The organism is Aerococcus sp. 1KP-2016 (assembly GCF_002252085.1).
Classification (GTDB): Bacteria; Bacillota; Bacilli; order Lactobacillales; family Aerococcaceae; genus Aerococcus.
This window is the reverse complement of sequence record NZ_NEEY01000002.1, coordinates 57,672-104,118: the sequence shown is the minus strand read 5'-3', so window position 1 is coordinate 104,118 and position 46,447 is coordinate 57,672. Positions and strand designations below refer to the sequence as shown.

31 protein-coding genes, 2 tRNA genes and 6 pseudogenes are annotated in these 46,447 nt (G+C 38.1%); 36 read left to right on the top strand and 3 right to left on the bottom strand.

Going from position 1 to position 46,447, the window contains the following annotated elements; translation table 11 throughout:
- Nucleotides 1–193 precede the first annotated feature (193 nt).
- Nucleotides 194–266 (bottom strand) — tRNA-Thr (locus B9P78_RS01090).
- A gap of 165 nt (nt 267–431) precedes the next feature.
- Between B9P78_RS01090 and B9P78_RS01085 the strand changes: the two genes are divergently transcribed.
- The 20 genes and pseudogenes from B9P78_RS01085 (at nt 432) to frr (ending at nt 25,399) form a co-directional block, all read left to right on the top strand.
- Nucleotides 432–1,136: a tRNA (adenine(22)-N(1))-methyltransferase TrmK gene (locus B9P78_RS01085; protein ID WP_094517749.1), complete on the top strand. Its 705-nt coding sequence runs from the start codon at nt 432–434 to the stop codon at nt 1,134–1,136.
- Between the two features lie 10 nt (nt 1,137–1,146).
- Nucleotides 1,147–1,962: a Nif3-like dinuclear metal center hexameric protein gene (locus B9P78_RS01080; RefSeq protein ID WP_094517748.1), complete on the top strand. Its 816-nt coding sequence runs from the start codon at nt 1,147–1,149 to the stop codon at nt 1,960–1,962.
- Nucleotides 1,963–1,973: 11 nt separating this feature from the next.
- Complete coding sequence (gene pepT / locus B9P78_RS01075; protein WP_094517747.1) at nt 1,974–3,230, top strand: peptidase T; 1,257 nt, start codon at nt 1,974–1,976, stop codon at nt 3,228–3,230.
- 136 nt (nt 3,231–3,366) lie between these two features.
- Nucleotides 3,367–7,089, top strand: coding sequence for a PD-(D/E)XK nuclease family protein (locus B9P78_RS01070; protein ID WP_094517746.1), 3,723 nt, complete (start codon nt 3,367–3,369; stop codon nt 7,087–7,089).
- Nucleotides 7,070–10,891, top strand: coding sequence for a helicase-exonuclease AddAB subunit AddA (gene addA, locus B9P78_RS01065; RefSeq protein WP_094517745.1), 3,822 nt, complete (start codon nt 7,070–7,072; stop codon nt 10,889–10,891). The genes B9P78_RS01070 and addA overlap by 20 nt, the downstream gene beginning before the upstream one ends.
- A 58-nt stretch (nt 10,892–10,949) precedes the next feature.
- Nucleotides 10,950–11,020, top strand: a tRNA-Gly gene (locus B9P78_RS01060).
- Nucleotides 11,021–11,124: 104 nt separating this feature from the next.
- Nucleotides 11,125–11,211 (top strand): annotated as a pseudogene (locus B9P78_RS10630) (RNase H1/viroplasmin domain-containing protein); the annotation flags it as partial.
- A gap of 54 nt (nt 11,212–11,265) precedes the next feature.
- A complete protein-coding gene (locus tag B9P78_RS01055; protein ID WP_233487631.1) occupies nt 11,266–11,796 on the top strand; it encodes an RNase H family protein in 531 nt (176 codons plus the stop codon).
- 45 nt (nt 11,797–11,841) lie between these two features.
- A complete protein-coding gene (gene lspA / locus B9P78_RS01050; protein ID WP_094517744.1) occupies nt 11,842–12,309 on the top strand; it encodes a signal peptidase II in 468 nt (155 codons plus the stop codon).
- A 33-nt stretch (nt 12,310–12,342) separates the two neighbouring features.
- Nucleotides 12,343–13,299, top strand: a complete 957-nt coding sequence (locus B9P78_RS01045) for an RluA family pseudouridine synthase (protein WP_233487630.1) — start codon at nt 12,343–12,345, stop codon at nt 13,297–13,299.
- An 81-nt stretch (nt 13,300–13,380) separates the two neighbouring features.
- Nucleotides 13,381–13,608 carry a YneF family protein gene (locus B9P78_RS01040; RefSeq protein ID WP_094517743.1) on the top strand — a complete coding sequence of 76 codons (228 nt, stop codon included), beginning with the start codon at nt 13,381–13,383 and terminating at the stop codon, nt 13,606–13,608.
- Nucleotides 13,609–13,775: 167 nt separating this feature from the next.
- Entirely contained in the window at nt 13,776–15,545 is a 1,770-nt protein-coding gene (locus B9P78_RS01035; protein WP_094517742.1) for an ABC transporter ATP-binding protein, read from the top strand.
- Nucleotides 15,532–17,343: an ABC transporter ATP-binding protein gene (locus B9P78_RS01030; RefSeq protein WP_094517741.1), complete on the top strand. Its 1,812-nt coding sequence runs from the start codon at nt 15,532–15,534 to the stop codon at nt 17,341–17,343. The genes B9P78_RS01035 and B9P78_RS01030 overlap by 14 nt, the downstream gene beginning before the upstream one ends.
- On the top strand, nt 17,333–18,004 hold the full coding sequence (locus B9P78_RS01025; RefSeq protein WP_233487629.1) for a 1-acyl-sn-glycerol-3-phosphate acyltransferase: 672 nt from the start codon (nt 17,333–17,335) through the stop codon (nt 18,002–18,004). Before B9P78_RS01030 ends, B9P78_RS01025 begins: the two co-directional genes overlap by 11 nt.
- 34 nt (nt 18,005–18,038) lie before the next feature.
- Nucleotides 18,039–18,527 (top strand): AI-2E family transporter, encoded by a 489-nt coding sequence (locus B9P78_RS01020; RefSeq protein ID WP_094517739.1) that lies wholly within the window; start codon nt 18,039–18,041, stop codon nt 18,525–18,527.
- A 210-nt stretch (nt 18,528–18,737) separates the two neighbouring features.
- Nucleotides 18,738–21,938 (top strand): SNF2-related protein, encoded by a 3,201-nt coding sequence (locus B9P78_RS01015; RefSeq protein ID WP_094517738.1) that lies wholly within the window; start codon nt 18,738–18,740, stop codon nt 21,936–21,938.
- 258 nt (nt 21,939–22,196) lie between these two features.
- The gene (gene rpsB, locus B9P78_RS01010; RefSeq protein ID WP_094517737.1) at nt 22,197–22,955 is read left to right on the top strand and encodes a 30S ribosomal protein S2; all 759 of its coding nucleotides are present in this window, start codon (nt 22,197–22,199) and stop codon (nt 22,953–22,955) included.
- A gap of 152 nt (nt 22,956–23,107) precedes the next feature.
- Complete coding sequence (gene tsf, locus B9P78_RS01005; protein ID WP_094517736.1) at nt 23,108–23,986, top strand: translation elongation factor Ts; 879 nt, start codon at nt 23,108–23,110, stop codon at nt 23,984–23,986.
- 120 nt (nt 23,987–24,106) lie between these two features.
- Entirely contained in the window at nt 24,107–24,826 is a 720-nt protein-coding gene (pyrH, locus tag B9P78_RS01000) for a UMP kinase (RefSeq protein ID WP_094517735.1), read from the top strand.
- 94 nt (nt 24,827–24,920) lie between these two features.
- A pseudogene (gene frr / locus B9P78_RS00995) lies at nt 24,921–25,399 on the top strand (ribosome recycling factor).
- Between the two features lie 98 nt (nt 25,400–25,497).
- Here the strand turns inward: frr and B9P78_RS09925 are convergent.
- Nucleotides 25,498–25,815: a cell wall metabolism sensor histidine kinase WalK gene (locus tag B9P78_RS09925; RefSeq protein WP_233487628.1), complete on the bottom strand. Its 318-nt coding sequence runs from the start codon at nt 25,813–25,815 to the stop codon at nt 25,498–25,500.
- Nucleotides 25,816–25,904: 89 nt separating this feature from the next.
- Entirely contained in the window at nt 25,905–26,207 is a 303-nt protein-coding gene (locus B9P78_RS09920; protein ID WP_233487635.1) for a cell wall metabolism sensor histidine kinase WalK, read from the bottom strand.
- A gap of 235 nt (nt 26,208–26,442) precedes the next feature.
- On the opposite strand from B9P78_RS09920, the pseudogene B9P78_RS00985 reads away from it, so the two are divergent.
- The 16 genes and pseudogenes from B9P78_RS00985 to B9P78_RS00910 all read left to right on the top strand — a co-directional run.
- Nucleotides 26,443–26,799: pseudogene (locus tag B9P78_RS00985) on the top strand (VTC domain-containing protein); the annotation flags it as partial.
- A pseudogene (locus B9P78_RS00980) lies at nt 26,789–27,465 on the top strand (DUF4956 domain-containing protein). The pseudogenes B9P78_RS00985 and B9P78_RS00980, both read left to right, overlap by 11 nt.
- Nucleotides 27,466–27,489: 24 nt before the next feature.
- Nucleotides 27,490–29,433 carry a carbohydrate-binding domain-containing protein gene (locus B9P78_RS00975; RefSeq protein WP_094517733.1) on the top strand — a complete coding sequence of 648 codons (1,944 nt, stop codon included), beginning with the start codon at nt 27,490–27,492 and terminating at the stop codon, nt 29,431–29,433.
- A 177-nt stretch (nt 29,434–29,610) separates the two neighbouring features.
- On the top strand, nt 29,611–30,354 hold the full coding sequence (locus B9P78_RS00970; protein ID WP_094517732.1) for an isoprenyl transferase: 744 nt from the start codon (nt 29,611–29,613) through the stop codon (nt 30,352–30,354).
- Nucleotides 30,355–30,371: 17 nt separating this feature from the next.
- Nucleotides 30,372–31,169, top strand: a complete 798-nt coding sequence (locus B9P78_RS00965; protein ID WP_094517731.1) for a phosphatidate cytidylyltransferase — start codon at nt 30,372–30,374, stop codon at nt 31,167–31,169.
- Between the two features lie 13 nt (nt 31,170–31,182).
- Nucleotides 31,183–32,448, top strand: a complete 1,266-nt coding sequence (gene rseP / locus B9P78_RS00960) for an RIP metalloprotease RseP (protein ID WP_094517730.1) — start codon at nt 31,183–31,185, stop codon at nt 32,446–32,448.
- An 84-nt stretch (nt 32,449–32,532) separates the two neighbouring features.
- Nucleotides 32,533–36,851 (top strand): annotated as a pseudogene (locus tag B9P78_RS00955) (PolC-type DNA polymerase III).
- A gap of 237 nt (nt 36,852–37,088) precedes the next feature.
- A complete protein-coding gene (locus tag B9P78_RS00950) occupies nt 37,089–38,564 on the top strand; it encodes a DUF1538 domain-containing protein (RefSeq protein ID WP_094517729.1) in 1,476 nt (491 codons plus the stop codon).
- A gap of 18 nt (nt 38,565–38,582) precedes the next feature.
- The gene (locus tag B9P78_RS00945) at nt 38,583–39,242 is read left to right on the top strand and encodes a P-II family nitrogen regulator (RefSeq protein WP_094517728.1); all 660 of its coding nucleotides are present in this window, start codon (nt 38,583–38,585) and stop codon (nt 39,240–39,242) included.
- Between the two features lie 140 nt (nt 39,243–39,382).
- Nucleotides 39,383–39,859 carry a ribosome maturation factor RimP gene (gene rimP, locus B9P78_RS00940; protein ID WP_094517727.1) on the top strand — a complete coding sequence of 159 codons (477 nt, stop codon included), beginning with the start codon at nt 39,383–39,385 and terminating at the stop codon, nt 39,857–39,859.
- A 29-nt stretch (nt 39,860–39,888) separates the two neighbouring features.
- Nucleotides 39,889–41,211 carry a transcription termination factor NusA gene (nusA, locus tag B9P78_RS00935; RefSeq protein ID WP_094517726.1) on the top strand — a complete coding sequence of 441 codons (1,323 nt, stop codon included), beginning with the start codon at nt 39,889–39,891 and terminating at the stop codon, nt 41,209–41,211.
- 18 nt (nt 41,212–41,229) lie between these two features.
- Nucleotides 41,230–41,529, top strand: coding sequence for an RNase P modulator RnpM (gene rnpM, locus B9P78_RS00930; protein WP_094517725.1), 300 nt, complete (start codon nt 41,230–41,232; stop codon nt 41,527–41,529).
- Nucleotides 41,519–41,806 carry a ribosomal L7Ae/L30e/S12e/Gadd45 family protein gene (locus tag B9P78_RS00925; RefSeq protein WP_094517724.1) on the top strand — a complete coding sequence of 96 codons (288 nt, stop codon included), beginning with the start codon at nt 41,519–41,521 and terminating at the stop codon, nt 41,804–41,806. The genes rnpM and B9P78_RS00925 overlap by 11 nt, the downstream gene beginning before the upstream one ends.
- An 85-nt stretch (nt 41,807–41,891) precedes the next feature.
- Nucleotides 41,892–44,135: pseudogene (infB, locus tag B9P78_RS00920) on the top strand (translation initiation factor IF-2); the annotation flags it as partial.
- 17 nt (nt 44,136–44,152) lie between these two features.
- Nucleotides 44,153–44,545 (top strand): 30S ribosome-binding factor RbfA, encoded by a 393-nt coding sequence (rbfA, locus tag B9P78_RS00915; protein WP_094517723.1) that lies wholly within the window; start codon nt 44,153–44,155, stop codon nt 44,543–44,545.
- A 942-nt stretch (nt 44,546–45,487) separates the two neighbouring features.
- Nucleotides 45,488–46,354 (top strand): cell wall hydrolase, encoded by an 867-nt coding sequence (locus B9P78_RS00910; RefSeq protein ID WP_094517722.1) that lies wholly within the window; start codon nt 45,488–45,490, stop codon nt 46,352–46,354.
- Nucleotides 46,355–46,447: the final 93 nt, after the last annotated feature.

Sequence of the window (46,447 nt, the reverse complement as noted above, 5' to 3'; positions counted from 1 at the left end):
TTTTTATTTACTCTAAATTAGGCATGATGTTATGGAAATTAAAAAAGACAGCCTATTACAGACTGTCTTAAGAGTTCACACTTGAGTTCACACTTTTTTGTTTTTTATTGTCTTTCTTTTGAAACTGTTTTGTCCAAAAACCTATTAAATCAAGGTTTTCAATTTTCTTTAACGTTCTTTTTGTACTTATTTATGCCGAATGCAGGAATCGAACCTGTGACCCCCTCATTACGAATGAGATGCTCTACCGACTGAGCTAATTCGGCGTGTTCTACCGTTGTGCCCAACGAGAAAACCACTAAAACTATGTTACGCCTATTTTTTTATTTTGTAAAGGGAAAATTCTGAGTTAAAAAAAGGGGAAATGGCTTAAAAATCGATAAATCTTTGATATAATGAACCGTATTGAAAATGAGTGGAGAAGATCAATTATGAATGTAAATCATTTATCTGATCGATTAGCTGCGGTGGCTTCTTTTGTGAAACAAGACGCCCGAATGGCAGATATCGGTTCAGACCATGCGTATTTACCAACGCATTTAGCCAGCAGTGGCAAAATTAAATTTGCGATTGCAGGCGAAGTGGTAGATGGTCCTTTTCAGGCCGCAAAGCAAGAAATTGAACGTCAAGACCTGAGCCATATGATTGAGGCTAGGTTAGGTAATGGCCTAGCTGTTGTACAAGAAGCTGATCAAATTGACACGGTGACTATTTGCGGAATGGGTGGTGCCTTGATCGTAGATATTTTAACGGCTGGTCTAGCTGATAATAAATTGGCAACACATCCGCGTTTAATTCTACAAGCTAATGTTGCAGAAGAAAAAGTGCGTGAGTGGTTAAATCACAATTCTTACGCAATTATTGATGAAACGATTATCGAAGAAAATGACAAGTTCTATGAAATCATAGTGGCTGATTATACTGAAGCAGTACTTGAAACATGGAACCAGGATGACTTAATGTTTGGTCGATTTATTAAGGAGAAGGAACCAGTTGTTTTTGCACGTAAGTGGCAAGCAGCTTTAGATCGTGCTAATTATGTATTAGGCCAATTAGAAAAGGCGCAAGATCCGAATCCAGCCAAAATTAGGTTATACCAGGAATTGAAACAGGCAATTGAAGCACAATTAGCATAAGGGGGATCTCATGGTACTTACTGTTGAAGCATTTATCAAACAATTTGAGACGTTTGCACCAGAAACATATGCGATGGAAGGTGACCCTAGTGGCTTACATTTTGGCCGCATGGATCAAGAAATCCATAAAATACTAGTAACGTTGGATGTGCGACCTGAAGTTGTGGCAGAGGCTGTGGCACTGGGCGTAGATTTTATTTTTGCGCATCACCCACCAATCTTTAGACCTGTTAAACGCTTGACGGAAGATAATCCTCAGCAAGCGATGTACGCACAAATTATTCGGTCGGGCATCGCTGTATATGCAGCGCATACCAATTTAGATGCAGCACCAGGCGGTATGAATGACTGGCTAGCTGATTTATACGAAGTTGACCATACTGAAGTATTGACGCCACATACTACCGATGAAAGTACGGGCGAAGCTATAGGGATTGGTCGTATTGGTGATTTGAAAACGCCGCGTTCTTTCGCTGATTTTGCAGCATTTGTCAAAGAACAAACAGGCGTCAAAGGCTTACGGACAATCGTGGCAGACGCCAACAGACCGGTTAGACGGGTAGCCATCCTTGGCGGTGATGGTGGCTCTTATTTTGAGGATGCCTTAGCTAAGGGTGCAGATACTTTTATCACGGGAGACGTTTATTATCACACGGCTCACGATATGATCGCGGCGGGCTTAAATGTAATTGATCCCGGCCATCATTTTGAGTCGGTAGTGAAAGATGAAATGACAAAGAAATTGAACAAATGGCAGGAAGAGAAGCAATGGCAAGTCGAAGTTGTGGCAAGCGCCTTGAATACTGATCCATTTACATTTATTTAGGAGGAAATTTTATGACATACAAAATTGCAAATGAAGAATTATTAAACCGTTTCGTGAAATACGCGAAAGAAAATACACGTTCTAATGAAGAAAACTACACACAAGTACCTTCATCTCAAAATCAAGTAGAATTTGCGCATAAATTGGCAAAAGAACTTGAAACTTTAGGTTTCTCAGATGTTTATTACAATACAAAAGATAGCTATGTTACAGCTACAATCCCTGCCACAGATGACAGTAAAGAATATCCAACAATTGGTTTCTTTGCCCATGTAGATACAGCTGACTTTAATGCTGAGAATGTGAACCCACAAATCATTGAAAATTATGATGGGTCAGTTATCCAATTGGGTAATTCTGGATATGCATTGGATCCTCAAGAATTTGATTCTTTAAACAAATACATTGGTCAAACGTTAATCACTACTGATGGGACAACTTTACTAGGTGCTGATGATAAGGCTGGTATTGCTGAGATTGTTACTGCTGGTAAATATTTAATCGATCATCCAGAAATCAAACATGGTGAAGTAAAAGTTGCCTTCGGTCCGGATGAAGAAATTGGTATGGGTGCAGACCGTTTCGATGTTGAACGCTTTGCTGCAGACTTTGCCTATACCTTAGATGGTGGTCCACTAGGAGAATTGGAATTTGAAACTTTTCATGCAGCTTCAGCAGTTGTGAATGTAACCGGGAAAAATATTCACCCTGGTTCAGCTAAAGACTTGATGATCAATGCTTTACAAGTAGCGATTGATGTCCACAACCAATTACCAGAAGATGAACGACCAGAAAATACTGATGGTCGTCAAGGATTCTTCCACTTGATGAAATTAACTGGTGATGTTGAAGGGGCAACAGCTTCATATATTATCCGTGACCACGACCGTGCTAAATTTGAAGCACGTAAAGAAGAAATTGTGGCCGCGGCAGCAAAATTAAACCAATTTTATGGTAGTGAAATTGTCACTGTGACATTGAACGACCAATACTATAACATGGGTGAAATTATCGAGAAAGATATGCGTCCTGTGACTTTAGCAGAACAAGCTTTTGCAAAAGTAAACATTGAAGCAGATATCCAAGCTGTCCGTGGTGGTACGGATGGTTCTAAATTAACATACATGGGCTTACCAACACCAAACTTGTTTGCTGGTGGTGAAAACATGCACGGCCGTTTTGAATATGTAAGTCTTGAAACAATGGTGAAAGCGACTGAAGTTGTGCTTGCAATTGTTGAGGGTGCGGCATCATATAGCGAATTATAATCATTTGCGTTAAAATGTAATAAAAGTAGTTTAGAGAACATTCTAGGCTCACATAGCAGAAGTTGGCATTGTTAAAATGCCAACTTCTTATGCTATATAGGAAAATTTTACCTAGATTTAGATAGGAGGCCACGAATTGAGTTTACAATTTATCCTGAAAACACCCACCAAAGATAATATGACGAAAATCTACCAAGATATTGATCAGTATTTACAAGCCGATGCCGTTCATCAGGTCTTTATTATCACGGATGATAACATGAAATTTGAGATGGAAATGAACGTCTTGCGCGAAATGCGTAAGATCCAATCGACCAATGATCACTTTAGCGACGGCAAGCATGTCGGCATGATGCGATTACAAGTCCAATCATTCAAACGTTTGGCTTGGTACTTATTACAACAACAAGACGCCAAGCGGACTACAGGCATCAGTGACATTGCAAATATCATGTTAATTGGACGGGTTTTGGCTAGCATCAAGGATGACTTAGTCGTTTACCGTGGTGAATACAACCAAATCGGTTTTATTGAAGCGTTAGCAGATCTATTTAAGGAATTACACGATGGTCAAATATCTGGTGCATTTTTAGCGGATACGTTGGATCAATTTGCCGATGATCGAAATCCCTTAGTGAAAAACCAAGTAAAAAAAATAAAGGAAATTGGCTATATTTTTAGCCAATATGAAGCTGCTGTTGCAGGTGAAACCATGGGTGAAGATGATATTTTTGACCAATTACGTCAAGCAATTCAAACACAGGACTTAAGTAAAACAAAAATCATCATTTCAGGATTCGATTATTTCAATGCCCAAGAATTAGCAACCATCGTGACACTATTAGACAATACACCATCAGTTCAAATTGTACTCAATCTTGATCGTGATTATAGTCAACAAAATCCAGATTGGTTTGAATTGTTCACCGTGACGGGCAAAACCTACCATCAGTTAATCAATTTCGCACGGAGTCAACAAATTGATGTGGATTATCCTGTCTTTGCAGAGGAGAACGACGACTATGATCCTGGTTTTAAAGTCTTAGATCAGTATCTAAGAACCGATAACCGTATTGAACGAGGGGATACCACACAAACCAATGCGGATATAGCACTTGTCCAGTCAATCATGGAAATTTGGGAAGTTCCCTCTGTATATATGGAAGCAGATCAAGTGGCTAGTCAAATTTATCAATTGATTGCGGATGAAAGTAAAAATTTGCGTTACAAAGATATTCAAATTCTTATACGTGATGAAGCGGCTTATCAATATGTTTTAGAGGCGGCACTAAAGGCTAATGATGTCCCATATTTTGCCAACTTCCAGGACGCCATGGACTTGCACCCCTTGTACCATTTTATGAGTGCCTTATATAAAGTTTTCCGCAATAATTGGCGTTATCAAGATGTGTTTGACTTGTTGCGTACTGATTTATTAACACCGATAGATATTGATGGTGAGACGGATACTATTCACCCTACAAAAGCCTCGGTAGTTGACAATGATCCAAGTGTTTTGCAAGCTCAAACACGTTTTAGAGATGACATCGATTTGACAGAAAATGTGGTCTTACGTAATGGCTATGAAGGCCAATTTTGGTGGTCAACAGATCGTACATGGTCATATATTTTAGTCGATGAAGAGGGCGACAAGATTGGGACTGAGCGGGATATTGCCATAGAAGCAACGGCAAACCGGGTGAAGTCATTTTTAGCTGGCGCTTTAGAACCCTTATTCGAAAACTGGAAACAAGCACAAAAAACTACCGAAGCAGTTACCCATTTTTACCAATTTTTAGTAAAAAGTGGGGTGCCCGATAGCCTAATGGCATGGCGTAACCACTATCTTGCACTTGGTAACTTACAAGAGGGTCGTCAACACGAGCAAGCTTGGCAAACCTTTGTGAATATGTTGGATGATTACGTCCAATTATTTGGTGAAGAAACATTTGATGTGGAGTATTTCTTCAGTATTTTAGATATTGCCTTTCAAAATGCTAGTTATGCAATCGTGCCACCGACCATGGATGCAGTGACCATAGCTTCATTTGATGAAGGAAAAGTAAAACCGAAGAAAATCACTTTTATCATGGGTATGTCTAAATATGTTTTGCCTCAGACCTATGAGGAAAAATCATTATTAACTGACGAAGACCGAGTATTGATGGCGGCTAAGTTGGATGATTTGCAGGCATTTAAGTTGTCGGCGACGACCAAAAATAATAATGAGGCATACAAGGCTTATTTAGCTTTTTTATCAGCAACAGAACATTTATACATTTCCTATCCAATTAATAACGGAGACAAGAGTTCTGAAGGTTTGTCGCCAATGATTGAGCGTATTGCAAAAATTTTTGATATTAAAAGCAAACACTTGCGTCAACCGGATGCTAGCTTCACGACTCCTGTGACTTTGAAACTGGGAAATGGTCATTCTCAAGTACGCTATTTATTAAATGCCTTGGCACAAAGTAAGCATCAAGGACAATCTATTGCAACCGCTTGGCAACCAGTATACCAACAAGTTATGCAACACTCGGCAACCACTAATTTATTGAAATGGTTGAGAACGAGTCTTGATTACCATAATTTAGTGCGACCATTAACACCTGAATTGGCCCGAGCCTTGTACGGTGAAATACTAAGTGTATCCGTTTCACAGTTGGAACTCTATAACCGTGATCCATTTTCTTACTACTTAAAATATGGTTTGAAATTAAAAGAACGACCAAGCTTTAAATTGGATGCTTTGCAAACGGGGAACTACTTCCATGATGTGTTGGACCATGTCTTTAAAGCGATAGATCCGCGTGATTTTGATATGGCTAATTTGTCCGATGCGGAACTGGATAGTATTTTAGCTCAGGTAATGAAAGAATTTGAGGATCCGGCACATTATCCTGAATATACTGTCTTTAGTGTCAACAACCGTAATCAACATCTACAAAACGCCATGAAGGATACGTTACGATTATTGATTGAAAATATGATCAAACAAAAACAAGCGGTTCATTTGAAGACAATTGAGACCGAACGAACCTTTGGCTATGTGACATCAGAAGAGGCAGCGGATACGTTGACTCAATTCCATTTGTCCAATGGTCAGGAAGTACGTTTGCGCGGGAAAATTGACCGTTTAGATGCAGCTGAAACCTTTGATGAAACTGGTAATCATCAATTTATCCAAGTTGTAGATTATAAATCATCCAAACATGACGTGAAGTTTGATGAAATTTATCTAGGTGCACAATTACAATTATTTACCTATTTGGGGGTGGCCCTTGAAACACTGACTCGTGAAGGTCATTCTGTCCAAGCTTTGGGTGCTTTTTATCAACGTATATTCCAACCAATGGTAAAAATCAAAGACCAAAAAGACTTAACCGAGGCGAATATCGAAGAAAAAATCATGTCTGAATTGAAACTTTCTGGTTATGTAAGAGCAGACTATGATTTATTGGATCAGATTCATGAAGATGGGTTGCCTGCTAGTGCCAAGTCGCCTGTTTATAGTGCCACTCGTAAGAAAGATGGCGATTTTGATGCGCATTCGAAAGTTTTAACGCAGAGTGAAATTGAACAGTTGTTAGATTTTGTGAAAGCAAAAATTGTGGCAACAACAGAGGAAATTGTGTCAGGAAATATTGCCTTGTACCCAATTGAAGGCGATAATTATATTCCATCGATGACCGAGCCTTATCGTTCGGTGTCCATGTTTGATGCGACTGATTATATGAATAAATACCGACCACATCAAAAATTATCGAAAGAAGCATTTTTTAAGGTCATTCAAGCAAATGACCACAACCAGGATGAAGATGAGGAGGACACGCTAAACGATGAAGAAACAACGCACTAGACAGACCACTATTCCAATTCAAACAGAAGAAAATGCACGTTACACTGCTGATCAGTGGGCTGCAATTCACTTAGAAGGCAGTAACCTCCTTGTTTCAGCTTCAGCTGGTTCTGGAAAAACAAGTGTCCTAGTCCAACGCATCTTGCAAAAGGTGAAACGCGGTTACGGTGTAGACGAATTGCTCGTTGTGACCTTTACCGAGAAAGCTGCTAGCGAGATGAAAGAACGTTTGGAAGTGGCGCTACAGGAAATGATTAATGATGAGTTTGATCCGGACATGCGGCAACATTTTCTCCAACAAATTGCCAAACTGCCGCAAGCCAATATTTCAACAATCGATGCCTTTTGTAAGCAGGTCATCCAACGTTACTATTTCCTAATTGATTTAGATCCCGTCTATCGATTACTGACAGACCCTACAGAAAATGCGATGCATCTTGAAAATGTCTGGGAGACAGTAAAAGAAGAATTGTTAGGTCAACAAGATCCTAATTATTTATTGATTACCCAACATTTTGCCAGCGACCGTAAGGATGAAGGTATTGATCAATTGATTTTTGATTTATACAACAAATCTCGCGTTCATACAAATCCAGATGCCTGGTTAGATGGCTTATTACGTCATTATCCGGATGCAGATGTGGCCTATGGCGAGTCGACTTTTTATCATGAATATGTGAAGCCAATTATCTTAGATGAAATTGATACGTTAATCAATAATATCCGTGTCTTAAAAACAGATGTACCGGAAGCTGAAGCTGTAGGTTTTTCAAAAATTATTGAGAGTCTAAAGGCTGAAATTACCTACTTGGAGAAGTTGAAAGAATTGCTGAATAGCTCTTATAAGGACGCTTATCAGATGACTATTTCAGAAAAATTCCCGTCATTTTCACGTAAAAGCAAAAAAGACTATGATAATGACGAAACGTTAACTGCTGAGCATGACAAACTGAAGACGCGTCATGATGATGTCGTAAAAGGTATATACGATAAGGAAATCATGTCTTATTTTGCCTTTGATGAAACATATCAAAGTCAATTTATCCAAGATGCTAAAGCCCTAAGTCAAGCAATAGTAGCGGTAGAAAAAGCCTTTAGTAAGGAAATGTCCGCCTATAAATTTGCCCAACGCATGCTTGATTTTTCAGATATCGAACTTTTTACATACCGTATTTTGACTAAAGAAGTAGAAACTGAAGATGGTATGAATGAAGCCAAAGCCTATTATCGTCAAAAATTTGAGGAAGTCATGATTGATGAATATCAGGATGTAAACGCGTTGCAGGAAGCTATTTTACAAGCTGTTTCTGGCAATCCTGACGATCCAAATATGTTTATGGTAGGTGATGTGAAACAATCCATTTATCGCTTCCGTTTTGCTGAACCAGGCTTATTCATTCAAAAATTTAACGATTTTGCGGACGGCCAAAGAGGTAATCGCATTATCTTAGCCGAAAACTTCCGTTCACGTGGAGATGTACTTGATTTTACCAACTTTATTTTCCGTCAAGTGATGGATCCGCAAGTAGGGCAGATTGCCTATGATGAAGATGCAGCTTTGAAACTTGGTTTTACGGCTTATCCTGAAGTTGATACCATGCATACAGAAGTCTTGCTATATGAGGAAAAAGACGCCGAAACAAGTAAAGAATCAAGTTTTGTCAGCGATGATGCTGATGAAGACGGTCCAACTGATGGTACGAGAATGCAGGCAGAATTAATTGCACAATCAATCCTTGAAAAAGTGAATGGTCAACACATGATTTATGACAAAAAATTGCAAGCAGAACGACCAATTACTTATGAAGATATTGTTATTCTGGTGGCGACCCGTCGTAACCACTTGGCACTTGAAGAGGTATTCGGTCAGTATCAAATACCAATCATATTGGATGATGCTGCCAATTACTTCCAACGGACTGAGATCCGAATTATGTTGAATATTTTGAAATTCATTGACAACCCTTATCAAGATATTCCACTTGCCGCCATCCTTCGTTCGCCAATTTTATCTTTAGATGAGCAAGCCTTGGCCAAAATTCGGATTGCGGATAAGTCGGGTACGTTCTATGATGCCATGAAGACCTATATGGCTATAACAGATGCGGATGACCTTATCCACAAACAATTATCTAGACTTGATGAATGGCATCAGTCTTGGCGGGATATAGCGCGTGATAAACCAATTGCAAGTTTAATTTGGCAAATTTACACAGACACAGGTTTCTTAGATTATGTGGCCGGTATGCCAAATGGGGATATCCGTCAAAATAACTTGCATGGTTTTTATCAGATTGCAACAGATTATGAGTCCTCAGCTTTTAAAGGAATTTTTCAATTTATTCGCTTTATCGAAAAAATCCAAGAGAAGGAAAATGATTTACAAGCACCAAAGAGTGGGGATGATGCGCGTAATGCTGTCAATGTATTTACCATTCACCACTCTAAAGGGCTAGAATTCCCACTGGTATATGTGTATAACATTTCCAAACGCTTTAATACACAAGATTTAAGAGGTCCAGTTATCTATAATGATGAAGTAGGTATTGGTGTGAAATTGAATGACCGTTCACGTCATATTTCATATCCGAATGCTTTTGAACTTGTTGCTAAGCGTAATGAGAAGAAAGACATGCTAGCCGAAGAAATGCGGAAGCTTTATGTAGCCTTGACGAGGGCTGAGCAACAATTAGTTTTGGTTGGCATGGTAAAAGATTTTGATAAGGCTTTGGAAAAATGGCAAACGTCTTTAAGTAATCAAGAAGTATTATCGGCAAATGGCCGACTAAAAGCACAGTCAATTCTAGATTGGATTGGACCAGCTTTGTTACGCCATCACGATTTTGACAAAGTAAATGAAACAGTTCATGTAGAAGATTATTTACCGACAGGGCATACCCATTTTAAAGTAGCTGTTCGCAACCAAGCTGAGACGGTTGATTTACGAAATTACTGGATTAACCAAATTGGACAAAGCAAACAGGAAGAAACACAGACAGATTTATTTGCGATAGAAGCACTTTTTGCAGATAATCAAGCACCTCAAAATGAGGTGACCATTGATTTGCCACCAGTCACGATTGATTATGCTTATCAATCAGCGACAAAAACGACCTCTTACCAATCAGTTTCTGAATTGAAACGAATGTTACAGGATCCGGATGAAGCGTATCTGCAAACGTGGTCGAAGGGCAATCAAAATGTTTTGACACAGACTTTCCGATATACGGAAGATGATTATGACCAACCGAAATTTATGCAAATTGCTCAAGCTGTTTCGCCAATGGCCATTGGTTCAGCATCTCATCTATTAATGCAGAAAATTGATTTAAATAGTGCCTTGCAAGAAGCTGATTTCAGAGATTTATTTGACCATTTAGTTGAAAATCAAATACTCGATCAACAGTTGTGGCCACATTTAAAAATAGCTCAATTGGTGGCATTCTTTGATACACCAATCGGTAAAGAGATTTTGAAATATAAAACAAAACTTTACCGAGAAGAAACATTTTCCCTAGCTATGCTTGGCTCAGAAATATTTAAAGATATGACGAGTGAGGACGATTTACTAGTCCATGGTACAATTGACGGGTTTATACTATTCGATCAAGAGATTTATTTATATGACTTCAAAACGGACCGAGTAGCCTATCTAAATGACCAACAACAAGAGGAAATCTTATTGAATCGTTATCAAGCGCAAATGGATTTATACGCCAAAGCCCTCGAAACAATTTGGCATCGACCTGTTACCAGGAAAATGATTATTTCTTTAGATACACTAAAAACATTTTTTGTCTAAAAAGACTTGCAAAAATATTACGAGTGATGCTATAATATCTCTTGTAATATTTTTGCCTGCGGGTGTAGTTTAATGGTAAAACCATAGCCTTCCAAGCTATCGTCGCGAGTTCGATTCTCGTCACCCGCTTAAATTTTTCAATATTTGCCGAAAAATCGGTTATAATAAGTGGGACGGTGGTCTCACTTTTTTTATTCTAAAGATCGCTGTATTGCAAAGGAAAGTGAGCTTTTATTCATGGGGAAATTTTATGCAGTAAAAAGGGACGCCAACCCGGTATCTATACCACCTGGCCTGATTGTCAAAAACAAGTATCCGGATTTTCTGGTGCTATATACAAATCTTTTACCAGTAAGGCTGAGGCTGAAGCTTTCATGGGCAAGGCAAGTGCACCTAATGCACCTATCAAAGCGAATCAGGGTCAAGAAATTCGGTGGTTACTTGACAGCAATGCGGTTCGCCTCGATGATAAAGTATCCATGTCTGTTTATGTAGATGGTTCTTTTGACAAGCATTCAGGTTACTTTGGTTACGGTGGGGTAGTCCTATATCAAGGACAAGTCTCTAAGTATAAGGGCGGTCGTAATACGGCAGATTTAGCAAAAATGCGAAATGTGGCTGGTGAAATTATTGCTGCAATGCAAGCTGTTAAAATTGCACTTGAGGCGAATGCGAAACAAGTAGTCATTTTTCATGATTATATGGGCATTGCAGAATGGGCATTGGGCACTTGGCAAGCAAAAAATACCTATACACAGGAATATCATGATTTTATGCAAGCTAAAGGCAAAGAAATTACAATAGGTTTTAGTAAAGTAGCGGCCCATACAGGAAACACCTATAATGAAATGGCTGATCAGTTAGCCAAGTCAGGTATTCAAGAAGCGAAGCAGGCAAATAGATAAGGTACAGTGTGAAGTGCATGGATGCAAGAATGAATAGGAGGACCTATGTTTTTATATTATATTTTAATCGCAATTATTGTGGGCATTGACCAATTCGTAAAAAATTGGACGGTAGCTAATTTAAACTTACTAGAAGCAAAGGAAGTAATTCCAGGATTGCTATCATTATTCTACTTACAAAATGATGGTGCTGCCTGGGGGATTTTCTCTGGTCAAATGTGGTTATTTTACCTGATAACTTTAGTGGTAGTAGGTGTATTATTTTACATGTTGCATAAAGAAGGGAAAGATTCACGTTTGCTATCTATCGGTTTGTCCTTCATGATAGGTGGGGCGCTAGGCAACTTCATTGACCGCCTACATTTATCATATGTAGTGGATATGTTTAAACTAGATTTTATCAATTTCCCAATCTTCAATGTTGCCGACGTGGCCTTAACGATTGGTGTTATTATAATGCTGATTTATATGTTGGTAACACCCGAAGAAAAGATGAAAACTGATAACAAATAAACGATATAAGCAAAAAGAAGAGGTGATGTCATTTTGACAGAAACAAATGAAATGAAGTTTGAATTTGATTTTCAAGCAGATGAAAGTGTACGAGTTGACCAATTTGTAACCGAAAAATTTACGAGAGAAAGTCGTACGACCATCAAAAAATGGATCAAAGATAAATTGGTAACAGTAAATGGTAAGGTTGCTAAAGCATCATTACCTTTGGTTAAAGGGGACAAAGTGGTTGTCCAAAAACCAGATTTGGTTGACGAAGCAGACTTTATTCCAGACCCAGAAAAAATGGATTTGGATATTGTGTTTGAGGATGAGCATATTTTAGTGGTAAATAAACCAGTAAACCTAGTTGTACATCCGTCAGTAAATCATCGTACCCATACTTTGGTAAATGGCTTGTTATACCATGTGCAAAAAAATGGATCACAACTTGCTATTGGCCGGGAATCCTATCGTCCGGGTATCGTACATCGTTTAGATAAAGATACAACAGGGCTTTTAGTAGTGGCTAAGTCACAAGTTGCGCTTGAAAAATTAATTGAACAAGTCGCAAATCACGAAATGAAACGTATTTATTCTGGCTTAGTTTATGGTGAAATTTTTGAAGCTGGCGGAACTGTAAATGTGCCAATTCGCCGTCATGAAAAAGATCGTTTAAAATTTGAAGCGAATGAAAATGGCCGTCATGCTGTGACACATTTTTCTGTGAAACATCGTTACGTTGGCTATACCTTGGTCAATTTCCAATTAGAAACAGGTAGAACGCATCAAATTCGGGTACATGCCCAATTTATGGGGCATCCAATTGTAGATGATCAGTTATATGCACGTCAGTATAAAGAACGCTTTTTTGATGATGAAGGGCAATTATTACATGCACATCATTTAGAATTGACACACCCAGTTACCGGTGAACATATGGCATTTGATGCACCAATTCCTGAACATTTCCAAGCCGTTTTAGATGACCTCATCTGGAAACGTGCGTAATTTTTCGGAAAAGTTTTGCAAAAAAGGCTATACTTTAGTAAAATCAATTCTTGTAAGCGTATGAGAGGAGTGTAGATATTAATGAGTACAGGAGCTTGGATTCTGATTGTAATCGTCGCAGCTATTCTAGGTGCGGTCGGTGGATTCTTCATTGCACGTAAATATATGGTGAACTATTTTGAAGAAAACCCACCAATTTCTGACGACATGATTCGTTCAATGATGTTGTCTATGGGACAAAAACCATCTGAAAAACGTGTTCGTCAAATTACACAATCAATGAAAAAATCATCTAGAAAATCTAAATAATTAGTAACAAAGTTAGCTTATGTTACTAAATAAGGAATAGCCTCCGTAAAGAATCATTTTTACGGAGGCTGTTTACGTGTAATCTATCAAAATGAGAGGGTTTATTTTCGCATTTAGCAACAATTTGTTACATAATAAATAGGCTATGTGCAAATAGGAGGGAAGAAATGTTTTCAATATTTAAAAAATTGGGTTGGTTTTTCAGATTACGCTGGAAAAGTTATGCCTTTGGTGTTGTAGCTTTAATTGCCTGTTCAATTTTGTCAGCGATTACCCCTAAAATTGTAGGGAATATGGTTGATCAAATTGCACGAGGAACATTAACTTGGCAATTATTGATTACACAAACAGGCTTGATTTTATTATTTGCTTTAATGATGTATGCCTTACGCTACGGTTGGCGAACAGCTATATTTGGCAATTCAACATTGTTAGAATCTATTTTACGAAATCGATTATTTAATCATTTCACAAAAATGGATGCAAGTTTTTATCATACATATCGAACGGGTGATTTGATGGCGCATGCGACGAATGACTTAGCAGCCTTGCGATTCGTTGCCGGGGGAGGTATTTTAACCCTGACAGATTCAATTTCAATTTCAATCGTTACTTTGTTCTCAATGACTTTCTTAATCGATTGGCAATTAACCTTAGTCACAATTTTGCCGTTTCCTTTATTAATTATCGCTGCGAGTGTATTAGGTAAGATAATTAATACACGTTTTCGTAAATCCTTAGAGGCATTTTCAGGTATGAATGATGAAGTGCAAGAAAATGTGGCAGGGATGAAAGTGATCAAAACGTTTGGAGAAGAAGAAGAATACTATCAAGACTTCGTAAAAAAAACAGACGAAGTAGTCGAAAAGAATAGACAAGTATATGTAGCGGATGCTGCATATTCACCCGTCATTGAAATTATTGTTGGTTTCGCATACGTGCTGACTATTTTCTTTGGTACCTATTTCATTCAAACGGGACGGATCACAATCGGTGATTTGATTGCCTATATTTCATACCTATCCATGATGGTTTGGCCTTTAATTGCTGTTGGACATTTGGTGAATACCTTGGAACGTGGGAATGCATCATGGGACCGTGTGAAAGAGTTGTTAGATGAAACCGCGGCTATTGTTGAGGTTGATCAAGCCATTACGGAACCAATTCACGGTGATATCCATTTTGATATAAAATCTTTTGCATATCCAGATGATAACCAAGTCAAATTGTTCGATGTTGCCTTTGATGTAAAGGCTGGAAATATGTTGGGTGTAGTTGGTCGAACTGGCTCAAGTAAAACAACCATCTTCAAATTATTGCTTCGAGATTATGACCAATATGATGGTGTCATTAGCTATGATGGTAAAGATATTAAAGATTTCTCTTTACTGACCTTATCCAATGCTTTTGGCTATGTGCCTCAAACGAATTTCCTTTTCTCAAATACAATCATTGAAAATATTCGCTTTGGTAATCCTTCACTTTCAGATGAAGAGGTTTATTATTATGCAAAAATAGCAGATATCCACGATGATATTATGGCATTCCCTGAGGGCTATCAGACAGAGGTCGGTGAACGAGGCGTTTCACTATCTGGTGGTCAAAAACAACGGATTGCAATCGCACGTGCCTTAGCTGTTGATCCGGAATATTTAATTTTAGATGATTCTTTATCGGCAGTAGATGCACAGACTGAAGAAACGATTTTAAATAATTTGCGCCAAGCACGAGCAAATAAGACGACAATTGTTGCTGCACAAAGATTGTCTTCAGTGATGAATGCAGAAGAAATTATCGTCATGGATAAGGGGAAAATAGTTGAACGTGGTCGTCATCATGAATTAGTTGTAATGGATGGATGGTATGCCCATACCTACAATCAACAACAACTACAAAAGAAAATAATAGAGGGAGGTGACGTAGATGGAAATGAATAATAAAACAAAATTTTCTTTGTCTGAACAAGGACAGATTTTTAAAAGTATTATGACTTTTGCTAAACCATATTGGAAGGAATTTGCCTTTGCCTTTGTGGCAACAGCCATTGTTTCATCTATCGCTGCCTATCTACCTGTTGTGCTTCAAAGATATATTGATGACGTGCTAAGTACAGATTCTGCAACATTGCTAATTACTTTTAGAGTAGCGCTTTTATATTTGAGTTTAACTATTGTAAAGGCAATCACATATTATTGTAGGGATTATGTTTTTAAATTAGCTTCAGAGAAAACCGTCGCCCATATGCGAAATACTGTTTATCATAAGGTAGTTCACTTAGGTATGCGGTATTTTGATCAAACACCAAATGGATCAGTAGTATCTCGAGTAACCAATGATACTGAGACAATTAAAGAGTTCTGGCAAGTTTTCTTGGCGTTCTTTGATGGCTTATTGAATATCATGACAATTACTATCGCTATGTATTCTTTAAATGCGAGATTAGCTACTATATTTATTTGTTTTATTCCAATTATGATGTTGCTGATATACATTTATCAACGACAATCCACTTATATTTATGGCCGTATGCGCGCTGCCTTATCTTCTTTGAATGCTAAATTGTCAGAATCGATTACAGGTATGTCAATTATTCAAAATTTTGGCCAAGAAAAACGTGTGATGGCAGAATTTGATGAAGTGAACCAACGTTATGTTGTGGCTCGAAATGCCATGTTCAAAATGAATGCCTTGTTATTGATGCCAGCGATTAACGTCCTTGAAGCAATTGCGTTAGTCATTGTTTTGTACATTTTTGGTTTCCAGAATCTACAAGGTATGGTAATCGATATTGGTATCTTGTACGCTTTTACATCATATGCAACTTCATTCTTCCAACCAATGGGACAAATGATGGATTCCTTATCCATTTTCCAAGATGGTATGGTTTCTGGTGCTCGAATTAATGCTTTATTAAATAATCCAGAAATGGCACCAAGTTCTAGTGAAAATGCTGAAGGTCGTGTAACAGAAGGTCATATTGAAATTAAAGATTTATCTTTTTCATATGACGATAAGAAACAGGTTTTACATGATATCAATTTAGACATTAAACCTGGTCAAACAGTTGCCTTTGTTGGGCAAACAGGTTCAGGTAAGTCATCCATTATTAATGTATTAATGCGTTTCTACGAATTCAATCGTGGTCAAATTTATATTGATGGAAAATCAATCAAAGATATGCCAATTGAACAATTGCGTCAAGATATTGGCTTAGTCCTTCAAGATTCCTTCATGTTCTATGGCGATATTGCACAAAATATACGTTTACATGGTGACTACTCCGACGATTTAGTTGGATTAGCTGCAAAATTTGTAAAAGCTGATGATTTCATTGAAAGTTTAGAAGATGGCTACCATGCCAAGGTGATCGAAGGGGGAGCGGCTTTTTCAACAGGGCAAAAGCAATTACTTTCGTTTGCACGAACTATCTTGCGCGAACCTAAAATCCTAATTTTAGATGAAGCTACTGCTAATATCGACACAGAAACTGAGCAAAAGATTCAAACTGGTTTAGCAAATATGCGATTAGGGCGGACAACCATTATCATTGCACACAGATTATCTACGATTAAGGATGCAGATCAAATAGTGGTCTTGAAACAAGGACGTATTATTGAACAAGGTAACCATGAGAGCTTGATTGAAAAGGGCGGTACATACTATAATATGTATCAACTGCAAACATATTCAGAATCACATCAAGAATTAGATGAAGGGGAAATCGATGCTTTATAAGACTTTACTCGGTATCATTGCGTTTATTATTCGCGTAGTGAATGGTCCAACGCATTATGAATACGATGAGGACTTCGATCCAAATAAATCTTACGTGGTTATTGGCCCTCACCGTTCGTTATTAGACCCAATTTTTGTAGCAATGGCATTACGACCAACACAAATCGCATTTATTGCGAAGAAAGAATTACTAGCCAATAAATTTTTAACCTGGTTTTTCACGAACATCAATATTATTCCAGTGGACCGTGATAATCCAGGTCCATCAACTATTAAAGATGCAGTACGTACACTGAAAGAAGGGAACAAGTATGTGGGGATTTTCCCAACAGGTTCTCGCTATTCAGACGAAATCAAACCTGGCGCTGTATCTATTGCCAATATGGGCAAAGTAGAACTTTTACCAGTTAATTACCAAGGTCCAATCGACATTAAGGGGATATTTTCTTGGAAAAAAGAACATCGTGCAAAAGTTCGGGTAGGAAAACCAATTCAATTGCCAGATGTGAAACGACTTTCTGAAACAGATACTAAGGCGGTTCATCAGGCAATGCAAGATGCTTTTAATGAAAATGATCGAATCTTAGACCCAGGTTATCATTATGATATGGCAGTAGCGATTGCTAAACGTGATGCGAAAAAAGCAAAAAAGAATCAGTAGTATCTGATTAAAACGTATGAGAAAGAGGAGCTTTATGCAAACGAATTTTTGGAAACGTGTTGGCTTACAAACAATCGATAATATCAAATTATACTTTGCTGCGGAATTAAAACTCCTTATTTTTACAATTTTGATACATGGATTAGCCTTTTGGTCTTTACACATTACAAACGCTTGGTTAATAGCCGTAGGGATTAGTTTAGTGGCACTTTTACCCGTTGTGGGTGCAGGCATCGTCTTTATTCCTTGGATTTTAATCGAGTGGTTACAAGGCGATGTTCAATTGGGTTGGTGGCTATTTGCACTATACATTGGTGTAGAGATTGCTAAAGAAATTATCCAACCAGTTTTAATTGGAAAAGATTTAAAAATCCCATTCTGGTTACCTATCGTCGTAACTATGCTAGCAACAATGATATTCAATCTTTTTGGTGTTATCGTTGCTAGCATCATTATCCCATTTATCGCTGCCTACCAACAAGTAAAAGCAGCAGATAAACTGCAAGATAATGATAAAATTTAATTTTAACTAATGAAGCCTTTTAGCAAAGACCAAAATATTTGGTGGATGCTAAAGGCTTTTTTGGTGGGGTGTCTAGGAGCTTTTATGACAGGTCACAGTTTCAGCATATGTGCTTGTATCTAATCGTCCATTAATATATGAATTTTTTCATAAGTTTGATATAATAAATTAATTAAGTAGCAACTGATTCAGAATTTTGGGGTGTATGATATGAAGTGGAGTATTCCAAGTAAGATAATCGAGCAAGGACGCGCTTTGGTGAGAGAAAACCGAGTGTTAAAAGTGGTGCCTGATGAGGAAAACACTGTTTGGCGTTCAGAAGTGCTTGATGATGACACTTATACCGTCATCTTAGATGGAACTGCTAAAGAAGAAGACGTCTGTCAATGTCAGGTATTCCAAAAGAAAGGTTACTGTGAACATACGGTAGCAGTAGAATTATTTTTACGAGAATTTGGTATGACGCGCGTTTTCAAATTTAATGAAGAATTAAAACGATATCCAGAAGTCGATGAAGATGCTGAATTACAAGTCAATGAAGTGATTGAAGGCTATTTAAATCTTCGTCAAGTAACGAAAGTGATTAAGAGAATGCCTCGTTCTAGCAAGGTTAAAGTCACTTTTGAAATTAACTTTGACGAAATTCGACCTTATATCATTTCATACGAAGATATTGCCTATTTGCGCATCCGTGTAGGGGTTAATAATTTGTATTACGTGACTGACCTTGATAAGTTCTTCCTAGCGGTTAGCCAACAAGCATTATACATTTTGCCAAACCGTGATCGAGAAGAAGTTTGGCTGTCACCATCTACGTTGAGTGACGAAACATATGCATATTTACTAGCTTTGGCAAAGGCATATCATTTGCGCAACAATTGGTTAATGATGGTTATGAATGCGCCTGAGAATAAGAAAAACAGTCAGCGTTTTTATTTATCTGGCCAAATGTTTAATCAATTGAAAGCTTTATATTTAGGTGAGAGTCGTTTAGATATTCGTTTCAAAATGGAAAATGGTGCTGTGAAACCACAATTTTCTAAAGACAAAGCGCTTATTTTTACCATGACAAAGGAAAATGAGTTATACACCATCGCTTGGGACCAAGATGCTAACTGGTTAGCCAATTATGGTCTTGTCTTACAAGATGAAACCTTCTATGAGACATCTACAGATCCAGCTTATTATGAAGATTTACATTATCTGCAAGGCTTCTTTGCTGAGAATGATTACAAAATTTCATTACCACAAGAAGAAATGGCTTATTTCATTAGTTTATTTGGTCATTTCTTAACACAATTTAGTGAGTTAGAAAACTTGAATAGCTTCTTCGATTTAATTCAAGAGGATTTACAAGTGCAAATTACATTAGATGTTGAAGGCACTAGTTTAATGATTACCCCTGAATACGCGTATGGGGATTATTTAATTTCAGATGATGCCGAGCGTCAGGTATTACCAGATGAGGAATTTGTGCTAGTTAGGGATTTCTCACAAGAAGTTTCTGTCGAAAATACGTTGAAATCAATTGGCTTTGCACCACACAAAGGATCCTTTGTCCAAAAATTTGATAATTTGACCGATGTAATGTCAAACTTAGAAAACTTCGCCCATTTGTTTGCGGGTCAATGGCAGCTACAATATGGTCGTTTTGTAAGAAGTGTTTATGACAATAAAGTAAACGCTACGGTAAAAATGACGCCAAGTGATGGTAGCCGCTTCCTAGCTGTGGATTTTGAAATGTCAGACGTGGAGCCTGTCGAAATTAACCGTATTTTGAATGCTATCATGGAAAACGAATCTTATATCCGTTTACGCGATGGCCGAATCATTGATGTGCAAAACACAATGGACGAAGATCAAAAGAAAATGCTACAACAAATTCAAAACGCCAATAATGATTGGGAAAATGGTGACGTGGTACCTATCTTCCAAACCCTACGTTTCCAAACCTTAGTGGACGGGAATGAAGTTTTTGAAGAATTCTATGACGATATCGTACATGCTAAAGATAAACCTTTTACACCATCACCTAATCTAAAAGCAACCCTATCTGATTATCAAGAAACGGCTGTGAAGTGGTTCCGTGGCTTAGCTAAATATCAATTGGGTGGTTTACTAGCCGATGAAATGGGGCTTGGTAAAACAGTTCAGACGATTTCATTTATTATTGATTACATCGAGAATAACCCACATGAAAAATCACTTGTACTTGCACCAGCCTCTGTTCTCTATAACTGGGCACATGAGTTTCAACGCTTCACACCGTCAGTAAAAGTGGCCGTTGTTGACGGTACAATCGAAGAACGAGAACTAATTCGTAACGATAATACTGTAGATGTGTGGTTAACTTCATATCAATCATATCGAAATGACCAAGAAGCCTATCAAAAAGTGAATTTAGATATTTTGGTATTAGATGAAGCGCAAGCTATCAAAAATGATAATACAATTCTATACCGTTCTGTGAAAAAACAGGTTGCTAGTATGCGTATTGGACTGTCAGGTACACCGATGGAAAATAATTTAAATGAATTCTGGTCGTTAATGCAAATTATCGTTCCCGGTTTATTGCCAAATAAACATGAATTCCAAAAATTGTCTGTAGGGGAAATTGCAAGAATTGCCAGTCCATTTGTACTAAGACGTACTAAGAACGATGTCGCATTGCAATTACCAAGTAAGACGGTTACTGATCGCTTTGGTGTCTTGGACCCAGAACAAAAAAATATCTATCTTGCTTACTTGAAGAAAATTCAAGATCAACTCAACAACGATTCATCAAATGCAGGTCAAATGCATATGGAATTGTTAGCTGGCATTACGCGCCTTCGTCAAATTTGTTGTCATCCACGATTGGTGAAGCATGATTACAAAGGTCTTTCAGGAAAATTTGAATACTTCAAAGTCATGTTAAAACGAGCCCTAGAAGCTAATCGTAAAATTCTAATCTTCTCTCAATTTACGTCAATGCTAGATCTTATGGCGGAGTACCTTGCTGAGGAAGGCATTGATTACTACATGATGACAGGACAAACAAATAAAAAAGTTCGTCAAAACCAAGTAGATGAATTTAACGAAGGTAGCAAGTCAGTCTTCTTAATCTCATTACGAGCTGGTGGAGTGGGGATTAACCTTACTGGTGCGGATACCATTTTCCTTTATGATTTATGGTGGAATCCAGCAGTTGAAGCACAGGCAATTGGTCGTGCGCACCGTATCGGTCAAGAGAACGATGTTGAAGTTGTTCGCTTTATTACCGAGGGTACAATTGAGCAAAGAATTGCTGAACTACAGGAAGAAAAACGTTACTTATTTGAACAATTGTTTGATGATGCGGGCGATGCCGGCCGTCAAAACTTAAGCCTAGATGATTTGAAGTACATCTTGGGCGTTTCACAGGCATTATAAGCAGCAAAAAGGTTGGGCAGATATGCTCAACCTTTTTGTATGAATAGAAAAAAATATGAGCTGGATGTATTGAATTACTTTTGTCACACGCTACAAAAAATAATGCTTGTAAAGACAGTAAAAAGGTGGTAATATGTCATAGTGTCATTTGACACATATTTCACACTTTGTGAATGGAATCGCGTGGTGCTAGGATTTCTAGTGGCGAGTCTTTGAAGCAGAGGCGGAAAAATTTAAAAACCAAATGGAGGAATTCACATGCCAGTTATTAGCATGAAACAATTATTAGAAGCTGGTGTTCATTTCGGACATCAAACACGTCGTTGGAACCCTAAAATGGATAAATACATCTTTACAGAACGTAATGGTATTTACATCATTGACTTACAAAAAACTGTTAAATTAGTTGACCAAGCATACAACGCTATGCGTGAATTAGCTAGTGGAGACGGTATCGCATTATTCGTAGGTACTAAAAAACAAGCACAAGATTCAATCGCTGACGAAGCAACTCGTGCAGGTCAATACTACGTTAATCACCGTTGGTTAGGTGGTACTTTAACTAACTGGGAAACAATCCAAAAACGTATCAAACATTTAAAACATATTAAAGAAATGGAAGTTGACGGTACTTTTGACGTTCTTCCTAAAAAAGAAGTTGTAGGCTTATTAAAAGAAAAAGAACGTCTAGAAAAATTCTTAGGCGGTATCGAAGATATGCCTCGCATCCCAGATGTTATGTTTGTTGTTGACCCTCGCAAAGAAAAAATTGCGATCCAAGAAGCACACAAATTAAACATCCCAGTTATCGCTATGGTTGATACTAACTGTGACCCTGATGAAGTAGATTTCGTTATTCCTTCAAACGATGACGCAATCCGTGCAATCAAATTGATCACTGGTGGTATGGCTGAAGCAATTCTTGAAGCAAAACAAGGTTCTCAAGAAGCTCCTGAAGCAGAAGTAACTGCTGAAGACTTCAAAGGTGACGAAGTTTTAGACGAGGTTGCTGAATAAGCATTGCTATAGTTGAAGACATCTTCAATTAGTAGTAGAATAAATACAGTAGATGGCTGTCTGATTAAGTTTGTCTAAGCTATATTTGGCTTTCCTTCTTAGTTTAGATGGCCTTTTTTGAAAGAATGCATGCATTAGGAGGAAGAATTTAAATGGCAATTACTGCAAAACAAGTTAAAGAATTACGCGACCGTACAGGTGTAGGTATGATGGACGCTAAAAAAGCGTTAGTAGAAACTGATGGTGATATGGAAAAAGCCGTAGATTTCCTACGTGAAAAAGGTATCTCTAAAGCAGCTAAAAAAGCTGATCGTATCGCAGCAGAAGGTTTAACTAAAGCTGTTGTTCGCGGAAACGAAGCTGTAATTGTAGAAATTAACTCTGAAACTGACTTCGTTGCTCGTAACGAACAATTCATTAACTTAATTGATACAGTTGCTTTTGCGTTAATCGACCAAAAACCTGCTACAGTTGAAGCTGCATTAACAGATGTAACTATCGAAGGTAAAGACTTAGATACATACATCAAAGAAAAAGCTGCAATCATCGGAGAAAAAATCTCTTTACGTCGCTTTGAAGTAGTTTCTAAAACTGATAGCCAAGAATTTGGTACATATTCTCACCAAGGTGGACGTATTTCAGTTTTAACTTTAATTGAAGGTAATAACCCAGAATTCGCTGGCATGGTAGCTATGCACATCGGTGGTATGAAACCTCAATACCTAAACGAAGATGCAGTACCAGCTGAAGTTTACGAACATGAAAAAGCTGTTCTAACTGAACAATCATTAAATGAAGGTAAACCAGCTGCAATCGTTGAAAAAATGATTACTGGTCGTTTACGTAAATTCTTCGCAGAAATCTGCTTAGTAGATCAAAAATACTTATTAGATGACAGCAAAACTGTTGCAGAAGTTGCAAAAGAAAACAATGCTGAAGTTAAAGGTTTCTTCCGTTATGAAGTCGGCGAAGGTATTGAAAAACGCCAAAACGACTTTGCTAGTGAAGTAGCTTCACAAATGGGTAAATAATCAAAAAACATCCCGAAATAACACTTTTTTGAATTTACTCAGTAAGAAGAAGTAATTTAGTGGGAATTTAAAAAGGTTGGGAAAGGTTTCTTTCTCAACCTTTTTAGTAAGGAGAACAAAATGACTCAACCTAAATATAAACGTATTGTTTTAAAACTTTCAGGTGAAGCTTTATCTGGAAACAATGGCTTTGGTATTGATCCAGAAACAATGAAAGGTATTGCTAAAGAAATCAAAGAGGTACATCGCTTAGGTGTCCAAATTTCTATCGTTGTAGGTGGCGGTAACATCTGGCGCGGTAAAACTGGTGAAGAGATGGGCATGGAACGCGCACAGGCAGACTACATGGGTATGCTTGCAACTATCATGAATGCATTAGGCTTACAAGATGTGTTAGAAAACATTGGTGTACCAACACGTGTTCAAACATCAATTGAAATGCGCCAAATTGCAGAACCATATATCCGTCGTCGTGCAGAACGTCATTTGGAAAAAGGTCGTGTGGTTATTTTTGCTGGTGGTACTGGTAACCCATACTTCTCAACAGATACAACGGCTTCATTACGTGCAGCAGAAATTAATGCTGATGTTATCTTAATGGCTAAGAATGGCGTTGACGGGGTTTATAATGATGATCCTCGTAAGAACGCAGAAGCTGTTAAATATGAAAAATTATCACATTTAGATGTAATCAACCAAAACTTGCAAGTTATGGATACAACTGCTTCATCATTAAGCATGGATAACGATATTCCATTAGTAGTCTTCAACTTAAATGAAGAAGGAAATATTCGTCGCGTAGTGCTAGGTGAAGAAATCGGTACCACAATCGAAGGGTAAGGGAGTTAGAAAAATGGCTATTGATACTTTATTAAAAGACACTAAAGATCGTATGCATAAATCTGAAGAAGCATTTTCTCGTACATTAGGCCGCATCCGTGCAGGTGTTGCGAATGCATCTTTATTAGATGGTATTACTGTTGAATACTACGGTGTGCCAACTGACTTACGTCAATTAGCAACAGTCACTATTCCAGAAGCAAGAATGTTACAAATTTCGCCATATGATAAATCATCATTGAACGATATTGATCGCGCATTACAACAATCAGATTTAGGTATTCCACCTACAAATGATGGTACTGTAATCCGTTTAATTATTCCTGCTTTAACACAAGAGCGTCGTAAAGAGTTAACCAAAACAGTTGGTAAAGACTTAGAAGATGCAAAAATTGCTATTCGTAACATCCGTCGTGACGCGATTGATGAGCGAAAAAAGCTGAAAAGAATAAAGAAATCACTGAAGATGATGTTCGTACATACGAAAGTGATATTCAAGATTTAACAAACGCTTCAATTAAAAATGTTGAAGCACTTGCAGCTGAAAAAGAAAAAGAAATCATGAACGTTTAATCGTTCAACGATTTCATTATCCAGACATAGTAAAAGCCCCTGAGACAATATTGAGTCTCAGGGGCTTTTTTGCATGCTTGCGGTGAATATGGCATTTACTAATCATAATTTTTAGATAAACGAATTTGGAAACGTACCCCTTGAGGAGATAGGTCATGGACACTAATTTGTCCTTGATGGGCTTCGATAATTTGTTTGGCAATCGCTAAACCCAAACCATATCCTCCGGTATCACTAGCTCGCGAATGATCGTCCCGGTAGAACCGTTCAAATATCCTTTCTTTATCATCATCAGTGATATTGGCACCAGTATTTTCTACTTCAATGTACCAATGTTTATTGGTCGTGCGTGAAGAGATATGGATTCGATCACCAGACTCAGTATATTTTAGGGCATTATCTAGAAGGATAATCACAACTTGGCGTAATTTTTTTTTGGTCGATTTTCACAATTGCCCTTGCGTCATTGCTAGTGGTTAAAGTTTTATCGGCAACTTTTGCTAATTCAAAAAAATGGCTTGGTGACTTCATTTATAAATGGTCCTATGTCAGTCAATGCCAGGTCTAGGGTTTGTTCATTGGCATCACTTCTAGCGATTGTCAGCAAATCTGTTGTTAACCCTGTAAGCCTACGTGTTTCATTTAAGGCTTGTGCGATATTTTCAGATTCATCAATAACAGTGTGATTTGGATGGGTAAACATATTCTCAAGACTATTTTGAATAATCGTCAATGGTGTCCGCAATTCATGAGAAGCATTTTCGACAAAAGCCTGTTGTTTGCGCCAGGCTTTCAGAATAGGTTTCATATTTTGTTGGGTCAGATAATAGGAAATAGCAATGGAAACTAACCAGAAGGAGACGAGGGATAAGATTAAAATGCGTTTAAAATTGCTGGTTGCGGATTCTATTTGGTTGGTATTCGCAAGTACAGTAACATAGCTTACCCCATTTGTATTGCCAGGTGCCTCAATCGTAATAGTTTGAAAATTTAAAATAGGTGAATTTCCGAAACATACAGGCAATGTAACATCGATTTCAAAACAAATAGAAGATGAAATCACTTGGTTATTCAAACAAAATAAAAATCTTCAACCTAAAGTGCTTATTGCTTATGACCGCGTATCGCTTTTTGATAAAGAAGACGGCGAATTTCGTGTAACCTTTGACCAAAACATTCGTTATCGTAATGATCACCTGGCATTAGTTCAGGGTGATGTCGGAGAACTAGTTGCACCAGGTTTGGGGATCTTAATGGAAGTGAAGGCACTAGGCGCCTATCCATTATGGTTCGTGGCATTGCTCGATAAATACCAAATCCGTAAATCAAGTTTCTCAAAATACGCCGAAACCTACGAACGTCACTTATTCAAACAGGAGGAAATCACACATGTTCACTAGTCTTTTTTCAGGAGATACTACCAATTTAGTTTTTAGCGATTTATTAGTTACAGCAATCACTTCCATGGTTTTAGGTATTCTGGTAGCCATTGTCTATATGTACAAAAATACCTACACTAAAAACTTTGTGATTACCTTAGCCGTTCAACCAATCTTAGTACAAACCGTCATTATGTTGGTAAATGGAAACTTGGGAACAGGGGTAGCCATCTTAGGTGCCTTCTCCCTAATTCGATTCCGATCAGTTCCAGGTGGATCCCGTGAAATTGCCTCTGTTTTTGGGCAATGGGTGTAGGATTAGCAACAGGTATGGGCTATGTGACTTATGTTTTTGTCTTCTCAGTTTTAGTCGCTATTTTTATACTAGCCCTATATACTTTACCGTTCGGTGAACATGTGAAAACAGCTGAGCGTGAGCTAAAAGTAACCATACCTGAAGACCTAGACTATCCAGATTTATTTGATGATATTTTTGAAAAATATACACAATCAGCCTCATTAGACAATGTTCGAACGACAACAATGGGTAGTTTATACGAGTTACGATACAAACTAATCTTAAAAGATATTACACAAGAAAAAGCTTTGATTGATGAAATCCGTGTTCGTAACGGGAATCTTCCAGTCATTTTAGGCAAAGTCGCAACAGCCGCTGATCAATTATAAATATCTCTTAAAGGAGCAAATAATATGAATATACATAAACAAACAGGAAAATTATTGATGCCAATTTTGGTATCAGGTCTCTTGCTAGGTGCTTGTAGTCAAGTTGCTGAAAGCCAAGCATCGACAAGTACATCCACTTCAAGTGAAACGACAGCTGCCAGTGCAAGTTCTGCAACGGATACCAGCAGTGATACAACTACTTCAAATTATGGCACGTATGAAGAAGAGGATTTAGAAACCACTTACGATGAATCAGAAGCAGTGACAATCACCTTATCAGATGATGGTACAGAAGCCAGTGATGGTGTAACCGTCGATGACTCAACCGTAACGATTAAGCAGGCTGGTACATATGTTATCAATGGTTCACTTACTGATGGTCAATTACAAGTTTCTGTGGGTGCAGAAGATAAAGTTCATATTATTTTAAATGGTGTGACAATCAATAATAATGACGGAGCGGCTATTAATATTACAGAAGGTGAAAAAGTAATCACAACCCTGGCATCCGGAACAGTCAATACGTTAACCGATGGCTCAAATTATACATTAGCAACTGATGAAACAGAACCAGATGCAACATTCTACTCCAAAGCAGATTTAGTCATCAATGGAGACGGGAAATTGGTGATTGAGGGTAACTATTCAAACGGTATTCGTTCAAAAGATGATTTAATACTAGTTTCGGGTGAATATGATATTACAGCAGTGAACAATGGTATTAAGGCCAAAGATAATTTATCAATTTTAGATGGTACATTCACGGTTACAACTAGTGAAGGTGACGGTTTACAAGCAGATAATGAAGACGAAGCGGATTTAGGTAATATCTATATAGATGGGGGTACGTATACAATAAACACTGGCCGCGATGGGTTACAAGCTGTTAGCAATTTAATGGTTCAAAATGCTGATATGACAATCACAACAGCTGATGGTGCAAATTCAACTTCGATTGATACTGCGGAATCATATAAAGGCTTGAAAGCTATAAGTGCAATTGAAATTGCTTCCGGTAATATCACGATAGATTCAGCTGACGATGCTATTAATACAAATGGAACGGTTAGCGTGTTAGGTGGAACAATAGATTCAGCTGACGATGCTATTAATACAAATGGAACGGTTAGCGTGTTAGGTGGAACAATTACAGCAACATCTGGTGATGATGGTATGCACGCAGATACCAACCTTAGCATTGCAGGCGGTACGATAGATATTCAACAATCTTATGAAGGGTTAGAATCTTCAATCATCGATATTGCAGGTGGTGAAATCAATGTTGTAGCAAGCGATGACGGCTTAAATGCAGGTGGTGGATCAGATACCGAAACGACTACAGGAACCTTTGGCGCAGATAGCTTTGGCGGTGGTCAAATGGGTGGCGGCATGGAAGCTGATGAATCCAAGGAATTGAACATTAGTGGTGGTAGCTTAATTGTAGACGCAGAAGGTGATGGACTTGATTCAAATGGTACCATTACCATGACAGATGGGTTAGTCATTGTAAATGGTACAACAAGCGGGGGTAATGGTTCATTAGATTATGGTTCATCATTTGACTTAAGTGGTGGTACGTTGATTGCAACAGGTACCTCAGATATGGCTAAAAATGCATCAACATCTACGCAAACTTCGGTTGGTATCACCTATGATACAGAACAAGAAGCAAACACATTAGTGAGTCTAGTGGACGGAGATGGTAATACAGTATTCTCATTTAGTCCAACAAAAACCTATAGCCATATTGTCATTTCAACAGCTGATTTAGCAACAGGAGATTACACATTAATATCAGGTGGTACGAATGACGGAACAGAAGCAAATGGCTACTATACAGATGGTAGTGTAAGTGGTGGTACAGAATTAGCGACCTTAAGTATTACTGATACTATTACCAACTTAACTTCAACAGGTGAAACGGCCACTGCCACAGGCATGATGGGTGGTGGCGCACCTCAATTTTAATTAATAAATAATCGATCAATTTCTACGTGACAGCAGGCTTGACCACCTGCTGTTTTTTGTCGTTTTCATTAATATGCACGTTAGCAACATGAATATTATCCTAAGAACAGGGGATTAGTATAGGTTTTTGCCCTTATTTTTGTTACAATTATTGAGAATGATAAATGGAGGTTCGAAATGGTAGAAGAACGAAAATATGATCCATCTTTACCTGTACCTAAACATGTAGCTGTCATAATGGATGGCAATGGGCGTTGGGCTCAAGAACGTGGGTTAAAACGTACTGATGGACATTCAGAGGGCTTGAAAGCCTTAAAACGTGTTGTGATTGCGGCACATAAAATGGGGATTAAAGTATTAACTGCTTATGCTTTTTCAACTGAAAATTGGAAACGCCCACTATCTGAAGTCAATTATTTGATGAGTTTACCCAAAGTATTAAACGATGAGATTTTACCGGATTTAATTGAAAATAATGTACAAGTTCGCCTTAGTGGTTCTTTTGACCAAGTACCAATGGGCACCAAAAAGTATATCCAAAATGCAATGGATCAAACAAAACATAATACAGGTTTGATTTTAAATATTGCGTTCAACTATGGGTCACGTGACGAAATCACTAAGGGTGTGCGGGAAATTGCGCAAGCGGTTGTCGATGGTGAATTGCGGGTGAAGGATATCAACGAAGATACGATTTCAAATCACTTATATACAGCCCAACTAGGTGAGTTTGCAGATCCAGATTTGATGATTCGTTCAAGTGGTGAGGTTCGACTATCTAACTATTTATTATGGCAATTGGCCTATAGTGAAATGATTTTTACCGATACGAAATGGCCAGATTTTGATGAAGCAGTCATGCAAGCATGTATCGGCGAATTCCAACATCGGAATCGTCGTTTTGGAAAAATAGACGTATAACAGAAAGAGGGATTTTTATGACACAAAGAGTGATCACAGCCGTTGTGGCGCTATCAGTTTTCATCCCCCTTTTATTAATTGGTGGACACCCATTTGATTTAATGATCGCAATCATTGCTGTGATTGCTTTTCGTGAAATTTTGCAGATGGCTCATATTCCATTCTTTTCTTGGCAAGGGATTGTGGGTGTATTGACAATGGCATTTCAATTATTGCCATCATACTATCTTGCACTATTTCCTCAAGATATAGATTTTATGACCTTGTATTTTGCGGGTGTGGCGATTTTGTTAATGATAATGGTTTTTAAACCAGAAACCTTGAACTTTGAAAAGGTTGGTATTATCAGCCTGGCCGCAGTCTATGTCGGACGGGGTTTCCATTTATTAATTGAAACGCGCATTTTAGGTTTGTTACCAGTACTGTATATCTTGTTGATTATCTGGGGTAATGATACCTTTGCTTATCTGGTTGGCCGTCGAATTGGGCGTACGCCACTAGCACCTAAAATTTCACCCAACAAAACGATTGAAGGTTCAGTAGGGGGCATTGTCGGCGCTTTTGTTTGCACAAGTATTGTGTTATACTTCAGCAACCCATTTGGCCTATCTATATTTGATAACGTCGTTTTAGCTATTGTATTAGGTTTAACCGGACAATTAGGTGATTTGGTTGAATCAGCTATTAAACGCCACTATCAAGTAAAAGATTCCGGTAATATTATGCCGGGACATGGTGGTTTCTTAGATAGATTTGATAGCCTATTATTAGTATTACCAATTTTTTATTTCCTCATTCCATTTTTAAGCAATTAGATAGGAGTAGCACATGACAAGTATCATCGCTTTCATACTTATTTTTTCAATTATTGTTATTGTCCATGAATTTGGTCATTATTATTTTGCAAAAAAAGCGGGCATCCTGGTGCGCGAATTCTCAATAGGTATGGGTCCAAAAATTTACCATTATGAAGCCGAAGAAACAACCTACACACTACGAATACTACCAATTGGTGGATACGTGCGTATGGCTGGTTTAGAAGAAATGGCCGATACCATCACTAAAGGTATGCAAGTTGTTATTGAACAAAATGAAGCTGGTATCGTACAAACAATTTCTCTTGAAAATGAGGGACAAAATTTTAATGGCTTACCACTTGAAGTATGGGAAGCAGATTTAGAAAATGAAATGTTCATTGAGGGAATTCCTTATGGCGGTTCTGATCGCGTGCGATATAGTGTATCGAAACAAGCAAATATTGTTGAATCAGATGGCACTATCGTTAAGGTAGCACCAAGAGAGCGCCAATTCCAATCTGCGACAATTTGGCAAAGACTATTGGTGAATTTCGCAGGTCCAATGAATAATTTTATTTTAGGCATTCTTGCTTTTATCCTGCTTGCATTCATGCAAGGTGGTGTTTGGTCGAACGAGCCTATTATCGGTGAAATTCAAGCAAATAGTATTGCACAAGTAGCTGGCTTACAAACTGGTGATGAAATTGTTTCAATTAATGGTGAAGCAATAGATTCCTTTGCAGAGTTACAAACAACGATTCAAAGTAACCCGGATACAGCACTAACTTTTGAAGTGAATCGTGATGGTGCCACTGAAGAAATTACGTTAACGCCAAAAGCAACAACGTTAGAATCTGGTGAAACGGTTGGTTTAATTGGTGTTCAACGATCCCAAGATACATCATTTTTCGCTAAAATTGCTTATGGTTTTACCACTACTTGGTCGATGATGACAGGTATTTTCTCAGTAATTGCGGGCATGTTTAAAACTGGCTTTGATATCAACAATTTTGGTGGTCCAGTATACATGTACCAAGCAACTTCAGAGGTGGTATCCTTTGGTTTAGTTGGCATTGTTTCATGGTTAGCATCATTGAGCATTAACTTAGGAATTGTCAACTTGTTACCAGTACCAGCCCTTGATGGAGGTAAAATAGTCCTTAATCTGGTAGAATTGGTGCGAGGCAAACCATTACAAGCAAAAACGGAAGGTATGATTAATATCGTTGGTGCAGTCTTAGTATTAATTTTAATGATTGCAGTGACGTGGAATGACATCATACGCATGTTTGGCTAGTGTAGCGTTATATTATAAATAGATTTGTATAAAAGGCCATTTGTATGGCTTTTATTGTTCAATATGTAGAAAGGAAACTTGAAGATGTCAGAATCAAAAGAAGGATTATTTCAAGCCTTACTAGGGCAAATGCAGTGGACGTCGGATGATCCGCCAGTACAAGCGGGTTGGTTAGAAGATGTTACTGTTCATACAAAGTCACGATTGTGGCAATTTAAAATAGGTTTCCCTAATCGGCTTAGCGCAGCGACCCTATTAACATTTGAAGACCATTTACGAAAAGGTTTCAATCATGTTGGTGCGGTGGATTTTTCAATCACCATCGCTGATCAATCAAAACCATCTAGTGAAGAGGTATTAGATTATTGGCCGATTGTGATTAGTCGGGCTGGTATTTCTAGTGGCGTAGCGAAGTCAATTTTTGAAGGACAATTACCCACGTTTGAAAATGATCGATACATTATTCGCGTTGATAATGCGACGATGAAGCAGTTTATTCAAGACAATTATTTAGAAACCATCAAACAAAATTATATGGTTTTGGGCTTTTACAAGGTTCCTTTTGAAATAACAGTGGATGAAGAGACCGCTAAAGACCGGCGCGACGTCTTCACTGAACGTGCCAATAGTTTAGCTGAAAAACAACAAGAAATGGCAAAGCTTGCGGTTGAAAAACAACAAGAAATGGCAAACGCTGAAAGCAACGGTCCAGTGATTAAAGTCGATAAGATTCAATTAGGTAAACATATCCCAGTTGATGACAAATTACGGCCAATGAACACCTATGTAGAAGAACAACGATTTGTATCTATGGAAGGTGTCGTTTTTGAAGTTGAAATTAAAATTTTGAAAACGGGTCGTCGTATTTTAAATGCAAAAATTTCTGACTATACGTCTGCTTTCTTAATTCAAATGTTTTCTCGTAACGATGAAGACATTGCTATTTTTGATGCCATTCGTAAAGGCATGTGGTTACGTGTTCGTGGAGACTTACAAATGGATGACCGCTTTGCTCGGGATTTAGTCTTAAATGTGCGTGACTTAGAAGAAATTCAAAAAGAAAAACGTAAAGATACAGCCCCTGATAAACGTGTTGAGTTACATGTTCATACGAATATGTCCATGTTGGATGCAACCAATGGCATTGCGGATTTCGCTAATTTAGCTTCTTCATGGGGACATCCGGCAATTGCGATCACCGATCATGCCACCTTGCAAGGATACCCAGAGGCTTCTGGTGTAGCCAAAGCTACGGGCATCAAAATGTTATATGGTGTTGAGGCAAACGTGGTAGATGATGGTGTAAATATTGCCTACAATCCGCAACATATTGAATTAAAAGAAGCCACTTATGTTGTATTCGATGTGGAAACGACGGGTTTATCTGCAGTGTACGATAATATTATCGAGTTAGCAGCCGTAAAAATGCAAAATGGTAATGTAATTGACCAATTTGAAGAATTTATCAATCCTGGTCGACCACTATCAGCTACGATTATCGAATTGACCAGTATTACGGATGCCATGTTAGCTAACACGCGTACAGAGGCAGAGGTATTAACAGATTTTAGAGAATGGGTTGGGGATGCCATCTTAGTTGCGCATAACGCCAGCTTTGATATGGGCTTTATCAATACAGCTTATAAACGTCTAGGTTTCGGTGAAGCCAATAATGCGGTTATCGATACATTGGAGTTATCTCGTTTCTTGCACCCTCAATTGAAATCGCATCGTTTAAATACCTTGGCTAAACGATATAACGTCGGTTTAGAGCAACATCACCGTGCTGTTTATGATGCAGAGACAACAGGCGCATTGGCCTGGATTTTCATTAAAGAAGCAGCAGCAGAACACGATATTCATTTTCATGATGAAATCAATAAAGATGTTGGTAAAGGGGATGCCTATAAACAAGGGCGTCCATTCCATGCTATTTTATTAGCCAAGAATCAGACAGGGCTGAAGGATTTATTTAAGCTAGTTTCAGCTTCAAATATTGACTACTATTACCGGGTGCCACGAATCCCAAGATCACTATTAGCTGCTCACCGTGAAAACCTGCTCATAGGTTCGGCGTGTTCAGGCGGAGAGGTTTTTGAAGCTTTGATGCAGAAAGGGAAAGTGGAAGCTGAGAAAAAGGCAACCTTTTACGATTATCTTGAATTACAACCAAAAGCAGTGTATCAGCCGCTCATAAAAGATGAATTAATTCAAGATGAAGCAACACTTGAAAAAATCATGCGTGACATGCTGGATATCGGACAGACACTAGATAAACCGGTTGTAGCAACGGGTGACGTGCATTATCTAAATCCGGAAGATAAGATTTACCGTGAAATTTTAATCAACTCTATCAAATCAAATCGCACAAAATATTTCCCAGAAGCACATTTGCGCTCAACTGATGAAATGTTAGCTGATTTTGCCTTCTTAGGTGAAGAAAAAGCGTATGAAATTGTTGTTAAGAATACAAATGCCATCGCGGATAGTATAGAATTTATCGAACCACTTAAAGATAAATTGTATACGCCAACCATTGAAGGGGCGGAACAAGAATTAACGGATATGTCATATGCTAAGGCGCATGAAATTTACGGGGAGAAATTACCTGAAATTGTAGAAGCACGTTTGGAAAAAGAATTAAAATCGATTATTTCCAATGGCTTCTCCGTAATCTACTTGATTTCTCAAAAATTGGTTAAAAATCTAATGATGATGGGTATATTGTAGGTTCTCGTGGCTCTGTGGGATCTTCATTCGTCGCAACCATGTCAGGGATTACTGAAGTAAATCCATTGGCGCCTCACTATGTCTGTCCTGATTGTCACCATAGCCAATTCTTTACGGATGGTTCTGTGGGTTCTGGTTTCGACTTAGAAGACAAGGCTTGTCCGCAATGTGGGGCAATGATGGATAAAGATGGCCAAGATATTCCGTTTGAGACTTTTCTTGGATTCAAAGGAGATAAGGTTCCAGATATCGATTTGAACTTCTCTGGTGAATATCAATCACGTGCCCATGCCTATACGAAAGTTCTTTTCGGTGAGGATCATGTATTCCGGGCAGGAACGATTGGTACGGTTGCCGACAAGACAGCCTTTGGCTATGTCATTGGTTATGATCAAGATAAGAACTTGAATCTGCGTAAAACAGAAAAGGAATTTTTGGCCAAGGGTGCCACTGGTGTGAAGAGAACAACAGGACAGCATCCAGGGGGGATTATTGTTATCCCAGAAAATATGGATGTATACGACTTTACGCCTATCCAATATCCTGCAGATGATGTTGAATCTGAGTGGAAGACAACCCATTTTGATTTCCACTCAATTCATGATAATGTCTTAAAACTAGATATCCTTGGGCACGATGATCCAACCATGATTCGTAAGCTGCAAGATCTATCGGGTATCAAGCCTACAGATATTCCTACTGATGATCCAGAAGTATATGAATTATTCAACGGCACAGAAGTATTAGGTGTAACACCTGAACAAATTTATTCGAATACGGGTACATTAGGTATCCCAGAATTTGGTACACGATTTACCCGGCAAATGCTTGAGGCTACCAAACCTTCAACCTTTGCTGAGTTATTGCAAATCTCAGGCCTATCACATGGTACCGATGTTTGGTTAGGCAATGCAGAAGTGCTTGTGCGTGAAAAAGGGTTACCGCTAAGTGAAGTAATTGGCTGTCGTGATGACATCATGGTGTATTTAATCCATAAAGGTCTTCCTGAATCAGATGCTTTTCAAATTATGGAAAAAGTTCGTAAAGGTAAGGGGCTTTCTGATGAACATAAAGCAATAATGCGTGAATATGATGTGCCCGAATGGTATATGGAATCATGTCAAAAAATTAAATACATGTTCCCTAAAGCCCATGCGGCAGCCTACGTATTGAATGCGATGCGAGTTGCGTGGTTCAAAGTGAAACATCCAATTTGGTACTATTGTGCCTACCTGTCAGTAAGGGCTTCAGACTTTGATTTGGTTTCAATGTCAAATGGGCTAGAATCAACTAAAGCCAAAATTAATGAAATCAATGGTAAGGGGCTAGAAGCCTCAACCAAAGAAAAACAATTACTAACAGTCTTGGAAATTGTAAATGAACTTTGGGAACGTGGATTTACTTTAAAAATGGTGGATATCAATAAATCAGATGCCACTGAATTTGTGATTGAAGATGAAAAAACGTTAATCGCACCGTTCCGAGCTATCGATGGTTTGGGTATCAATGTGGCAAAATCAATTGTCGCTGCAAGAGAAGAATCTCCATTTTTATCAAAAGAAGATTTACAAACACGTGGTAAAGTATCTAAATCCATTATCGAGTATATGACAGAAAATCATGTTCTAGATGGATTACCTGATCAAAATCAATTATCATTATTTGATTTCTAAGTATCAATTGCTAGAGAAATGATAACAAGGGGACTGGGGTTAAAATCCCAGTCTCCTTTTTGATTTGAAGTGATAACCTTTGATGGATATTTCAGATTATGTTAACATGATTGTAAGAGTCTATCACTTAAACATAATGAATGGTCGCGGCCATTATCTTTTATAACAAACAAGCCAACATTTACAGAGAATGCCTGACTTGTTTTTTTTAGACTCATTTTGCAAAGGAGGAATTGGATGCAGCTTTTAAAGGATAAATTTGTAGAAGTATTATCATCTGTCATGCCCATTGTGGTGCTGGTCGTCATACTCGCACTAACGATTGTTGATGTACCGGGTGATGTGATGGCTCGTTTTGGTATAGGGTCAGTTTTATTAATCTTAGGCCTAACAATATTCTTATTTGGCGTTGATGTTGGAATGGAACCCATTGGTGACTACCTAGGCCATTCTATTATTCGAGCATCGTCTCATTTTGCTGTCATGCTATTAACTTTTTTGATTGGTTTTTCGATTACTGTAGCAGAACCTGATTTACTGATTCTTGGCCAGCAAATTTCAGATGCCACAGGAGGCCTTATTGGTGCTCAATTGATTGTTCTAGTGGTATCCATCGGCGTAGGGATTATGATTGCACTAGGTGTTTATCGAATCATGAAGGATGTCGCTTTAAAATGGTTCTTTTTGATCGTCTATGGGTTGATATTTATACTGACATTTTTTGCGGATTCAACGTTTTTAGCGATGGCTTTTGATGCTTCTGGTGCAACTACCGGGGCACTAACGACACCATTTGTCTTAGCTTTAGGTGCTAGTGTATCTTCAAGAAAAGGTGGTAAAGGGGCTGAAGATGATGCATTCGGTTTAGTTGGTGCGATGTCAACTGGCCCCATTATCGCTGTGTTACTAATGGCAATTATTCAGCAATCCGAAATTCAAGATTTTAGTCATGAATACCAATATGCAAAAGGAATCGTTGCACCATTTGTTCTAAATATACAACACACATTCCAAGAATCGTTATTCGCATTGATCCCCATTCTGATCGTATTTGGCCTAGTATATTTTGTCCAAAAACGCCTATCTCAAATGGAATTAGTTCGTATTATGGTTGGTATCATATACGTACTTATTGGCTTAACCTTATTCTTGGTGGGGGTGAACCAGGGCTTCATGGATATGGGTCGCTATTTAGCAACAGAATTAGCCACAAATTATCAAAGTCTACTACCGTGGATTGGCCTAGTTATGGGACTGGTTGTTGTGTTAGCAGAACCAGCTGTACATGTTCTGGGGGATCAAGTGGAAGAAGTAACGGGTGGACATATACCGAATAAGTTGCTACTATTTGCCTTGTCGATAGGCGTAGGACTTGCGGTAGCTTTATCTATGGTCCGTATTATGATACCAAGCGTTGAATTATGGCATTTTCTCTTACCAGGATTTGGTTTATCCATCTTATTGAGTTTCTTTGTACCCAATCTATTTACAGGTATTGCTTTTGATGCAGGAGGTGTTGCATCAGGTCCAATGACTGCAACCTTTATCTTAGCCTTTGCACAGGGCGTGGCAGCTACATTACCACAAGCTGATGTGTTAGTGGACGGTTTTGGTATTATTGCAACGGTTGCAATGGCTCCCGTGTTGATGATTCAACTGATTGGCTTGTTCTATAAATTACGTGTCAAAAATAATCCAGCCATTGATGAATAGAATAGGAGGAATAATTGCATGACATTACAATCACAATCGGTCGCATTCTGTGCCATTCTAAACCATGGCTACGGGAATAAGGCCTTAAAAATAGCTAAAGCACATGGTACAAGCGGGGGAACCCTGGTACTTTGTGAAGGAACAGTTTCAAACAGCTTCTTACAGTTAATGGGTTTAGATGAATCAAAGAAGGAGTTACTGATTACGCTTGCCCCAAAAGATAAAGAAGATGAAGTTCATTGCGCACTTACGGAAGGCTTACATTTGAACAAAAAAGGTGTAGGTATCTTGTTTTCTAGCGATACGTCAAGTGTATATGGTAGTCGCTTATATCACCATGATTTTGAGGAGAATGAACAAACGATGGGAAATTATCAATTATTAGTGACAATTGTGGACAGAGATAAAGGCGATGAAGTTGTAGATGCAGCTCGTCGCGCTGGTGCCAAAGGCGCAACTATTTTGCATGGTAGAGGTATTGGTACTGCAGAAACTGCGAAATTATTCTATATTGAAATGCAGCCAGAGAAGGAAGTTGTGCTCTTGGTTGTGGAATCGGAAAAAGTTGATCATATTGCGACAACTATCAAGGCTGAATTGCAATTAGATTTACCAGGCAAAGGTGTAACCTTTTCTATTCCCGTTAATGCGGTGAGTGGATTAGTGCAGGACTTGTAAAATCCCAAGCTAGCAACAATTATTGCGAAGCAAAGGGAAATATGTTATACTGTAACAGTAGAGAGAAAGACAGTGGTGGAGTGAGCGGTGACGCTCACTTTTTTCATGGTAAAAAGTAATTGCAAAAAGTGAGGGGAAATATGGCTAAAGTAACTGATCAAATGGAAGAGATTGTGAAACCTGTAATTGAAGAATTAGGGTTTAAATTATTTGATATAGAATTTGTCAAAGAAGGTAAATCTTGGTTTTTAAGAATTTATGTGGATAGACCAGGTGGCGGTATCACTATTGAGGATTGTGTACTAGTAAGTGAACACATTTCTGAAACTGTTGATCAGTTGGAAACTGATCCAATCCCGCAAGCATATTACTTAGAAGTCTCATCTCCTGGTGCAGAACGTCCACTTAAAGATGCGGCAGACGTTCAAGCTGCAATTGGTGAATGGGTATTCTTGTCATTCTATCAAGCCGTAGATGGTCAAAAAAATATTCAAGGCCGTTTAAAAGCTGTTGAAGATGATGAATATGTCATTGAAACAAAAGACAAAACACGTCTAAAAGAAGTTAGCGTTTCAAAAACAAACGTGTCTTTAATCAGATTGGCTATTGAATTTTAATTGAAATCATTGTGAAAGAAGGAATATAGATGAGTAAAGAAATGTTAAGAGCCTTCGAGGTGCTTGAAGATGAAAAAGGCATATCAAAAGATGTCATTCTTGAAGCATTAGAAGCGGCCTTAGTTTCTGCATATAAACGTAATTACCAACAGGCACAAAATGTTGAAGTTCATTTTGATGACAAAAAAGGTGATATCAAAGTTTTTGCGGTCAAAGAAGTAGTGGAATTAGTCATGGACTCTCAATTAGAAGTATCTATTGAAGAAGCACATGAAAAGAATAAAGCTTACGAAGTTGGCGACAAAATTAAATTTGAAGTAACACCTAAAGATTTTGGTCGTATTGCGGCACAAACTGCAAAACAAGTGATCATGCAACGTGTACGTGAAGCTGAACGTTTAATCATTTATAATGAATATATTGACTATGAAGATGATATTTTAACAGGTATCGTTGAACGTCAAGACCGTCGTTATGTATATGTTAGTTTAGGTAAGATTGAAGCAGTTATCCCACCAGAAGGTCAAATTCCAAACGAAACATTCCAACCACATGAACGTGTGCAAGTATATGTAGAACGTGTGGAAAATACGACTAAAGGACCTCAAGTATACGTAAGTCGTAGCCATCCAAGCTTGTTAAAACGTTTGTTTGAACAAGAAGTACCTGAAATCTTTGACGGTACGGTTGAAATTAAGGCTATTGCTCGTGAGGCGGGTGACCGTTCTAAGGTTGCTGTAGTGTCAAATGATGCGAACATCGATGCTGTTGGTACTTGTGTTGGTCCACGTGGTACACGTGTACAACGTATTGTGGATGAATTAAAAGGCGAAAACATGGACATTGTACAATGGTCTGATGATACAGCTACATTCATTTCAAATGCCTTGAATCCTGCTGATGTATTGTCTGTACATTTTGTACCTAACGAAACATCATGTGTGGTTGTCGTGCCTGAAAATCACTTGTCATTAGCAATTGGTAAACGTGGTCAAAATGCACGTCTTGCGGCTAAATTAACGAACCACAAGATTGATATTAAATCTGAAGCAGACTTTGAAGCGTACACTCAAACTGAAGAATATGCAATTCGTTTCGGCGAAAAAGCTGCAGCAGTTGAAGAATCAGAAGTAGCAATTGCTGATGATTCAGCAGCTGTTGAAGAGTATGTAGCTTTAACAGAAGCGGTTGATGAAATTACTGAAGAGGATCAAATCGCATTAGACGATATCGATGAAGGCAACTTTGATGCGGAAACTTTTGAAGCTGAAATTGATGAAATTGAAGGCAACGATGAAGTTATATTTGGTGAAGAATTAGACCAACAAGAACGTTTAAACGAAGAACGTTAAGATTAGGTGGTGTGAAACATGAAACAACGAAAAATTCCTATGAGAAAATGTGTTGTGACCAATGAAATGTTTCCCAAAAAAGAATTGGTAAGGATTGTTCGAAATGCAGAGGGCGAAGTTGAAATCGATCCCTCTGGCAAAAAGAATGGCCGTGGCGCCTATGTGTCACTAGATCCGGATGCTGTTCAAAAGGCTTGGGACAAACACGTATTAGATCGTCATTTAGATGTTAAAATCTCGGATGAATTCTATAGTGAGTTGAAAGCTTATGTAGCACATCAAAAAGCCAGAAAAGAGCTTTTTGAAAATGAACAATAATAAAATCAATTTGCTAGGTTTAGCGCAAGCTGCTGGTAAATTAGTATCAGGGACTGAAACAGTCGTAAAAGCCGTCAAGCAAGGCTCGGCTAATTTAGTCATTGTTGCGACAGATGTAAGTGAACAAACCAAACGAAACATTGAGAATAAATGTGAATTTTATGACATTCCTTGGGTTCAAGTGTTTACGACAGAGGAAATCTCAATTGCTTTAGGCAAGAAGAGATCAATCGTCGCATTCACTGACCGAGGCTTTGTAAAAAGTTTCCAAAAATAATAATGACAGCGTATATTTTTACTTCAAATAGGAGCGTAAAAAGTATGAGAGAATAGTAGATTAAGGAAGGTGATGACATGTCAAAAAACGTGTCTATGAAGTTGCTAAGGAGCTAGGCGTAACTAGTAAGGAACTATTAAGTGAAGCAGAGAAAGTTGGATTTGAGTATTCAAGTCACATGGCCTCTATGACTGATGAAGAAATCAGTAAATTGAAAGGTAACTTTGCTAACGCTAAGAACCAAGCAAATAATACAAATAACGATGAACAAAAAGCTAAAGCACCAGTTGCTAAGGCTGAACCTACGAATGATAAGAAAACTGCAGATGCCAATGCAAAGAAAGAACCTGCTAAAGCAAATGCAAATCAACAAAATCAACAAAAGCAGTCGCAAAATCGCCCTAGCCCAGCAAAAGAGAATAAAAAACATATGAATAATAATAATAATAATTTTAGAAATAACAACAACGGTGGATTCAAAGGTAAAGGTAAAAAAGGCAAAAAGGGTCGTTATAATAACGATCAAAACCGGACAAGTAATCCAGTACCTGCACGTAAACCAAAACCACTTCCAGAAAAAGTGGAATATACAGAAGGTATGACAGTTGCAGATTTAGCCAAAAAACTTCACCGTGAACCAGCAGAAATTATTAAAAAATTATTCTTGATGGGTATTCCAGCAACTCAAAACCAAGGTTTGGATACAGATGCGCTAGAATTAATCTTAGCTGAATACGGCATTGAAGCAGAAGAAAAAGTGATTTTGGATCAAGCAGATTTCGAACACTACTTTGAAGATGCAGAAAATGCACCAGAAGAAGAATTAGAAAGTCGTCCAGCAGTTGTTACAATCATGGGTCACGTTGACCACGGTAAAACAACATTACTAGACTACTTACGTCATTCTCAAGTAGTAGACGGGGAAGCTGGTGGGATTACACAACATATTGGTGCCTACCAAGTTCGTACAAATAATCGTTCGATTACCTTCCTTGATACACCAGGACATGCGGCGTTTACAACAATGCGTGCTCGTGGTGCGGATGTTACAGATATCGTAATTCTAGTTGTTGCTGCTGACGATGGTGTAATGCCTCAAACAGTTGAAGCAATTAACCATGCCAAAGCTGCAGATGTTCCAATCATTGTTGCAGTGAATAAGATTGATAAACCAACAGCTAATCCTGAACGCGTAATGCAAGAATTAACTGAATATGGCTTGATTTCTGAAGAGTGGGGTGGAGATACAATCTTCGTAAACATCTCTGCTAAATTTGGTCAAAATGTTGATGACTTATTAGAAATGATTCTTTTAGTATCAGATGTTGAAGAGTACAAAGCAGCGCCAAACCGTTTAGCCTTAGGTTCTGTCATCGAAGCTCGTTTAGACCCATCTAAAGGTGCTATCGCTACATTACTAGTGCAACATGGTACATTAAATGTAGGTGATCCGATTGTTGTTGGTAACACACATGGTCGTGTCCGTGTAATGACGAACGATGCAGGTCGTCGCATCAAGTCTGCCGGTCCTTCTACACCAGTTGAAATTACTGGATTACAAGATGCACCACAAGCTGGTGATCGTTTTGTAACCTTTGATGACGAAAAAACAGCACGTGCTGTTGGTGAAGAACGTGCAAGCCGTGCATTAGCAGCTCGTCGTAACGCAAACCATGCGGTAACACTTGAAAATCTATTTGAAACCCTTCAAGAAGGTGAATTGAAATCTGTAAATGTCATCATCAAAGGTGACGTTCAAGGTTCAGTTGAAGCTCTTGCTGGAAGTTTACAAAAGATTGAAGTTGAAGGCGTACGTGTTAATATTGTTCACCAAGCTGTAGGTGCAATTAATGAAAGTGACGTTACTTTAGGTCAAGCCTCTCAAGCATTGATCATCGGTTTCAATGTTCGTCCTACACCGCAAGCAAAAATGCAAGCAGAGCAAGACGAAGTTGAATTACGTCTTTACAATGTAATTTACGATGCCATTAATGATGTTGAATCAGCGATGACAGGTATGTTAGATCCTGAGTATGTTGAAGAAGTTACTGGTACCGTAGTTGTACGTGAAACTTACAATGTATCTAAAGTTGGTACAATTGTCGGTGGTTACGTGACTGATGGTACAATTACACGTAACTCACAAGTTCGTATTATCCGTGATTCTATCGTTATCTTCGACGGTAAACTAGGTTCATTACGTCGCTTTAAAGATGATGTAAAAGAAGTTGGTCGTGGATTCGAACTAGGTTTAACTATCGAAAACTACAACGACATCAAAGTCGATGACGAAATCGAAGCTTACCACATGGTAGAAGTGAAAAAATAATTTAGAGGTGAAAATAAATGGCAAAATTTAGAGCCGAGCGTATAAGTCAAGAAATTTTACGTGATGTAAATGATATTTTACGCAAAAATGTAAAAGATCCTCGCGTTGAAGGTGTAACCATTACTGATGTGGACATCACTGGTGACCTTCAACAAGCAACTATTTACTATACTACTTTAAGCGAATTAGCGAGCGAGCGTGAGAAAGCCCAACAAGGCTTAACTAAAGCGAGCGGTTTAGTTCGTTCTGAGATTGGTAAACGTCTAAATCTGTATAAAACACCAGAAATTACGTTTGAACGGGACCGTTCAATTGAATATGGTAGCCATATTGATAAATTGTTAGCACAATTACGCAAGAACGATGATTTTGATTCATCAATGGCCGATTCAGAAACCGACGAAAAATAGTATTCATGAAGCACCCGAGACTAATTCTCGGGTGCTTTTTTCTTTGGCGCTTCGACTTTTATTTTGGATAGCTAAATTTAAGCAAGAATCTTGAATTCATTTTATGTGGATTTGAGTTTCTTTTTTATTTTAATTGAGATTTGATAAAAGAAAAAACCTCTTTTTGTCCGGCTTGTTGACGATTGTATATATACATCGTTAAATAACCAAAAAATGGAAACCTCGGCAGGTTTTGGTTTCAAAAATGAGAAATTTTGCGCCACACAAAGGGCTGACCTTTCATTATTTTTAGAAAAGGAACGTTCAGGGTGTTTTGCGTTATATTTTTCCTCATAAATATACTCAAAGGATACTTAAAGGCAGTTCTGGTTTCTAGTTTTCATCTATTTTTAAACCGGATATAAACAATCTCGCAAAAATATGCCAACCGAAGCGGTTAGATGCGACAAAAGGGAGCCTATTTGTATGTCTTTTTTGTATTTTCAAACAAAAAAGGTGTGAATGATTTCTCATCCACACCAAAGTCGGTGCCCCTTTTTTGTTTGCAATGGGGTATAAATAATAAGAATTGCTAAACTTAACTGTAGAAATAATGAAGATAATGAGCCAGGATAAGCTAAATTTGAACATTTAAATGGGTGTATTTTTTTATTGTCAAAAATAATCATGTTACATACAATGTCATAATTATTACTTTTGGCGTATCGTATAAATTTTGCTAATGAGGGTTAGACCGTTGTGGCATAGTCTTTCGGCCAACATTGTAATATTTGTCATGTAAAACTTACGAATTACAAAAGATTTCAATAAATGACAAAGTATTTAAAGGGCTTTAACGAATAGGGTTTTGGGGTTCCTTTTTCAAATCAAGGTGTGTAGTATAGGGCAAGTAGTCGAAACAGTGACTAATAAAACTTAGACAAGAATAAGGAGTAACACATTATGAAATTCAACAAAACAATTCTAGGAACTACACTTGCCCTATCGGCACTATTTGCTACAGCAGGCTTCAATACTGAAGATGCAAAAGCAGCAGAGTGGACAGCACGTACAGTAGAAGAAGTTTCGGCTGATATCGAATCAGTGGATGCATCCACATCTTCTTATACAATTGTTTACGGTGACACATTATCGACAATTGCAACTGCAGCAGGCGTTAATTTGGATACATTGGTACAAATTAATGAGATTGAAAATGCTGATCTAATCTTCCCGGCTAACAAAATTTCATTCACTAAAGATGAATCTGGTGAAGTAGATGAAATCGTAGTTGAAGATACACAACATACAAAAGATACTTATAAGGTACAAGAAGAGGCTGTTTCTAAAACTGAAACAACGCCAGCTGTAGAAACAATGTCTTATGAAGTGGACACAAATACAGAAGCAACAACGACTGATGTAGCAACTACAGAAACTGAATCTACTACAGAAGCAGTAACAGAGACAGAAGCAACTACAGAAACTGCTACTACAACGACATCAACTGACTATTCTGCAGCATCTGAAGTACCATACTTCGTATTGCAAGTCGTTGAAGCAGAAGCTGGTCCTGGTTATGATGACACGGCAGCAGTGTTCTCAGTTATTTTAAATCGTGCAAACTCAGGTAATTGGGGTGGAACTACTTTATTAGACGTTGTAAATGCTTCAGGTCAATTTGAAGTTGTTTCAAATGGTATGGCAGCAAGTACTACAGTCTCTGATACCACTTATCAAGCAGTAAATGATGTATTAACAAATGGCGTAACTACATCAGCCCAATCATTCTACGCATCAGGTGATGGTGTAACAAACGTATTCTATTAATCAGAAAAAATTAATGCTGAAACCACTTCGAAAGAGGTGGTTTTTTTAATGGAAAAATGGCAATAAAAAAGCCGAAACGATCACGTTTCAGCT

Excerpts from the sequence above, each read along its gene's own strand:
- B9P78_RS01085 (WP_094517749.1), top strand. The coding sequence starts at position 432 with ATGAATGTAAATCATTTATCTGATCGATTAGCTGCGGTGGCTTCTTTT.
- B9P78_RS01080 (WP_094517748.1), top strand. The coding sequence starts at position 1,147 with ATGGTACTTACTGTTGAAGCATTTATCAAACAATTTGAGACGTTTGCA.
- pepT (WP_094517747.1), top strand. The coding sequence starts at position 1,974 with ATGACATACAAAATTGCAAATGAAGAATTATTAAACCGTTTCGTGAAA.
- addA (WP_094517745.1), top strand. The coding sequence starts at position 7,070 with ATGAAGAAACAACGCACTAGACAGACCACTATTCCAATTCAAACAGAA.
- B9P78_RS01055 (WP_233487631.1), top strand. The coding sequence starts at position 11,266 with ATGGGCAAGGCAAGTGCACCTAATGCACCTATCAAAGCGAATCAGGGT.
- lspA (WP_094517744.1), top strand. The coding sequence starts at position 11,842 with ATGTTTTTATATTATATTTTAATCGCAATTATTGTGGGCATTGACCAA.
- B9P78_RS01040 (WP_094517743.1), top strand. The coding sequence starts at position 13,381 with ATGAGTACAGGAGCTTGGATTCTGATTGTAATCGTCGCAGCTATTCTA.
- B9P78_RS01035 (WP_094517742.1), top strand. The coding sequence starts at position 13,776 with ATGTTTTCAATATTTAAAAAATTGGGTTGGTTTTTCAGATTACGCTGG.
- B9P78_RS01030 (WP_094517741.1), top strand. The coding sequence starts at position 15,532 with ATGGAAATGAATAATAAAACAAAATTTTCTTTGTCTGAACAAGGACAG.
- B9P78_RS01025 (WP_233487629.1), top strand. The coding sequence starts at position 17,333 with ATGCTTTATAAGACTTTACTCGGTATCATTGCGTTTATTATTCGCGTA.
- B9P78_RS01020 (WP_094517739.1), top strand. The coding sequence starts at position 18,039 with ATGCAAACGAATTTTTGGAAACGTGTTGGCTTACAAACAATCGATAAT.
- B9P78_RS01015 (WP_094517738.1), top strand. The coding sequence starts at position 18,738 with ATGAAGTGGAGTATTCCAAGTAAGATAATCGAGCAAGGACGCGCTTTG.
- rpsB (WP_094517737.1), top strand. The coding sequence starts at position 22,197 with ATGCCAGTTATTAGCATGAAACAATTATTAGAAGCTGGTGTTCATTTC.
- tsf (WP_094517736.1), top strand. The coding sequence starts at position 23,108 with ATGGCAATTACTGCAAAACAAGTTAAAGAATTACGCGACCGTACAGGT.
- pyrH (WP_094517735.1), top strand. The coding sequence starts at position 24,107 with ATGACTCAACCTAAATATAAACGTATTGTTTTAAAACTTTCAGGTGAA.
- B9P78_RS09920 (WP_233487635.1), bottom strand. The coding sequence starts at position 26,207 with ATGAAACCTATTCTGAAAGCCTGGCGCAAACAACAGGCTTTTGTCGAA.
- B9P78_RS00975 (WP_094517733.1), top strand. The coding sequence starts at position 27,490 with ATGAATATACATAAACAAACAGGAAAATTATTGATGCCAATTTTGGTA.
- B9P78_RS00970 (WP_094517732.1), top strand. The coding sequence starts at position 29,611 with ATGGTAGAAGAACGAAAATATGATCCATCTTTACCTGTACCTAAACAT.
- B9P78_RS00965 (WP_094517731.1), top strand. The coding sequence starts at position 30,372 with ATGACACAAAGAGTGATCACAGCCGTTGTGGCGCTATCAGTTTTCATC.
- rseP (WP_094517730.1), top strand. The coding sequence starts at position 31,183 with ATGACAAGTATCATCGCTTTCATACTTATTTTTTCAATTATTGTTATT.
- B9P78_RS00950 (WP_094517729.1), top strand. The coding sequence starts at position 37,089 with ATGCAGCTTTTAAAGGATAAATTTGTAGAAGTATTATCATCTGTCATG.
- B9P78_RS00945 (WP_094517728.1), top strand. The coding sequence starts at position 38,583 with ATGACATTACAATCACAATCGGTCGCATTCTGTGCCATTCTAAACCAT.
- rimP (WP_094517727.1), top strand. The coding sequence starts at position 39,383 with ATGGCTAAAGTAACTGATCAAATGGAAGAGATTGTGAAACCTGTAATT.
- nusA (WP_094517726.1), top strand. The coding sequence starts at position 39,889 with ATGAGTAAAGAAATGTTAAGAGCCTTCGAGGTGCTTGAAGATGAAAAA.
- rnpM (WP_094517725.1), top strand. The coding sequence starts at position 41,230 with ATGAAACAACGAAAAATTCCTATGAGAAAATGTGTTGTGACCAATGAA.
- B9P78_RS00925 (WP_094517724.1), top strand. The coding sequence starts at position 41,519 with ATGAACAATAATAAAATCAATTTGCTAGGTTTAGCGCAAGCTGCTGGT.
- rbfA (WP_094517723.1), top strand. The coding sequence starts at position 44,153 with ATGGCAAAATTTAGAGCCGAGCGTATAAGTCAAGAAATTTTACGTGAT.
- B9P78_RS00910 (WP_094517722.1), top strand. The coding sequence starts at position 45,488 with ATGAAATTCAACAAAACAATTCTAGGAACTACACTTGCCCTATCGGCA.